At 58.4% G+C, this 56,139-nt stretch carries 55 protein-coding genes, 1 tRNA gene, 1 pseudogene and 1 riboswitch (1 of these 58 only partly in view); of the genes and pseudogenes, 26 read left to right on the top strand and 31 right to left on the bottom strand.

Annotated elements, in window-relative coordinates:
• From ACR0ER_RS15435 to ACR0ER_RS15420, 4 genes are all read right to left on the bottom strand, one after another.
• Positions 1–401: the 5' portion of an inner membrane-spanning protein YciB gene (locus ACR0ER_RS15435; protein WP_480769707.1), read on the bottom strand. The gene continues 205 nt to the left of window position 1, outside the view; the window shows 401 of its 606 coding nt (coding positions 1–401); the start codon lies at positions 399–401; its stop codon lies off the left edge, out of view.
• A gap of 16 nt (positions 402–417) precedes the next feature.
• On the bottom strand, positions 418–1,320 hold the full coding sequence (locus tag ACR0ER_RS15430) for an EamA family transporter (protein WP_480769706.1): 903 nt from the start codon (positions 1,318–1,320) through the stop codon (positions 418–420).
• 90 nt (positions 1,321–1,410) lie between these two features.
• A complete protein-coding gene (gene ftsY / locus ACR0ER_RS15425; protein WP_480769705.1) occupies positions 1,411–2,574 on the bottom strand; it encodes a signal recognition particle-docking protein FtsY in 1,164 nt (387 codons plus the stop codon).
• Between the two features lie 58 nt (positions 2,575–2,632).
• A complete protein-coding gene (locus ACR0ER_RS15420) occupies positions 2,633–3,271 on the bottom strand; it encodes a lysoplasmalogenase family protein (RefSeq protein WP_480769704.1) in 639 nt (212 codons plus the stop codon).
• Positions 3,272–3,398: 127 nt separating this feature from the next.
• Between ACR0ER_RS15420 and ACR0ER_RS15415 the strand changes: the two genes are divergently transcribed.
• Complete coding sequence (locus ACR0ER_RS15415) at positions 3,399–3,794, top strand: hypothetical protein (RefSeq protein WP_480769703.1); 396 nt, start codon at positions 3,399–3,401, stop codon at positions 3,792–3,794.
• A gap of 7 nt (positions 3,795–3,801) precedes the next feature.
• Here the strand turns inward: ACR0ER_RS15415 and xseA are convergent, their stop codons facing one another.
• Positions 3,802–5,295 (bottom strand): exodeoxyribonuclease VII large subunit, encoded by a 1,494-nt coding sequence (gene xseA, locus ACR0ER_RS15410; RefSeq protein ID WP_480769702.1) that lies wholly within the window; start codon positions 5,293–5,295, stop codon positions 3,802–3,804.
• Between the two features lie 75 nt (positions 5,296–5,370).
• Here xseA and purD point away from each other — a divergent pair, with 75 nt between their 5' ends.
• On the top strand, positions 5,371–6,633 hold the full coding sequence (purD, locus tag ACR0ER_RS15405) for a phosphoribosylamine--glycine ligase (RefSeq protein ID WP_480769701.1): 1,263 nt from the start codon (positions 5,371–5,373) through the stop codon (positions 6,631–6,633).
• A 92-nt stretch (positions 6,634–6,725) separates the two neighbouring features.
• On the opposite strand, the gene ACR0ER_RS15400 is transcribed toward purD, so the two are convergent.
• Both ACR0ER_RS15400 and ACR0ER_RS15395 read right to left on the bottom strand, forming a co-directional pair.
• Positions 6,726–7,472 carry an FG-GAP repeat domain-containing protein gene (locus ACR0ER_RS15400; RefSeq protein ID WP_480769700.1) on the bottom strand — a complete coding sequence of 249 codons (747 nt, stop codon included), beginning with the start codon at positions 7,470–7,472 and terminating at the stop codon, positions 6,726–6,728.
• The gene (locus tag ACR0ER_RS15395) at positions 7,472–7,795 is read right to left on the bottom strand and encodes a 2Fe-2S iron-sulfur cluster-binding protein (RefSeq protein ID WP_170324526.1); all 324 of its coding nucleotides are present in this window, start codon (positions 7,793–7,795) and stop codon (positions 7,472–7,474) included. The genes ACR0ER_RS15400 and ACR0ER_RS15395 overlap by 1 nt, the downstream gene beginning before the upstream one ends.
• A 127-nt stretch (positions 7,796–7,922) precedes the next feature.
• On the opposite strand from ACR0ER_RS15395, the gene ACR0ER_RS15390 reads away from it, so the two are divergent.
• From ACR0ER_RS15390 to ACR0ER_RS15380, 3 genes and pseudogenes are all read left to right on the top strand, one after another.
• A complete protein-coding gene (locus ACR0ER_RS15390) occupies positions 7,923–8,294 on the top strand; it encodes an OB-fold nucleic acid binding domain-containing protein (protein WP_480769699.1) in 372 nt (123 codons plus the stop codon).
• 85 nt (positions 8,295–8,379) lie between these two features.
• Positions 8,380–8,553 carry a hypothetical protein gene (locus ACR0ER_RS15385; protein WP_480769698.1) on the top strand — a complete coding sequence of 58 codons (174 nt, stop codon included), beginning with the start codon at positions 8,380–8,382 and terminating at the stop codon, positions 8,551–8,553.
• Positions 8,554–8,754: pseudogene (locus tag ACR0ER_RS15380) on the top strand (transposase); the annotation flags it as partial.
• A 331-nt stretch (positions 8,755–9,085) separates the two neighbouring features.
• Here ACR0ER_RS15380 and ACR0ER_RS15375 read toward each other — a convergent pair.
• From ACR0ER_RS15375 to ACR0ER_RS15345, 7 genes are all read right to left on the bottom strand, one after another.
• On the bottom strand, positions 9,086–9,550 hold the full coding sequence (locus ACR0ER_RS15375; RefSeq protein ID WP_480769697.1) for a phosphate-starvation-inducible PsiE family protein: 465 nt from the start codon (positions 9,548–9,550) through the stop codon (positions 9,086–9,088).
• Between the two features lie 392 nt (positions 9,551–9,942).
• On the bottom strand, positions 9,943–10,158 hold the full coding sequence (locus ACR0ER_RS15370; RefSeq protein ID WP_480769696.1) for an SDR family NAD(P)-dependent oxidoreductase: 216 nt from the start codon (positions 10,156–10,158) through the stop codon (positions 9,943–9,945).
• A gap of 11 nt (positions 10,159–10,169) precedes the next feature.
• Positions 10,170–10,637: a nuclear transport factor 2 family protein gene (locus ACR0ER_RS15365; protein WP_480769695.1), complete on the bottom strand. Its 468-nt coding sequence runs from the start codon at positions 10,635–10,637 to the stop codon at positions 10,170–10,172.
• A 118-nt stretch (positions 10,638–10,755) separates the two neighbouring features.
• The gene (locus ACR0ER_RS15360) at positions 10,756–11,709 is read right to left on the bottom strand and encodes an alpha/beta hydrolase (RefSeq protein WP_480769694.1); all 954 of its coding nucleotides are present in this window, start codon (positions 11,707–11,709) and stop codon (positions 10,756–10,758) included.
• A gap of 113 nt (positions 11,710–11,822) precedes the next feature.
• Entirely contained in the window at positions 11,823–12,710 is an 888-nt protein-coding gene (locus tag ACR0ER_RS15355; protein WP_480769693.1) for an AraC family transcriptional regulator, read from the bottom strand.
• 645 nt (positions 12,711–13,355) lie between these two features.
• On the bottom strand, positions 13,356–14,045 hold the full coding sequence (locus ACR0ER_RS15350; RefSeq protein WP_480769692.1) for a glutathione S-transferase N-terminal domain-containing protein: 690 nt from the start codon (positions 14,043–14,045) through the stop codon (positions 13,356–13,358).
• Between the two features lie 23 nt (positions 14,046–14,068).
• Positions 14,069–15,004, bottom strand: a complete 936-nt coding sequence (locus tag ACR0ER_RS15345) for an alpha/beta fold hydrolase (protein ID WP_480769691.1) — start codon at positions 15,002–15,004, stop codon at positions 14,069–14,071.
• Between the two features lie 132 nt (positions 15,005–15,136).
• Positions 15,137–15,214: riboswitch (SAM riboswitch) on the top strand.
• Positions 15,215–15,279: 65 nt separating this feature from the next.
• Between ACR0ER_RS15345 and metZ the strand changes: the two genes are divergently transcribed.
• From metZ to ACR0ER_RS15320, 5 genes are all read left to right on the top strand, one after another.
• A complete protein-coding gene (metZ, locus tag ACR0ER_RS15340; protein WP_480769690.1) occupies positions 15,280–16,470 on the top strand; it encodes an O-succinylhomoserine sulfhydrylase in 1,191 nt (396 codons plus the stop codon).
• Between the two features lie 170 nt (positions 16,471–16,640).
• Positions 16,641–17,744 (top strand): GTP cyclohydrolase FolE2, encoded by a 1,104-nt coding sequence (gene folE2, locus ACR0ER_RS15335; RefSeq protein ID WP_480769689.1) that lies wholly within the window; start codon positions 16,641–16,643, stop codon positions 17,742–17,744.
• 277 nt (positions 17,745–18,021) lie between these two features.
• Complete coding sequence (locus tag ACR0ER_RS15330; protein ID WP_480769688.1) at positions 18,022–18,849, top strand: hypothetical protein; 828 nt, start codon at positions 18,022–18,024, stop codon at positions 18,847–18,849.
• A 50-nt stretch (positions 18,850–18,899) separates the two neighbouring features.
• Positions 18,900–20,348 carry a TrkH family potassium uptake protein gene (locus ACR0ER_RS15325; RefSeq protein WP_480769687.1) on the top strand — a complete coding sequence of 483 codons (1,449 nt, stop codon included), beginning with the start codon at positions 18,900–18,902 and terminating at the stop codon, positions 20,346–20,348.
• Entirely contained in the window at positions 20,348–21,922 is a 1,575-nt protein-coding gene (locus tag ACR0ER_RS15320; protein ID WP_480769686.1) for a thiamine pyrophosphate-binding protein, read from the top strand. Before ACR0ER_RS15325 ends, ACR0ER_RS15320 begins: the two co-directional genes overlap by 1 nt.
• Before the next feature lie 48 nt (positions 21,923–21,970).
• Here the strand turns inward: ACR0ER_RS15320 and ACR0ER_RS15315 are convergent, their stop codons facing one another.
• A complete protein-coding gene (locus tag ACR0ER_RS15315; RefSeq protein ID WP_480769685.1) occupies positions 21,971–23,710 on the bottom strand; it encodes a serine protease in 1,740 nt (579 codons plus the stop codon).
• Between the two features lie 205 nt (positions 23,711–23,915).
• Here ACR0ER_RS15315 and ACR0ER_RS15310 point away from each other — a divergent pair, with 205 nt between their 5' ends.
• Entirely contained in the window at positions 23,916–24,845 is a 930-nt protein-coding gene (locus tag ACR0ER_RS15310; protein WP_480769684.1) for a glycine--tRNA ligase subunit alpha, read from the top strand.
• Between the two features lie 8 nt (positions 24,846–24,853).
• Here ACR0ER_RS15310 and ACR0ER_RS15305 read toward each other — a convergent pair whose 3' ends face one another.
• Positions 24,854–25,486 carry a MarC family protein gene (locus tag ACR0ER_RS15305; protein WP_480769683.1) on the bottom strand — a complete coding sequence of 211 codons (633 nt, stop codon included), beginning with the start codon at positions 25,484–25,486 and terminating at the stop codon, positions 24,854–24,856.
• A 91-nt stretch (positions 25,487–25,577) separates the two neighbouring features.
• On the opposite strand from ACR0ER_RS15305, the gene ACR0ER_RS15300 reads away from it, so the two are divergent.
• The 8 genes from ACR0ER_RS15300 (at position 25,578) to glmM (ending at position 36,543) form a co-directional block, all read left to right on the top strand.
• Entirely contained in the window at positions 25,578–26,099 is a 522-nt protein-coding gene (locus ACR0ER_RS15300; RefSeq protein ID WP_480769682.1) for a DUF6446 family protein, read from the top strand.
• 7 nt (positions 26,100–26,106) lie between these two features.
• Positions 26,107–27,321 (top strand): sodium/glutamate symporter, encoded by a 1,215-nt coding sequence (gene gltS, locus ACR0ER_RS15295; RefSeq protein ID WP_480769681.1) that lies wholly within the window; start codon positions 26,107–26,109, stop codon positions 27,319–27,321.
• 9 nt (positions 27,322–27,330) lie between these two features.
• On the top strand, positions 27,331–29,535 hold the full coding sequence (glyS, locus tag ACR0ER_RS15290; protein WP_480769680.1) for a glycine--tRNA ligase subunit beta: 2,205 nt from the start codon (positions 27,331–27,333) through the stop codon (positions 29,533–29,535).
• 64 nt (positions 29,536–29,599) lie between these two features.
• Positions 29,600–32,140 carry a putative PEP-binding protein gene (locus ACR0ER_RS15285; RefSeq protein WP_480769679.1) on the top strand — a complete coding sequence of 847 codons (2,541 nt, stop codon included), beginning with the start codon at positions 29,600–29,602 and terminating at the stop codon, positions 32,138–32,140.
• Positions 32,141–32,326: 186 nt separating this feature from the next.
• Positions 32,327–32,968, top strand: coding sequence for a cell wall hydrolase (locus ACR0ER_RS15280; RefSeq protein WP_480769678.1), 642 nt, complete (start codon positions 32,327–32,329; stop codon positions 32,966–32,968).
• A gap of 281 nt (positions 32,969–33,249) precedes the next feature.
• Complete coding sequence (locus tag ACR0ER_RS15275; protein ID WP_480769677.1) at positions 33,250–34,170, top strand: dihydroneopterin aldolase; 921 nt, start codon at positions 33,250–33,252, stop codon at positions 34,168–34,170.
• Entirely contained in the window at positions 34,167–35,165 is a 999-nt protein-coding gene (folP, locus tag ACR0ER_RS15270; RefSeq protein WP_480769676.1) for a dihydropteroate synthase, read from the top strand. The genes ACR0ER_RS15275 and folP overlap by 4 nt, the downstream gene beginning before the upstream one ends.
• 34 nt (positions 35,166–35,199) lie before the next feature.
• On the top strand, positions 35,200–36,543 hold the full coding sequence (gene glmM, locus ACR0ER_RS15265; protein ID WP_480769675.1) for a phosphoglucosamine mutase: 1,344 nt from the start codon (positions 35,200–35,202) through the stop codon (positions 36,541–36,543).
• Here glmM and ACR0ER_RS15260 read toward each other — a convergent pair.
• Both ACR0ER_RS15260 and ilvC read right to left on the bottom strand, forming a co-directional pair.
• The gene (locus tag ACR0ER_RS15260; protein ID WP_480769674.1) at positions 36,540–37,442 is read right to left on the bottom strand and encodes a DMT family transporter; all 903 of its coding nucleotides are present in this window, start codon (positions 37,440–37,442) and stop codon (positions 36,540–36,542) included. The genes glmM and ACR0ER_RS15260 overlap by 4 nt on opposite strands.
• A 77-nt stretch (positions 37,443–37,519) precedes the next feature.
• Entirely contained in the window at positions 37,520–38,542 is a 1,023-nt protein-coding gene (ilvC, locus tag ACR0ER_RS15255; RefSeq protein ID WP_170331022.1) for a ketol-acid reductoisomerase, read from the bottom strand.
• 131 nt (positions 38,543–38,673) lie between these two features.
• On the opposite strand from ilvC, the gene ACR0ER_RS15250 reads away from it, so the two are divergent.
• Together ACR0ER_RS15250 and ACR0ER_RS15245 are read left to right on the top strand one after the other, a co-directional pair.
• A complete protein-coding gene (locus tag ACR0ER_RS15250) occupies positions 38,674–39,129 on the top strand; it encodes an Lrp/AsnC family transcriptional regulator (protein WP_480769673.1) in 456 nt (151 codons plus the stop codon).
• A complete protein-coding gene (locus ACR0ER_RS15245; protein ID WP_480769672.1) occupies positions 39,126–39,584 on the top strand; it encodes an Lrp/AsnC family transcriptional regulator in 459 nt (152 codons plus the stop codon). The genes ACR0ER_RS15250 and ACR0ER_RS15245 overlap by 4 nt, the downstream gene beginning before the upstream one ends.
• A 6-nt stretch (positions 39,585–39,590) precedes the next feature.
• On the opposite strand, the gene ACR0ER_RS15240 is transcribed toward ACR0ER_RS15245, so the two are convergent.
• Positions 39,591–40,292, bottom strand: coding sequence for a GntR family transcriptional regulator (locus tag ACR0ER_RS15240; RefSeq protein WP_480769671.1), 702 nt, complete (start codon positions 40,290–40,292; stop codon positions 39,591–39,593).
• Between the two features lie 233 nt (positions 40,293–40,525).
• On the opposite strand from ACR0ER_RS15240, the gene ACR0ER_RS15235 reads away from it, so the two are divergent.
• Positions 40,526–41,653 (top strand): aminotransferase class V-fold PLP-dependent enzyme, encoded by a 1,128-nt coding sequence (locus tag ACR0ER_RS15235; RefSeq protein ID WP_480769670.1) that lies wholly within the window; start codon positions 40,526–40,528, stop codon positions 41,651–41,653.
• Positions 41,654–41,675: 22 nt separating this feature from the next.
• Here the strand turns inward: ACR0ER_RS15235 and ACR0ER_RS15230 are convergent, their stop codons facing one another.
• The 3 genes from ACR0ER_RS15230 to ACR0ER_RS15220 form a co-directional block, all read right to left on the bottom strand.
• The gene (locus tag ACR0ER_RS15230; protein ID WP_480769669.1) at positions 41,676–42,872 is read right to left on the bottom strand and encodes a UbiH/UbiF family hydroxylase; all 1,197 of its coding nucleotides are present in this window, start codon (positions 42,870–42,872) and stop codon (positions 41,676–41,678) included.
• 76 nt (positions 42,873–42,948) lie between these two features.
• Entirely contained in the window at positions 42,949–43,197 is a 249-nt protein-coding gene (locus ACR0ER_RS15225; RefSeq protein ID WP_170331034.1) for a hypothetical protein, read from the bottom strand.
• A gap of 87 nt (positions 43,198–43,284) precedes the next feature.
• The gene (locus tag ACR0ER_RS15220) at positions 43,285–43,929 is read right to left on the bottom strand and encodes a pyrimidine 5'-nucleotidase (RefSeq protein WP_480769668.1); all 645 of its coding nucleotides are present in this window, start codon (positions 43,927–43,929) and stop codon (positions 43,285–43,287) included.
• 100 nt (positions 43,930–44,029) lie between these two features.
• Between ACR0ER_RS15220 and ACR0ER_RS15215 the strand changes: the two genes are divergently transcribed.
• Positions 44,030–44,677: a GntR family transcriptional regulator gene (locus tag ACR0ER_RS15215; RefSeq protein WP_170331039.1), complete on the top strand. Its 648-nt coding sequence runs from the start codon at positions 44,030–44,032 to the stop codon at positions 44,675–44,677.
• Positions 44,678–44,680: 3 nt separating this feature from the next.
• Here ACR0ER_RS15215 and ACR0ER_RS15210 read toward each other — a convergent pair whose 3' ends face one another.
• The gene (locus ACR0ER_RS15210) at positions 44,681–46,555 is read right to left on the bottom strand and encodes a glycosyltransferase (RefSeq protein ID WP_480769667.1); all 1,875 of its coding nucleotides are present in this window, start codon (positions 46,553–46,555) and stop codon (positions 44,681–44,683) included.
• Between the two features lie 84 nt (positions 46,556–46,639).
• Positions 46,640–47,806 carry a glutamine-hydrolyzing carbamoyl-phosphate synthase small subunit gene (carA, locus tag ACR0ER_RS15205; protein ID WP_480769666.1) on the bottom strand — a complete coding sequence of 389 codons (1,167 nt, stop codon included), beginning with the start codon at positions 47,804–47,806 and terminating at the stop codon, positions 46,640–46,642.
• A 183-nt stretch (positions 47,807–47,989) separates the two neighbouring features.
• Here carA and ACR0ER_RS15200 point away from each other — a divergent pair, with 183 nt between their 5' ends.
• Positions 47,990–48,475: a GatB/YqeY domain-containing protein gene (locus tag ACR0ER_RS15200; RefSeq protein ID WP_480769665.1), complete on the top strand. Its 486-nt coding sequence runs from the start codon at positions 47,990–47,992 to the stop codon at positions 48,473–48,475.
• A 25-nt stretch (positions 48,476–48,500) separates the two neighbouring features.
• Here the strand turns inward: ACR0ER_RS15200 and ACR0ER_RS15195 are convergent, their stop codons facing one another.
• The 4 genes from ACR0ER_RS15195 to ctaD all read right to left on the bottom strand — a co-directional run bounded on the left by ACR0ER_RS15195 (position 48,501) and on the right by ctaD (position 52,584).
• A complete protein-coding gene (locus tag ACR0ER_RS15195) occupies positions 48,501–48,992 on the bottom strand; it encodes a DUF2244 domain-containing protein (RefSeq protein ID WP_480769664.1) in 492 nt (163 codons plus the stop codon).
• Between the two features lie 44 nt (positions 48,993–49,036).
• Positions 49,037–49,636 (bottom strand): DsbA family protein, encoded by a 600-nt coding sequence (locus tag ACR0ER_RS15190; RefSeq protein ID WP_480769663.1) that lies wholly within the window; start codon positions 49,634–49,636, stop codon positions 49,037–49,039.
• Between the two features lie 105 nt (positions 49,637–49,741).
• Complete coding sequence (locus tag ACR0ER_RS15185; RefSeq protein ID WP_480769662.1) at positions 49,742–50,770, bottom strand: bestrophin family protein; 1,029 nt, start codon at positions 50,768–50,770, stop codon at positions 49,742–49,744.
• A 155-nt stretch (positions 50,771–50,925) separates the two neighbouring features.
• A complete protein-coding gene (gene ctaD / locus ACR0ER_RS15180; RefSeq protein ID WP_170331069.1) occupies positions 50,926–52,584 on the bottom strand; it encodes a cytochrome c oxidase subunit I in 1,659 nt (552 codons plus the stop codon).
• A 304-nt stretch (positions 52,585–52,888) separates the two neighbouring features.
• Between ctaD and ACR0ER_RS15175 the strand changes: the two genes are divergently transcribed.
• On the top strand, positions 52,889–53,308 hold the full coding sequence (locus ACR0ER_RS15175; protein ID WP_480769661.1) for an HIT family protein: 420 nt from the start codon (positions 52,889–52,891) through the stop codon (positions 53,306–53,308).
• 575 nt (positions 53,309–53,883) lie between these two features.
• On the opposite strand, the gene lipB is transcribed toward ACR0ER_RS15175, so the two are convergent.
• On the bottom strand, positions 53,884–54,546 hold the full coding sequence (lipB, locus tag ACR0ER_RS15170) for a lipoyl(octanoyl) transferase LipB (RefSeq protein ID WP_480769660.1): 663 nt from the start codon (positions 54,544–54,546) through the stop codon (positions 53,884–53,886).
• A 39-nt stretch (positions 54,547–54,585) separates the two neighbouring features.
• Positions 54,586–55,245, bottom strand: a complete 660-nt coding sequence (locus tag ACR0ER_RS15165) for a DsbA family oxidoreductase (RefSeq protein ID WP_480769659.1) — start codon at positions 55,243–55,245, stop codon at positions 54,586–54,588.
• Between the two features lie 143 nt (positions 55,246–55,388).
• Between ACR0ER_RS15165 and ACR0ER_RS15160 the strand changes: the two genes are divergently transcribed.
• Positions 55,389–55,475 (top strand) — tRNA-Leu (locus ACR0ER_RS15160).
• A gap of 79 nt (positions 55,476–55,554) precedes the next feature.
• On the opposite strand, the gene ACR0ER_RS15155 is transcribed toward ACR0ER_RS15160, so the two are convergent.
• Positions 55,555–55,740, bottom strand: coding sequence for a helix-turn-helix transcriptional regulator (locus ACR0ER_RS15155; RefSeq protein ID WP_480769789.1), 186 nt, complete (start codon positions 55,738–55,740; stop codon positions 55,555–55,557).
• Positions 55,741–56,139: the final 399 nt, after the last annotated feature.

Raw genomic sequence — 56,139 nt, 5'->3', positions numbered from 1 at the left:
CGCATCGGCAGCATCTCGTCCAGAACATAGGCAAGGTAGGACTTGCCCTGCAAAAGGCCGATGCCCAGCATGATCGAAAAGAAGCCGTAAACCAGCGTGGTCTTCATCTTGAAGAACCGCTCGTCATTAAACCAAGCAGTCAGGCCACCAAAGAAAATGACCATGAAGGCAGTGAAAATCTGTATCCGGCTGAGCTTGCCGGTCAGATACCAGAGGACGCCCATTGCGCCCAGCATCAGCGGCACAAAGAGGATGGTGGCGACGATGAAGCCGGAATATTCGATGCCGCCAATCAGAAAGCTGTCGTCACGCAGGCGCAGGTAGATGAAGAAGAAGGCCAGCGGAGGGCCAAGTTCCAGCACCTGTTTCAGAAACGGGTTGATCTCTTTTTTGCCTGTCATAACGATTTCCTGCTGCTTACCCGCCCATTTCAACTATTACGGCGCCGAGTGCAATCAATGCCATCAGCCCGATCCGCCTTGGCCCCACGGTTTCTTTCAGAACGAGCCAGCCGATGAGGGCTGCAAATACGGTGGAGGTTTCCCGAAGGACGGCGGCTTCGCCAACCTTGTCGAGCCTTGTGGCCAGCATGATGGCTCCGAACGACAAGGGGGCGATGATACCGCCTGCCAGCCCGCGTAACATCAGCGGGCCGATGGTCGGTCGGTTGATCATGGCGCGCCAACGGAGGAAGGCGTAGATCGGCATTGCCGCGCCGTCGATCATGAAGAACCAAGCCAGAAAGGTGAACGGGTCGGCTGTGGCGCGGATGCCATAAGCATCGTAGGTGGTGTAAAGCGCCACGAACAGGCCGGTGGCCACTGCGAGAACCAGAGCAATGCCCAGCGTTTCGCGGTTGGTTTCGAGAAAGCGGAGGTTGTAGAGCGCCAGTCCGAAAATGCCGGCCAGCAAGACCGCCACGCCAAACCATTGGGTGCCAGTAAAGGTTTCTCCGAACAGCAGATAGGCACCGATGACGGTGAAAAGCGGGCCGGTGCCTCGGACCACCGGGTAGACGACCGTATAAGAGCCCTTGGTATAAGCCATCGCCTGCAGGGTTTTATAGGCAATGTGGATTACCCATACGGTCGCAAAAATCGGCCACATGTAGGGTTCGGGCCAGGGGACGACGAAAAACGCGAAGGGTGCGGCCAGCAGGCAATAGCTGGCGTCGATGGCGCCGCGCGACATCCACGGATCGTGGCAGCCCTTTTGCAGGGCACCGAAGACTGCGTGCAGGAAGGCGGCCATCAGGGCCAGTCCCAGCGCGAGTTGGTGGCCTGCTTCGGTGCCTTCGAGGGAGATCAGCCAGTCGCTCAAGTGTCAGATCTTTGTTCTGGTTGGAGAGGGTGGGGGGCTGTCTGCCCCCCACACCCCCCGAGGATATTTCTAGCCAGATGAAGGCTCGGATCAGTTTTGGTCCAGACCAGTCAGCGCGGCGGCAAACTCTTCGGGGTCGAAGGGGGCGAGATCGTCGATTTGTTCGCCGACACCGATGGCGTGGATGGGGAGGCCGAACTTGTCTGCCAGCGCCACCAGCACGCCGCCCTTGGCGGTGCCATCGAGTTTGGTCATCACGAGGCCCGAGACATCGGCCAGTTTGCGGAAGGTTTCCACCTGGCTCAACGCGTTCTGACCGGTCGTCGCATCCAGCACCAAAAGAGTGTTGTGCGGAGCCGTTTCGTCCACCTTGCGGATGACGCGGACGATCTTGGCCAGTTCCTCCATCAGGTCGGCGCGGTTTTGCAGGCGGCCAGCGGTGTCGATCATCAGAAGGTCGGCACCGTCCTCTTGCGCCTTGGTCAAGGCATCGAAGGCGAGGCTGGCGGGGTCCGAGCCCTCAGGCGCGGTTAGGACGGGTACACCAGCGCGTTCGCCCCAAACCTGCAGTTGTTCAACTGCGGCGGCGCGGAATGTGTCTCCAGCGGCGATCACGACCTTTTTGCCCGCCGATTTGAACTGGCTAGCCAGCTTGCCGATTGTGGTGGTCTTACCCGAGCCATTCACGCCGACAACCAGCACCACCTGCGGGCGTTTGGGGTAGATGGGCAGGGGTTTGGCGACCGGCTCCATCACGCGGGCGACTTCCTGTGCAAGAAGCTGTTTGATTTCCTGGGTCGAGAGTTTGCGGCCATAGCGCCCCTCAGCCATGTTGGCAGTGACGCGCAGGGCGGTATCGACGCCCATGTCCGAGGCGATCAGCAACTCTTCGAGTTGCTCCAGCATGTCGTCGTCCAAGGTACGGCGTACAGCGGTTTTGGCTTCGCTGCGGCCGAATAGACGACCCAGCACGCCCTTGGAAGGTGCGGTCTCGGGCGGGGGCGGCGCAGGGGTTGGATCAACGGGTGCAGGCTCAGGCACCTCGACCGGCTGCGGTGCAGGCGCGGGTTCCGGTGCCTCAGGGGCTGGCTCGGGAACTTCCGGCACGGGCTCGGGCTGCGGTTCGGGTTCGGGGATGATCGGATCCGGCGCGGTGGTTTCCTCTCCGCCATCCTCAACAATAGCCTCAAGCCCCTGTTCGAGGCGGGACGAGGATTTGAACAACTTGTCCTTGAGCTTTGAGAAAAACGCCATTTTTAGTCTCCGCAGGTGTTCCCCTCACCTAATGCGGATTTGCGGCAGTTGCAAAGGGTCAGAGAAACGCGGCCAGCAAACCGGCCTGCGCCCCCCAATAGAGCGGCCAGATCAGATACGGCGTAATCTTCAGGGCCGGGTGGTCTGCTGGCAGCAGAAACTTCTCGGTCGCCAGTATCAGGTCAGACGCGATGAAGGCGAGGGCAGCGGGCAGCGCCCACCGTAGGGCACCTGTTTCGGGCAGTGAGAGAACGGCTATGCCCATCCCCAGAATGATCGGGATGTAGCCCAAAACCGGGCCCTTGAGGTATCCGGCGCGCGGGGCGAGCAGGGTGGCTGCTACGATCCCAAGGATAATGAGTGACCAGAAATAGCCAGGCCTGTCTAAGATCAACGCCGGATCGCTGGTGGCGTGGGTTAGGAATAAGGCGATATACCCGAGATGCCCGGCAGCAAAGGCTGCGATTCCAGCCATGAACGTGCTGTCCGTTTCACGCGACAACAACGCGTCGCCAAGGGCACACAAGGCCAGAGCAAGAACCAGTAGATGCGGTGCGGCCTGCAATAATGCGATTACGGCCAGCAGAGCGACGGACGCGGTTTTCAGCAGCGACCGCAAGGCGCTGGCAGGGCGTGGCGACAAGGGCAGATAGGCCAGAGCACAGAATCCTGCAAGCCAGAACAAAGCGGTTGTCATGATCGCCTCCCCGTTTTTTAACAACATGTTACGGGTTGTCTCTTCATCTCAACAGGTAACGTTGAGGCAGGCGCGGCAGAGAAAATGGTGATTGGCGCCAAACAATGGCATCTGCCAGAATGTAGTTATGATCAGATGCTTTGCGATTCTTCTTTTGTTACCCGGATTTTCTGCGTCGGCCCAGTCAGCGTTGTCGGGGGCAGACTTCGATGACTACACGCGCGGAAAAACTCTGTTCTATGGGTTTCAGGGTCAGGTTTACGGGGTTGAGCGATACCTGCCCAATCGCCGCGTAATCTGGTCGTTTCTGGATGGCGATTGCAAAGAGGGCGTCTGGTACGAACAGGACGAACAGATCTGTTTTATCTACGAAGACCGTCTGGACCCGCAATGTTGGGTGTTCACTCGCTCAGGGTCTGGCCTGATCGCGCAGTTCGAAGGCGATCCGGAGCAGACAGAACTCTATGAGGCTGATGATATCGACGAAGAGATGATCTGCTATGGGCCTGACGTCGGGGTGTAGGGCGCACTCAGAAGAGTGAGCCCTGATCCGGCGCGTCCTTTTTGGAGGTTTTCTTGGGGGCAGGTCGCGGGCCAGCGGGTTGGTCGGTGGTCAGCACGCCATCAGCGAACTCGATCTGGAGTGAACTGTGTTTTTCAGCCTGCTTTTTCGTCGTTAATACCTGATCATCCGAACGCACCACCGCGTAGCCGCGTTGCAATGTGGCCTTATAGCTGAGCGTTTCGCGCAAGCGGTCCGTGGCAGTCAGTTGCTGCTGCATCCGGTCCAGCCGTGTAGTCTGCGCTGTGTTCATGCGATCAGACAGCCGCTTTAAAGTCTGGCGCTGCACCTCAATCTCGCGCTGAATGGGCCGCAGGGACAGGCGTGAGGACAGGTTGCGCACCGCTTCCTGGCGGCTTGATACGAGGTTGCGCAGGGTTGAAGGGCGCAGATGGGCCGACAGTTTCACTACCTGCAGGTGGCGGTTTTGCACGCCGCGCTCCAGTGCCGGGGTTAGGCGGTCTGCAATCAAATCAAGCCGTTGTCGCGGAGTGTTCAACAAGCTGTCCGGGCGCGGCAAGGCGCGGGACAGGTCGCGCAACCGTTGGGATCGCCTTTGCACCGCATCTGTTGCAGCGCGGGACAGGCGTGCGCCCTGTTCTCCTGTCCAGGCCAGCAACTCCATCCGCACGGGCACGGCCAATTCGGCGGCGGCGGTCGGGGTCGGTGCGCGCTGGTCTGAGACATAATCGATCAGCGTAGTATCCGTCTCGTGCCCCACCGCTGAGATCAGCGGAATGTCCGAGGCTGCAGTCGCACGCGCAACGATCTCTTCATTGAACCCCCAAAGGTCTTCGATCGACCCGCCACCCCGGGCGACGATGATCAGGTCGGGGCGGGGCAGGGCTCCGCCGGGTGTCAGTTGGTTGAACCCGTTGATCGCATTCGCAACCTCGGGGGCGCAGTTTGATCCCTGCACGGCCACCGGCCAGATCAGCACTTTGCGCGGAAAGCGGTCGCGCAGGCGGTGCAGAATATCGCGGATCACCGCGCCCGACGGCGAGGTCACCACGCCGATGATCTGCGGCAGATAGGGCAACGGCTTTTTGCGTTCCGTTGCGAACAGCCCTTCGGCCTCAAGCTGTTTCTTGCGTTTCTCCAGCAAGGCCATCAGCGCGCCTTGCCCGGCAACCGCGACCTCATCGACGTTCAGATTGTATTTCGACTGCGCGCCGAACGCAGTGAGCCGACCGGTGACGACAACCTCAAGCCCTTCTTCCGGCACAACTGACAGGCCCGAGATCTGGCCCTTCCACGTGGTGCAGGCCAGAACGTTCCGGTCGTCCTTGATGTCGTAGTACAGATGCCCCGAGCGCGCCTTGAACACGCGCCCGACCTCTCCGCGCACTCGGATTCGCCCGAAGGTGCCTTCGAGCGTCCGTTTCACCTCGCCCGAGATGTCCGAAACTGTGTATTCAGGGGTATTTTGACCGGGAATGGGGTCGTCTAGCAGGTCGGACATTTCAGCGCCTTGTGTCAAATGCTCGCCCAGCTTAGAACGCCCGCAAGGCGAGGCCAAGCAGATCGGAGAGCAGTCATGAATATCCTCATTCTCGGCAGTGGTGGGCGGGAACACAGCCTGGCCTGGGCAGTGATGCAGAACCCTAAATGTGACCGTCTGATCGTGGCTCCGGGAAACGCCGGGATTGCGCAGATTGCGGAGTGTGCCGCGCTGGATATCGAAAATGGCGGGGCGGTTGTCAGCTTTGCCGAAGCAAATGCGATTGATTTCGTGATTGTCGGCCCTGAGGCTCCTCTGGCCGCAGGTGTGGCTGATCGTCTGCGTGAGGCGGGCGTGCTGGTGTTCGGCCCTTCGGCAGAGGCGGCACAGTTGGAGGCCTCGAAAAGCTTTACCAAAGAGATTTGCGACGCGTCGGGTGCTCCAACAGCGGCATACGCGCGGTTCACCGAAGCAGAGTCGGCGAAAGAATACATCCGCGCTCAGGGCGCGCCGATTGTGGTCAAGGCCGACGGTTTGGCGGCGGGCAAAGGCGTGATCGTGGCGATGGACGAGCAAACCGCGCTGGAGGCCATCGATGACATGTTCGGCGGCGCTTTCGGCGGGGCCGGGGCAGAGGTCGTCATTGAAGAGTTCATGGAAGGCGAAGAGGCGTCGTTGTTTGTATTGTGCGACGGTGAGGACATCCTGTCCGTTGGCACCGCGCAGGATCACAAGCGCGTGGGTGAGGGCGATACCGGCCTGAACACCGGCGGCATGGGCGCCTATTCCCCGGCGCCGGTACTGAGCGCAGAAATCGAAGCGCGCGCGATGGACGAGATCATCAAGCCCACCGTGGCTGAGATGAAGCGACGCGGGATGCCGTTTCAGGGTGTTCTCTATGCCGGTCTGATGATCAAGGACGGCCAGCCGCGTCTGGTGGAATACAACGTGCGCTTTGGTGATCCGGAATGTCAGGTCCTGATGATGCGCCTTGGCGCGCAGGTGATGGACCTGATGCAGGCCGCTGCCGAAGGGCTGCTGGGCGAAGCACAGGTGAACTGGGCCGATGATCACGCCCTGACCGTGGTAATGGCGGCGAACGGGTATCCTGGCGCGTATCAGAAGGGCAGCGTGATCAAAGGGCTGGAGGGTTTGCCTGAGGATAGCGGGAACATGGTGTTTCACGCCGGAACCAAAAACTCGGACGGGCAGGTTGTGGCATCGGGGGGCCGAGTTCTCAATGTCACCGCACGCGGCGAGACGCTGCAGGAGGCGCGGAATCGGGCTTATGCAATGGTGGACGGTATCGATTGGCCGGAGGGATTCTACCGCCGCGATATCGGTTGGCGGGCGCTCTGATCACAAAGGCTCCCGCGCCCTGACGCTGCATCAAAGATGCAACGCCAAAGGCCTTGGGCCAGGCAGTCCGCTGACGCGGGCTGCGGTTGGGTCTAATGTGAGCAGTTCAAAACCTGTTTCATTGCTGCGCGGCTGAACGGGGACAAGTTTCGCGTTTTCCAACCCTTATCGTGGCTGACGCTGACGATCTGTTGCCAGTCGGCGCTGACAACGATCATTTCAGGGCCAGAGCCGCATTCTCTGACCCCGCCGGTGATATAGTCTTCACCGATGCGGTGGTTGGTCAGACCGGGCAAAGAGGCGATCTCGGACAGATTGCCATCTCTAAAGCGCCAGATGCGCAGGGTCTTGGTCAGATGTGGCCGGTCGACATAGGCAATTTCCACATAACCGTCGCCGTCCAGATCAGCAGCGCCAATCGGGGCCAGCCAGCGAAAGCGGGTACCTATATGAGGTGTGGCGGCGATTTTCCTCCCGCCACTGTTATAGACAGCCAGTTGAGCGCCAGCCTGTTTGTGGGATTCGACGACGATGACCTCTTGGGTGCCGTCCAAGTCGATATCTACCAGCCGTGGCGCCAGATCTTCAAACACCCTGTCCGAGGGCAGTCGAATGACGAGCGTGTCGCCTTGGAGTGTCAATTCCAGCGCGCCGTACTCGATGTCATCGCCCAAGACGCCGTGAGCGTAGCGTGTGGTGGGTTCTGTAAAGTGGGCGCTTGTAATTGTTTCGGCTACGGCGGGGGGTATTCCCGCCAACCACAAACTCAACCCCAGCAGTGCGCCGCGGGCCCGATATCGCCACAGGCGGGCGGGCAGGCGCGGCGCTTTGAAGATCATCAGATCTGTTTTTCGGGCATCTGTACGACCAGACCGTCCAGCTCATCCGTGACCTTGATCTGGCAGGTCAGGCGCGAGCGGGCTGGGTCGGGCTCGTAGGCAAAGTCCAGCATGTCCTCTTCCATGTCGTCCTTGGCCGGAACTTTCTCGACCCAGTCGGGGTGGAGGTAAACATGGCAGGTCGAGCATGCACAGGCGCCGCCGCAATCGGCCTCGATGCCGGGGATGTTGTTGTCACGGGCGCCTTCCATGACGGTCAGCCCGTTGGCGACCTCGACTGTATGTTCGGTACCGCTGTGCTCGACATAGGTGATCTTTGCCATTGCGTGCGTCTTCCTTTTTCGATTGTCGAATTCCTCCTTAGTGAAGGCATTTAGGTCTTTCCAGCCTCATTTGCGACTCATCACGCCGCGTCTGGACTTTCCTGCCGTTTGTTCTATTTTTGTTCTCATGCTTGTTGCCTCTGTTCGCCCTGCGGTTTCAAACCGGGACTGGCCACGCCCGCCCGCCTGCTTGCCCTCGAACCAGTTGGACGCCCCGCCCGAGGGCGCACGCATTGCCGTGGCCGGGCTGGTGATCCTGCGGCAGAGGCCGGGGACGGCCAAGGGGGTGATCTTTCTGACGCTTGAGGACGAGACCGGGATCGTGAACGTGGTGGTCTGGCGCAAGATTTACGAACAATTCCGTCGCGCGGTCATCTCTGGTCGGTTGTTGAAGGTGACGGGCCGGATGCAGAGGGCGCATTCGGTGACCCATGTGATCGCGGAAGAGATCGAGGACATCTCGGGGATGCTGGATGTGCTGGTGCGGGGTGAGGGGTAGGTCTGCGTTGTCCGGAGGCCGTGTGGAAACTCCCTGCAATTCATGAAATCTGGTGCTATTTTTGAGGGGATTGCGGAGACATTCGATGGGGCATTTCATCGAAGGATTTGACCGGCACCGTGCGATGCTGCTTCCCGAATGTATTGATGAAGACACTGCCGTCCGAGTGATTGATGAATTTGTCGGTATACTCAGCTTACAGAGCCGCATTTCACAACTGCGCCTGCTGCGATTGACCGCTCCGGGGTTGATGCTTTGAATTAATCTCTATGGCTATCTGAACCAAGTCCAATCATCTCGATATCTGGAACGGGAATGTGGTCGCAATCTTGAGCTCATCTGGCTGATCGGTCGTTCGAAACCTGAATTCAAAACGATTGCTGATTTCGGCAAAGATAACGGCCCTGCGATCCGCGAGGTCTGCCAGCAGTTTGTCGCACTGTGTCGCGATGAAGGCATGGCGATCTCGGAGGCTGAGAAATGGCCGTCGTATCGATCAAATCGGCCCAGACAAGCCAAGATACCACTCAAGATCATCCCCGAGCCGAAACCGGAGACTGCTGCGCTCAAATTGAAACGCTTGCAAACAAACCAGATTTTGCGCCTTTCCACACAGCCTCCGGAACAAGGCGGCCGTTCCTGGTGCTGAGCCCTTGGGCGTCTATTGGCAAAATTCGGTTACTTTGTGGGGCAGCCGGGCGATAAGCAGGATCGCATGCGTTAAACTGTCTGCAGTTTCGGGTTCTGCAAATGGTCTCATCGGAGAAAGGGCGACGAACCAGCGACGCGGTTTACGGTTTTCTTTCTATAAGCCAGTAAGTTACGCCCAAAGCCAGGCCGATGGCTGCGTATCCAAGAAAGTAGTGAGGCTCCAAACTTTTGTCGTCGAGTGTGATGATTTTTCGAGCCACCGCCATCAAGGCTGTCGCGACCACAAGCTTGATGTGAATGACGTCAGCGGTCAAATAAAGAGTTATATTGGTGTATATCTCTATCGCTATTAGAACGACCAAAACGGCACTGAAAACCGTGAGAAGGTCACTGACTTCCAAGATGTATACAGGCGGTTCCAGCAACTTCTGATATGTCGTGAAACCGGCGTCTATAATGGCCAGAAGAATGATGCCCAGCATTAGCACTGACAATGCTCTGACACCGTGGCGGATCATGCGGTTACACCATCGAACGATGGCATCTTCGTGATCGGGGTCTAGTTCTACATGTACCGGGATGGGTTTGTCGTCTTCGCCACTCACTATAATCTCCAATTCCGAACTAGTTCGCCAGCGTGAGACATTTCATCCAGATGCATCGCCCGCTACGGCTTTGACGTAACCCTCTCACAAAATGGATGTAATTTTCTAGACCGATCTGTTGCTCGTTAAAAACGATCTTATAGTCTCGAGGCGGGCCTCGTGTCGCGCTGACTGCAAACGAAAAGAAACCAGCAGGGCACCCGCTTCCATAGACGACACGTTGTCAGCTCAGAGTTGATTCCTTTGAAAAAGTCGTTCGTTTTTGAGTTTGGGTGAGAGCTCTGGCGTTGATTTTAGTAGTTCAGTCCAAATTGGCCTCGCCCTTTATGCCATGGCAGGGATCGACGGCTTGAGCTTTGCGAGTTTCCGGAGGTTTAGGGCGGTACTTGTCGTTACCTAAAAGCGGCTGTAACAGAATTCTGGTCGGATACGTCCAGTTGAAGATCCTCCGTGTCGTATCCGACCTGCTGTACCGTAGCTTGGCCTTTTCCCTGTTCGCGCGAACTTACAATGACCAAAAGCCCGGGATCACCGATCTGCTGACGGGCGATTTCTTTACCGATGCCACGATTAGTACCGGTCGCAAGAGCAAAACGCTTTCCGGTCATTGCAACCCCTTTCACTTTTTCTCTGCAGCGCGTTCACCGGCCTGTGCGAGAAGGGCGCGGTCGCCAGTTTCCCAAAGGGGCGTCATGGTCATCGAGGTGACCTTCCAGTCGGCACCGTCTTTCACCAGGTCATAGCTATAGCGTCCGCCCAGCACCCAGAACTCGTCCTTGATCCGGTGGGTGGCTGTGAAGTCGGCTTCGGCCTTGGCGGCGGTGTTGGCTAGCTCGGTCACCGTGTGGTTGGTCACCATGTGGTGGGTGATCTCGAAACCGGGCAGGAAGGCGGCCCAACTGGCGATCAATTTGTCAGCGGATTGGGTGACGGGATCGCCACCCCACAATCCGGTGTAATCGGTGGTGACCGTGTCGGCAAAGGCTGTACGCACGCGGGTCCAATCGTGACGGTCGGCCCCGGCGGCGATGTCGGTGATTGCCTGGCTGATACCTTGGAAGGTGTCAGCGGGGATCATGTCGGCCATGGTGGCTCCTCCGATCAGAGTTGCGGTAGCTAGAGTTGTGAGAAATGTGCATGTCATTTGGGATCATCCGAAAAGAGGGATGCCGGGCAGAGAGGCCCGGCACTCACCGCGGGTTGAGTCAGCCGTCAAGGCCAATGCGGAAGTGGTCAGCCACTGTGTCAGCAGCGCGGGTCACATCCTCGGGGTTGTCGTAGAAGTCGAACTGGGTCACATCTTCCAGGAACTGTACGGTGGCCTCACCGGCAAAGCCTGCCAGGAAGGTTTTCACACCTTGCGGAATGGCGGCGCTTTCAGAGTGCACGATGGCCAGCGGCTTGTCCAAACGCTGCGGATTGTCGGCGGGGTGGTAGATCAGCCAACCTTCCCAACCTGCATTGTTCCACTTGTCGTCGTATTCCGGGATCGCACCGCGCTCGGGTTCGTAATAGTAGCCACCGATCGGCATCAGAACGCCATCTGCCCCTTCAGGACCAGCAGCGGGAATAATCTCGCCCCCCTTGGCTTCAGCGGCGTGAGAGACTTCGATCAAGCCAGCAACGCCTTCTTCGCCGCCGTAAACGGCCTCGACAATCTCTTTGTTTTGTAGCCACGGTGCCACCAAGCCAAGACGCTGCACCAGCGGATTGCCGGAAACGGCATCCACCATGTAGCCAGCGGAAGCACAGATCCCCAGCCCGTTGATGTGATCTGCATCGACCTCAGGCAGGGTTCCGACAAATTCAAACGCGGCCTTGATATCCGAGGTCTTGGCTTCGGGGCTTTCCACAAAGCGCACATTGTTGGGCAGATCGCCGGATTTTCCCCAGCCGCGGAAGTCAAATGTGAAGGCAGCAAAGCCACGCTCGGCCATTGCGCGAGCATAGTTCGCGGGCATCTGTTCCTGAACCGAGGTCCAGGCACCGGTGACAATCACGGTTGGCAGCGGTGCGTCGCCGCGTTCTTCCGGCAGGTAAAGCGTGCCCGACAACATGGAACCTTCGTTTTTAAACGTCACAGTGCGGGTTTCGACCTGCGCAATGGCGGCGGACGAGGCCAACAGGGCGGCGGCAGTTGTGAGTGCGAGGGTTTTCATCTTCGTATCTCCCTTGGTCAATCAGGTTGGGCTGCGGCCCGATGACCAAAGAGATACGTCTGGATGGACAAGAATAATTGTACCTGACTGCCGGGTTTTTGAAAGATCCTGCTTCAGGCGGATAATGCCGATCGATAAGCGCGCGGGGTCTGCCCTACGACCTGCTTGAAGCTGCGCGTGAAATGGGCCTGATCCGCAAAACCACAGGCCAGGGCGATGTTGCCCAAGGCACACTCAGCGTCCTCCATCATCTTCATTGCCTGCTCGATCCGATAGGCCAAGACATATTGCATGGGGGTCGAGCCCAGCGTTTCCTTGAAGGCGCGGGCAAAATGCGACGGGCTCATTCCCGCCTCGGCGGCAAGCTGATCTACGGTTATGGTCTGATCCAGCCGCTTCTGAACATAAGTTAACACACGCTGGTAATGCCGGGATGTGAAGCGAGAGGAAAGTTCGACATCTTCAGCACGACGTTTTCCGTATTTCTGCAACAGTTTAACTAGGAAAACACGGCTCATGGCCTCGAACATAACCGCCGATGACAGGCCGTCCGTTTCCAGCGCGTCCCGCAGTATGACGCCCGCGGCGCAGAGGTCCGGATCTGAAAACTGGGGCAAATCCTGAAACTGCTGGGTGGCGAGCAGCATACCGAGTTCGGTTTGCGCGAACTGCTTCACCTTGGCAGGGTCCAGAGTTATCACGATCACATCCGATTTCTCATGCCACCGCCAACCAGAACGCGTCCCTGCCGGAGTAACGACGACCTCGTCCTTACAGAAGGTGAAATCCCGCAACACGCCATCCCGCCAGTTCTGAACGCGATGCGCCTTTGACTGAAGGTTCAAAAGGACGTGATGCTCTTCAAACACCTCCTCTGGCATGCGGTTCGGCTCGGCCTGGAAATACCGCACGGACATCAGCCCGGCCGCCGACGGGCGCACCATCGCATCGCTGTTGAGCAGCGGCTCCGAAGGGTAAATGTCAGCGTATCTGAGAGGCAAAACAGAATTCCCGGTTAGAGAGTGATGAATATCGCGTGTATTGTCAGAGTGACAAAGTGGTCCGGTTTCAGCAAGGGACACCCCAGAGCGGCGCTTCTGTCGCACAATCTGTGTCAGCTTTGGTCACGACTTTAATTTTTCATCACTCACGTGGCATCCTCCACTTTGGGCTCGAGGGTGCAATCAACGTGCTGTCGACACTGCATTGGTATTGGTTTTCGCTGTTTGATGATGTTGCCCGATTGCAGGCCTTCAACCGGCCACCTGGTCAATATCGAACGCGCAGACGAGTTCAACAACCTTCTGGCTGCCTTTGCCGGAGAAACATAGCAGTCAATGTTCCCATGGGCTTACGTCTGCAGGTGCCGAAAGATAGCTTTCGCTAAGCCCGTTTCTACCGATCCTTTAGACCGCATCGACAACATAGGATGCATCTCAGCAAAGGAGTTGCCTGCAGATGCACGGAAAGACCGCGTGAGAAAAAGTTCGGAAAGTTCGCGGGCGCACAAAACTCACCCCCGCAAACTCGTTGCGAGTTGGTCGAATGCCCGGTTTTGCCGCTACCACACGGCAGAAATTTTACGCATGCGCAACTTCTAAGGACTATGACGGGGTTGAACACAGAACCGATATTGGATCAATGCCTTATCGCTTAAACAAGACACCCTGCGCCTGCTTGTCCCGATGATCGCCGCGCAGATCGGCGTGTAACGCCCGCCCGGCCTGAATGCCGGGGCGGGCGCTGACCGTTTCCAGCCAGCGAGTAAAATGGGGTTTGTCCTCCAGCACCTGCTGTTGCCCTTCCCACAGGCTGGCCCAGCCCCAGATCGACATGTCGGCGATGGAATAGAAATCGCCCGCGACGTATTCCTTCTCGGCCAGTCGCCGGTCGAGCACGCTGTAAAGACGTCCGACCTCGGTACGATAGCGGTCTTGGGCGTAGGGCAGGTCCTGCGGCGGGTCCAGTTGTGGGGCGTATTTCAGGAAGTGATGTGCCTGACCAGCCATCGGGCCAACGCCGCCCATCTGCCACATCAGCCATTCTTCAACGGCGATCCGATCGCGCTCGGTATTGCCGTAAAACCGCCCGGTCTTGCGGGCCAGATACATCAGGATCGCGCCGCTTTCGAACACCGAGACCGGGGCACCATCCGGGCCGTCGGGATCAACGATGGCGGGCATCCGGTTATTGGGCGAAATCTTCAGAAACTCGGGGTCGAACTGATCACCCTTGCCGATGTTGATCAGGTGGGTGGTGTAGGGAAGCTCCATCTCTTCCAGCGCGATGGATGCCTTCCAGCCGTTCGGCGTGGGCCAGAAATACAGGTCGATCATGATGCCTCCTCAACTTGGAAGGATCATGAGGCTTTCTGTGCAAACGGCAAGAGCGCTTTGGGGCGGGGCAGGGCAAAAAGCCGTGACCAGCGGCGCGAGGACGCCTTGGGGATACCGCTGCGCAGCAGGGGCAGGCTCAACCGGTCCTCGTTGCGCAACAAGGCGTTATAAAGGCGCAGCACACCGGGGCGGGTATAGCTGGACCAGTGGCAAATGCGGCGCTGCGGGGCACCGACCGGGAAAATCACGCGCGACAGGTGGTCCAGCGTATGGGCGCAGTCCAGTTGCAATGTGATCGCGTTTTGAGCGTGCAGGCCGGTGCCAATGCTGCGGTCACCGCGCTGCGGCGGTTGGACCAACCATTCATATAGGAAATCGAACAGATCGTTTTCGCGGCTGGTTACATTAATGAACTCGGCCCTTTGACCAGCGGGTGTGTCCAATGCCTCCAACGTACGGCTTTGATACACGGCCCCGGACATCGAGATGATGCGGTTCAGCGACTCGGGGGCGACATGGTGAAGCGCCTCAAGCGCCAGTTCGGTGCCCATCGAGTGCCCGATAAAATGAATAGGCCTGTTCGGATTCAGGCGGCGTAGCTCGTGGATCAGGTCCGCCAATGCACGTCCGGCCTCGACCGCGCGGCGACGAACGGCCCAAAGCGGCCCTTGTGCATTCCAACCGAACGCGATGCCCAGCCCTTCGTCGCCAAAACCCGACCCGAAGCCCAATTGTTGCGGCCAGCTTGGGCAATGCCAGGGCATTGGCGTGGGATGCAGTGACAGAATGTGCCGGTGGGGACAGGCTTTGGCATCATCGGGGCGATATTTGTACCCGTGGGTCATGATGATGACCGGCCCCTGCGTGTCGCGCGTTTGCCGCAAGGTGCCATGCGGAGATCGCGTGCTGCGATGCAGGGCGAACGTGTCGCCGATGGCATTGATCCTGATTACTGGCATTGTTCTGCCCCATACAAGATGTTGTGGTGCCCATGTGACACAACGCTATGACGCTTTGGTGAATGGACGGTTACAGAACCGTGACGATGCCGTTGCAAGGGTTGACGCCTCCGCAACTGGGGCGTAATGGCAACAACATTACGTGGCGATTTGTTACCGGATTGCGGGCCACGCTAAACAACACCGCTAAAAGGTCAGGATGAAAGGCCCCTTTCGCTTGACCGCGTCTGGGGTTTTTTTGATGCCCTTGCCTGACAAGGGTCGAGAGGATTGACATGAGCGAGAGCTGGAACAAACGCACCCAAGCCGTCCATGGCGGCATTCGTCGCAGCCAATATAACGAGGTGTCCGAAGCGATCTTTCTGACACAGGGCTTCGTCTATGAAAACGCCGAGCAGGCCGAGGCACGGTTTATCGAGACCGGCCCGGATGAGTTCATCTATGCCCGCTACGGCAACCCGACTGTGTCGATGTTCGAACAGCGTATCGCCGCGCTGGAAGGGGGCGAAGATGCCTTCGCCGCGGCATCAGGCATGGCGGCGGTCAACGGTGCGCTGACCTCGATCCTGAAGGCAGGCGATCATGTCGTGTCCGCCAAGGCCCTGTTCGGGTCGTGTCTGTATATTCTGGAAAACATCCTGACCCGCTATGGGGTTGAGGTCACCTTTGTCGACGGCACCGATCTGGATGCGTGGAAAGCGGCGATCCGGCCAGACACCAAGGCGGTGTTCTTTGAATCGATGTCGAACCCGACGCTTGAGGTGATCGACATAGAGGCGGTCGCCGAACTGGCGCACTCAGTTGGTGCATTGGTGGTCGTGGACAACGTGTTTTCCACGCCTGTCTTCTCGCGCGCTATTGAGCAAGGCGCCGATGTAGTCGTCTATTCCGCGACCAAACATATCGACGGGCAGGGGCGCGCACTTGGTGGCGTGGTCATCGGCACCAAAGAGTACATCCGCGGCACGCTTGAACCCTACATGAAACATACGGGCGGAGCACTCAGCCCGTTTAATGCATGGATCATGCTTAAGGGTCTGGAAACGATGGCTCTGCGGGTCAATGCGCAGGCCGAGACGGCGCAGACCGTGGCCGAGGCGCTGGAAGGTCACGCCGCGCTGGAGCGGACGCTATATCCGGGACTGAAAACCCACGCTCAGAATGCGCTGGTTCAGACACAGCTACGTGGCAAGGGCGGTACGGTTCTGTCGCTGGACATCAAAGGCGGCAAGGACGCGGCGTTTGCGTTCCTGAATGCGCTGACAATACCGGTGATCTCGAACAATCTGGGCGACGCCAAATCGATAGCGACGCACCCGGCCACGACGACGCATCAGCGGCTGAGTGATGAGCAGAAGGATGAGTTGGGCATCACGCCGGGTCTGATCCGCCTGTCCATCGGTCTTGAGGATGCAGGTGACCTGCTTGCCGATATCAGTCGCGCATTGGACGTTTCTCAACAATAACGGCGTCCAATTGCCTGCTACAGCCGTTTCGAACTTGACGATGAGGGGCACAAATCATGTGTCCCTCACGTAAATTCGATCCGGGCTGTGTTTCGGCGCGTATACAGTTACACTGGAAAACGCGCCGAAGCTGTATATAGTCCGGCGACCAACCCGAGGAGCCCCTATCGATGAACGTGCACCCCCGCAGCATTGATGACGCACCTGACCATGATGAGGCCGCCGCCGCGCTGAAAACGCTGCGCAAATGGGCCGAAACCGTTACTGAGGCCGAGATCAGCCAACTTGATCCCGCCATCGCACGTCTTGTGCCGGGGTTGGTTCCGACGAATTACCCGACGTTGTCTCGTGAGTATCCAGACGGGTTCAAAGTCGATGCTGCATATCGCGCGACCTTGCCGGATCTACAGAACGGCCCGTCCAGCCTGATCCGTGGAGCAAAACAGCAGATTCAGCATGTCGGTATCTCGAATTTCCGCCTGCCGATCCGGTTTCACCGCAAGGAAGGTGACGACCTGACGTTGGAGACATCCGTTACCGGGACGGTCAGCCTTGAGGCTGAAAAGAAGGGCATCAACATGTCCCGGATCATGCGCTCGTTCTACAAACATGCCGAGCGCACGTTCAGCTTTGAGGTCATGGAAGCCGCGCTGAATGACTATTTGACCGATTTGGACAGCTTTGATGCGCGTATCCAGATGCGGTTTTCCTATCCGGTTCGTGTGAAAAGCCTGCGTTCTGGTCTGGAGGGTTACCAGTATTACGACATCGCGCTGGAACTGGTCGAACAGAATGGCGTGCGTCAGAAGATCATGCATCTGGACTATGTCTATTCGTCGACCTGCCCATGCTCGCTGGAGCTGAGCGAACATGCACGGTCCACGCGCGGGCAGTTGGCGACGCCGCATTCGCAACGCTCCGTCGCGCGCATTTCGGTTGTTGTCGATTGCGAGGCCGATTGCCTGTGGTTCGAAGATTTGATCGCGCTCTGCCGCCGCGCCGTGCCGACGGAAACGCAGGTAATGGTCAAGCGCGAGGACGAGCAAGCTTTTGCGGAGTTGAACGCAGCCAACCCGATCTTTGTCGAGGACGCTGCTCGCCTGTTCTGTGCTGAACTGCTTGCCGATCATCACATTGGTGATTTTCGAGTGATCGCCAGCCATCAGGAAAGCCTGCACAGCCATGATGCGGTGTCTGTTCTGACCGAAGGCCCGACCTTCGTTTCAGCCAGTCTGGACCCGCGTTTGTTCTCGACTCTTTTTCACATCGGGTGACTGAGAAGCGGCGTTCGAAGTCTCGAAAATTGGACGAAATGGCGAACTTTCGCCGCAACGCAGCAAAAAATGCTGCGGCAGCACGTTCTTTGACGTAAAGTAACGGTGATTGCAGCCGTGGCAGGCGCGTGTTTAAGCCGCCTTGCCGCACTGAGAGGAAGCCGAGACGTGAGACGCCCCGGGACTTCAGACCTTAGCAGTCCGCCCGAGTCATCAGGGCGGAGCAGGGTGCTTCTTCCCTTTGAAGGTTGCATCGCTTTCACAGGAGAAACGACTAATGAACCCGATTACCCAGCCGCTTGAGTTTCAGGCAGCGGCTATTCGCATGGCCGGCTATGCGGTTAGCAACCAACTGAAGATTATGCAAATTCTGGCAAGCTCGGCCATGGAGTTGCCGTTTGCCCCTATGCATGCGCTGCATGCGTCATCTGCGGTACCTGCGCTGGTTACACCGAAGCCGGAGTTCAAGTCCAACACGCCAGATACTAAGCCCGTCGCTAAACCCAAATCTGCGGCGACACCGAAGGCTAAGCCGGTCGCGCGTGCGAAAGCGGCGGCAACGCCGAAGGCCGAATCGCCCAAACCGATTGTGGCTAAAACAACGGTCACTCCGGCCAAGAAAGCGACCACTCCGGCGGCATCCAAGCCCGTCAATGCAGAAAAATCGCAAGAATCGAAGCCTGCAGAGATTGTCGCGCCTAAGCCGGCAACCCGCGCTCGTCGTGCGGCGACACCAAAGACCGCAGCCGCCACGCCCGCGCCGAAGACGCAAGCGCCCAAGCCAGCGGTGGCAAAACCGGCAGCGACCACGGCTCCGGCAAAAGCCGCATCGCGCAAATCCGCTGCGCCTAAATCTGCGGCCAAACCCGCAGCTGCAAAGAACCCAGCGAAACCTGCGGCGACCAAAACGGCCGCCAAACCAGCGCCCAAGGTGCAGGCTGCAAAAACAGCAGCTCCTAAGGCTGAGGTCGCCAAACCCGCTGCGCCCGCGTCTAAGCCTGCAGCCCCCAAGGCCGAGGCCAAGCCTGCGGCACCGCAACGCCGGACTCGCACGCCTTCGAAGCCGCCCGCGATGCCCACACCCGTCATCAAAACGGACGAGTAAACGGGACATCCGCTTGACACCGTCGTGCAGGCGCGCCAACGCTGCGCCTCATGACGGACATGCGCCCGGTTGGATATGTGATTGGCCTGTTGGTCGCCATTCTTGGGGCGACCATGATGCTGCCCATGCTTGCGGATCTCATAGAAGGTCGGGGCGAGTGGCACGTGTTTCTGGAAAGCGGCGTAATCACCATGCTGACGGGCGTTGTCCTGTCCATCAGTTGCTCAAACGGGGTGGGCGAAGGTCTGACGATCCGTCAGACCTTTTTGCTGACCACTGGCGTCTGGGTGGCGTTGCCCCTTTTTGGCGCTATCCCGTTCTTGTTTGGTGCGACCGAGCTGCGCTTTGTCGACGCGTATTTCGAGGCGATGTCGGGCCTGACCACCACCGGCTCAACCGTTATATCTGGTCTTGATACGCTGCCGCAGGGGTTGCTGTTGTGGCGGGGCGTGCTGCAATGGCTGGGCGGGATTGGCATTATCGTTGTAGCGATGGTGTTCCTACCCGAACTTCGGGTCGGTGGGATGCAGATCTTCCGCTCGGAAGGGTTTGAAACCATGGGGAAAATCCTGCCGCGGGCGCAAGAGATCGCGGGCCAGATTTCCCTGATCTACGTCTTTCTGACCTTTGTCTGCGCACTGGTTTACGCCGGTCTTGGGATGAGCTTTTTCGACGCCATCGTGCACGCGATGACAACCATAGCGACGGGTGGTTTTGCGAACTACGATTCGTCTTTTGCAGTGTTTACAGGACCAACCGAATACGCGGCAGCGGTGTTCATGATCCTCGCGGCCCTGCCGTTCGTACGCTACGTTCAGTTCGCCAATGGTAATACGAGCTCCCTTTGGCAAGACAGTCAGATCAAGACCTTTCTGGCGACGATCCTGGTACTAGTTCTGGTCATGGCGGTATTCCTGATCTCGGTCTTTCCGCATCATTGGGAGCAGGCGTTCCGAGAGTCGCTGTTCAACATCACCTCGATCATTTCCGGCACCGGCTATGCCAGCGTCAACTATATGACCTGGGGAAGTTTTCCGGTCATGCTGTTCTTCCTGATTGGCCTGATCGGAGGGTGCGCGGGCTCGACTGCCTGTTCCATCAAGATCTTCCGTTATCAGCTGTTGTTTGCCTCGATCAAAACCCAGATCAGTCGCATCCGGTCGCCGCATGGCGTGTTTAAACCACGCTATGACGGGCGCACGATTGGGCAAGACGTTCTGACATCGGTGATGAGCTTTTTCATGTTCTTCGTGCTGTCGATGGGGGTACTGGCCTGGGCGCTGGCGCTGACGGGGCTGGACTTCATCACGTCCGTCTCGGGCGCGGCGACGGCGCTGGCCAATGTGGGGCCGGGGCTGGGGGATCAGATAGGTCCTGCGGGCAACTTTGCCGGGCTGAGCGATACGGCCAAGTGGTTGCTGTCCATCGGTATGCTGGTCGGGCGGCTGGAACTGTTGGCCGTCTACGCGCTGTTTACTGTCCAATTCTGGAGAAGTTGATGAAAAGACCTCTGGGTGCCCAGATTTCGCACATGTTGAAAGACCGGGGCGTTGACGTGATTTTCGGCATTCCCGGCGTTCACAATCAGGAAATGTATCGGGGCATCGAAGAGGCGGGCATCACACATGTGCTGGCCCGTCACGAACAAGGGGCCGGGTTCATGGCCGACGGCTATGCTCGTGCGACCGGCAAGCCGGGAGTGGCTTACGTGATCACCGGGCCGGGGCTGTGTAACACCATGACCCCGATGGGGCAGGCCTACACGGATTCTGTGCCGATGCTTGTGATGTCGTCCTGTTTGGACGAGACCGACGCGATGCAAGGTCAGTTGCACCAGATGAAAGACCAACGCGGTGCTGCTGAAACCGTGACGGACTGGTCTTACCAGGCCAACACCGCACAGGCGGCCTATGGGCTGGTCGAACGTGCCTTTGAAGAATTCGAGCTCTCGCGTCCGCGCCCCAAGCACATTCAGGTGCCGATTTCGCGCCTTGAGGCCGAGGCAGACCCGGCACCGTTTCCCAATCAGCCCGGTTTGCGGTCCAAAGTGGTGCCGCCTGATCTGGCGCCGCTCATGTCTTTGCTGAATATCTCGAACAGGCCGCTGTTCATTCTGGGTGGCGGGGCGCGGTCCAATCTGTGGCGGCAAATCTTGACGCAGTTGGGGGCCGCGTGTTTCACCACCTATGCCGGTCGCGGAATGGCGGGGCTTGGCTATGCGTTGGATTACGGCGCCACGCTGCCACGCCCGGGCAGTGCTGACGTGATAGGCTCTGCCGATCTTGTGGTCGCTGTGGGGGCAGAACTGGGTGAGGTTGACCTCTGGCGCGACACGCTGGGGCATTCCTCTCATTTGGTGCGGGTCGACCTGGATCCGCAGGTTCTGTCCGACCGTCACCGCGCGGGGATCAAATTGCAGGTTGATGGTGAGAGCTTTGCCCATGCTCTATGGGCTTCAATTGACTCTGTGAAAACGGCGACCGGCTGGAGCGTGGAAGAGGTCGCCGAGGCCCGTAAACGCTGGCGCGCCGAATCCGATGCCGAACGTCCCGGGATCGTGCCGGTGCTGGATGCCCTGCGCGCGGCCATGCCAGCGGACACGATGATCTATTCAGACATGACCCAGTTCGCCTATGTCGCCAAAGAGGTCTGGGACATGGCTTATCCGTATCACTGGCACCACCCGACAGGGTTCGGCACGCTGGGCTATGCGCTGCCAGCCGGGATAGGGGGCGCGGTCGCGCGCCGGGGTAAACCCACTGCTGTGATCGCAGGGGACTATGGGTTTCAATACACGATGATGGAGCTTGGCGCGGCGGTTGAGCTGGGTCTGTCTCTGCCGATCATCCTGTGGGACAACGGTAAGCTGAAAGAGATCGAAGACAGCATGGTCCGTGGCCAGATCGCCCCCAACGCCGTTGTGGCCCACAATCCCGATTTCTGCAAACTGGCCGAAGCCTTCGGGGCCTTGTCTGCCGCCCCGGGTAATCTGGAAGAGATGCAGGCGGCCGTGGAAGCCGCGTTTCATGCCCCGGTTCCAACGCTGATCCGGATAACGCCGGACATCATCTAGCAAGAAAAAACGCCCGAAGGGGCGGCGTCTTTCGTTTTTCAGGTCAGCTTAGTCCCAGCAATGCACCAGAACGGTCATTCCGTTGGCCCGTCGGCTCAACTCATTGGGTGAGATTTCCGCAGTGGACTGGCTGGGCTGACCGGACACACCAGCCTTTTCCAGAGCTTCATTCAAGCGGTCCGTCGATGCTGCCAGACTGACCGAAGCGGGTAGGGTACGCCCTTCGGTCGGGGTGGGCAGCAGCATACCGACAACCTGTCCTTTGTCGTCGAAAACCGGTCCGCCGGCATCTCCGGGCAGCGCCACCAATGCCAGGCGTTTCACACCGTCTTCACCGTTAAGACCGCGCACATCACTAATCTGGCCATATGTCAAAGTCGGGGCGCCCAATGCACCTTCATACGAGAACCCTGAAACTGCGACCTCAGATTGAATACGTGGTTTGTCAGTGCTGAACTCGGCAATGTTGATCGGTGCGAGGTTGCGGCTGGGGCGAAGTACCGACACACCAAGATCGGAATCTACCAGGGCAACCTGGACCTCTTGATCGTCGTTTAGCGTGATCCGGGTGCAGCTGTCCGTGGCCTCAGATACGGTCAGAACCGTGCCGTTTGCATCGGTGAAGAACCCGGAGCGAGAAAGGCGAGGTTTGCGCACCTGCAGGCCCGAGACCAGATCGATCTGCTGATCGGCATCCGCGCCCGCACCGGCGTCCAGTACGGCGTCGTTGGTGGAGAAGCTGGCCTTGATCGCGGCCAGAACCCGCGCGCGACGGGCCTCGTCACCTTCGGGCCAGACCAGCGTAAAGCCCTTGATCTGGTCGTCTTTCAGCGCCGCTTCGGTGTAGGACACGATCCCGTTGCCGCGACCCTCCAGCGTGAAACGATCGCCGCGCAGTTGGCGCGGACCGTCCAGAGGCACAATCTCCAGCGATTGCATCACTTCATACAGCGCGCGCAGCGTGGCCTTGTTGCCTTGTTGGCTGATCAGCAACGCCTTGGCGTTCAGGTCACCTGCGCCATTGAAATGCGCAAAGGGGGCCTCATAACGGTCAAAGGCGATGACGCCCAACGGCAGGTCCAGATCGATGCCAGCCTGCGTGTCTGAATGGCGCTTCATGCCAACACTGATCAACGGCGCGTTATAGTCATCCATCAATGCCGAACGCTGGGCCGTGGTCAGGACACCAGTGGGTTCATAGCCGTTAAACCGCTGCCAGTCGCCCATCGATCGCCGGGTACCTGCACCAAAGGCGCCATCAATGGTCGAATTGTAAAACCCTGCTGCCTGCAGGGCGGTTTGCAGATTCTTGCGCTCTTGCGCCGTCAGCAGACGTTCCGATTGCAGAGCCTGCGACCGCGTTTCGTCCGAAGGCTGCGGGGTCAGCCCGGCGGTAGATTGGTCAGGTTGCGGTGTGGGTTCAACGGGCGGGTTCACCGCGCCCGGTTCCACTGAGCTTGATCCAACGGGCCAGAACTGCTGACCCAGAGAGTTTGAGAACGCAATATAGCTGTCCGACGGGATCTGGCCCTCGGCCCGGTAAACGCGCAGAACCTGTTCGGCGTCGCTGCGTAAGTATGGCCCAATAACAATGGCATACCAGCCAGAGTTCAGGCGGAATCCATTCACGTCGGGCAATGCATTCGCATAGGCCTGCGCCCGCTCTTGCGCTTGGCGCAGCGTTGGGCGGGCTTCGACCTGAACCCAGACGCCTGCCTCCTGCTGTGCATAGACGGCGCGTGTGCCGAAGAGAAATAGAAACAAAATTGCAGTAATTACTCGTGTCATAGTCTGCCCGTATCCGCAGTGTTTTGGCTTTTCCGCAGATTACGCGATTTGAGGCGCGGAAAGCCATGCCCGCAGTACGGGGAATTTCCAGTGTGGCGGTGCAGTGACAGCCGGTACTCATTGGCCCGTTGACGCCCCTTGGCCCCTTGCATAGGAAGGACAAAACCGACCGGAACCGGGCGCGGATGTGCCCAAAGGGAATGTCATGACCGAACCGTCCAGCGCACCACGTTCTTTTCAGGAAATTATCCTGCGTCTCCAGACCTATTGGGCCTCGAAGGGATGCGCCGTTCTGCAGCCTTACGACATGGAGGTTGGGGCAGGGACGTTCCACCCAGCGACCACTTTGCGCGCTTTGGGGGCCAAGGCATGGGCTGCGGCCTATGTTCAACCGTCGCGTCGCCCGACCGATGGGCGGTATGGCGAGAACCCGAACCGGTTGCAGCATTACTATCAATATCAGGTGCTGATCAAACCCAGCCCGCCGGACCTGCAGGACCTGTATCTGGGTAGCCTTGAGGCGATCGGCATCGACATGAACTTGCACGATATCCGGTTTGTCGAGGATGACTGGGAAAGCCCGACGCTGGGTGCCTGGGGGCTGGGTTGGGAAGTCTGGTGTGATGGTATGGAAGTCAGCCAGTTCACCTATTTCCAACAGGTTGGCGGCCATGATTGCGCGCCGGTTTCGGGTGAGTTGACTTATGGTCTGGAACGGCTGGCGATGTATGTGCTTGGCATCGACCACGTGATGGACATGCCGTTCAACGACCCGCAATCGCCTGGCCCGCTGAGCTATGGCGACATCTTTAAGCAGACCGAAGAGGAATACGCCCGCTGGAACTTTGACGTGGCCAACACCGAAGTTCTGCTGCGCCATTTCGAAGAGGCCGAGACCGAATGCGCCGCCATTTTAGCGCAGGAACATGACGACCCCAAAACCGGCAAGCGCATCGTCATGGCGCATCCCGCTTATGACCAGTGCATCAAGGCCAGCCACGTGTTCAACCTGTTGGATGCGCGTGGTGTGATCTCGGTGACCGAACGTCAGGCCTATATTGGCCGGGTTCGGGCGCTGGCCAAACAATGCGCGGATGCGTTCCTGCTGACCGAGGCTGCCGGGTTCGAGGCCTGATGGGGCGCTCAGGCCAATCCGGGCAACAACACTTTCAGGCCATCAGCGATCATGCTGATGGCGATGGCCGACAGGATCATGCCCATGAAGCGGCTCATGATCACGCGTGCGTTGGACGACAATCGCTTGGCCAAAGCAGATGCGTTCCAGAAAGTAATGAACAGCAGAAACAGAACGGCCAGGAAAACGCTTGCATAAATAATGGCGTCCATGGGCTTGGAAATATGGTGCGCATACAGAATCAGTGTTGTGATCGTGCCGGGGCCGACCAGAATGGGGAAGGCCAGCGGGTAGAAGGCAACCGTGGCGGGTTCGGGGTAGTCCTGTTTTTCCCCCTCGGTTCCGTGATGCGTCGTGCTTTCTTTACCGCTCAGCATGTTCAGGCCGATCATCAGAACGACAAGGCCGCCTGCAACGCGCAGATCGTCCACGCTGATCCCGAACAGGCCCAGCGTCTGGTTGCCGATGGCCGCGAACGCCGCACCAAGGATCAGGCAATAGGTCGCCGTTTTCGCCGCGACCTTGCGCTGGTCGGCGGGTGTCAGGCCATCGGTGACGCTCAGGAAAACGGGCAGGTTGGTGATCGGGTTCATGATCGCAAACAGTGCGCCGAAGAACCCAACGGCAAGGGTCATGTCCATTCCAATAACCTCATTCCGGCCCGTATCGGTATGGAAACTGGCCTATTTTCAATAAAGTTGAAAGAGGCCGCGTGATCAGGATGTTCAAAAGATGACCGGAAAACTGCTTGCAATCATCCTTGTCCTAGCTGCGGCCGTGGCCGGTGTCGGCATGTATTACTTGCAGGTCTATGGGTTCTATTACGATGTTGAACGTCAGCCGGGTCAGGATGTGTCCTTGGTGGTCGAAGGGGCAGAGGACCCGCGGCCAATCCCGTACTCGGCGTTTCAGGCGATTGATGCCGATAGCTCACCGATCCGGTACCGGGCGTGTTTTGAAACCGACCTGACAGCCGAGGATCTGGCGGCGTTCCGACGGGTAGAAAACCCCGAGCCGCTGACCGCGCCGGGATGGTTTGACTGCTATGATGCTGTCGCAATTGCCGAAGCGTTGAAATCCGGGCAGGCACAGGCGTTCTTGGGGACCAAGAATATCCACTATGGCGTCGACCGCATTGTCGCGGTTACCAGTGACGGCAAGGGCTATGTCTGGCACGCGCTGAACAATTGCGGTGAAAAGGCCTATGACGGAACGGTTGTGGGCGAGGAATGCCCGCCCCGGCCCGAAAACTGAGGGCGACATGACCGACGCAGCGATCCATATTCCCAATTTTCTGACCGCTACACTTGGAATTGCGGTCTACCTGATTGGGGCCGAGATCAACGCCCGCGTCGCGCTGCTTCGTCAATTCAATATCCCCGAGCCAGTTACCGGCGGGTTACTGGCCTCTCTCGTTGTGCTGTTTCTGTATCTCGTGGTCGGGATTGAGCTGACCTTCGATCTCGCCTCTCGGGATTTCCTGCTGATTGTGTTTTTTGCCGGGATCGGTTTGAACGCGCGGCTGGCAGATTTGATTTCCGGAGGCAAGCCTCTGCTATTGCTTCTCATTTTGACGTTGGTGACAATTGTTGCCCAGAATGTCGTTGGTGCTGCCGGTGCGGTTGCCTTTGGCTTTCCGGCACAGGCGGGAGTTCTTTTTGGGTCGGCTTCTCTGATCGGAGGGCATGGCACCGCTATCGCTTGGGCCCCCGAGGTTGGCGCGGTCACTGGATTGGACGGTGCGACAGAACTCGGCGTGGCTGTGGCGACGCTCGGCCTCGTGCTTGCGGCATTGGTTGGCGGACCAATTGCCCGATTGCTGATCGAAGGAAAAAACCTGACCCCGGATCGTCCTGATGAAGAGCACACGGTCGGACTGCCGGACGATGCGACTGAGGCTGAGGCCAAAATCGATCATCTCACCATCATGCGCGTCCTGCTGCATCTGAATTTGGCCATCATCTTCGGTTACGTCTTACATCAGGCAATCGCAGCCGCCGGATTGATGTTGCCGGTATTCGTGCCCTGCCTGATCATGGGGATTATTATCGCCAACTTACGTGCGGTTCTGGCACCCAAGGCGCCACCAGTTTCGCGAACGCCCTCACTGGCGCTGATCTCGGAATTCTCGCTGGGTGCCTTTCTGGCCATGTCGCTGATGAGCCTGCAACTCTGGACCATTGCCGAATTGGGACTGGCCATCGGCGTCATCATGGCTGCGCAGACCCTGTTTGCCGTGGCGTTCGTGATTTGGGTGCTGTTCCCGGTGATGGGCGGCAACTACCGTGCGGCCGTTCTGTCTGCCGGGTTTGGCGGCTTTGCTTTGGGTGCGACGCCGACCGCTATCGCCAATATGACCGCAGTTACCAAGCGATATGGCCCGTCGCCTATTGCCTTTATCGTGCTGCCCCTTGTATCCGCCTTCTTTGTGGATATCGCCAATGCCATCGTCATTCAGACGATCGTAAATTTCTAAGGACCGAAAATGCCCGACCTGCTGATCGAACTGTTTTCCGAGGAGATCCCCGCCCGTATGCAGACCCGCGCGGGCGAGGACCTGAAAAAGCGGATCACCGATGGTTTGGTCGAGGCTGGCTTGACCTATGCCGGGGCTGCCGCCCTGACCACGCCGCGCCGCCTGACGCTGGCGATCGAAGGCCTGCTGGCAGAAAGCCCGACGATCCGCGAGGAACGCAAAGGGCCGAAAGTTGGCGCACCGGACAAGGCCATCGAAGGATTTCTGCGCGGCGCGGGCCTGACCCGCGATCAATTGGAAGAACGCGACACGCCTAAAGGCGCGGTCTACTTTGCCACCATCGAGAAAGCTGGCCGTCCGGCTGCTGAAATCGTTGCCGAGGTGCTTGAGGCCACTATCCGCAACTTCCCATGGCCAAAGTCGATGCGTTGGGGCAGTGGTCCTCTGCGCTGGGTGCGTCCGTTGCATTCGATCCTGTGCATCCTGACCGACGAGGCCGGTGCGCAGGTCGTGCCGCTTGATGTCGATGGCATCACATCCGGTGACACCACCGCAGGTCACCGCTTCATGGCTCCGAACCGGTTCTCGGTTACGTCGTTCGACGACTACGCGGCCAAGCTGAAGCGCGCCTTTGTGGTGCTGAACCCAGCCGACCGGGCCGAGCATATCTGGAACGACGCCCAGAACATGGCCTTTGCCGCGGGTCTGGAAGTAGTCGAGGACAAGGGCCTGCTGGCTGAGGTTGCCGGACTGGTCGAATGGCCGGTGGTGCTGATGGGGCAGATCGACGACGAATTCCTGGACCTGCCGCCCGAGGTGTTGCAGACCTCGATGAAAGAACACCAGAAGTTTTTCTCGGTCCGCAATTCCAAGACCGGCCGGATTGAACGTTTCATCACCGTCGCCAACCGCGAAACCGCCGACAATGGCGCGACCATTCTGGCGGGCAACCAAAAGGTACTGTCGGCGCGTTTGGCCGATGCGAAGTTTTTCTGGGAGAACGACCTGCGTGTGGTCAAGAAACATGGGTTCGAGCCGTGGGTTGACCGCCTGAACAATGTAACCTTCCACGCCAAGCTGGGCTCGCAAGGCGAGCGGGTTATTCGCATTGGGCATCTTGCAGGTGAACTGGCCGCCGCGACAGGGGCCGACAAAACACTGGCCACTTTGGCGGGGCAGGGATGCAAGGCCGATTTATGTTCGGAAATGGTCTATGAATTCCCCGAACTGCAGGGCCTGATGGGCCGCTACTACGCCGCTGCGGCTGAACTGCCCGAAGAGATCGGTCAGGCCTGTGAGGAGCATTACTCTCCGCTCGGCCCCTCAGACGATGTACCGACCGCGCCGGTTTCCGTGGCCGTTGCGCTGGCAGATAAGCTGGACACGCTGACCGGGTTCTGGGCGATTGATGAGAAACCGACTGGTTCCAAAGACCCGTTTGCCCTGCGTCGCGCGGCGTTGGGGGTTATTCGGTTGATTTTGGATAGTAGTGTTCGACTAAGACTCCATGACTTTCTAACTAGCCATTTTGCGCAAATAAATGAAGCTATCGCTGCTGTGGTTCAAAAGAGCCAAGATCAAGCTGTCGATGAATTTAGAGAAAAGACCGGTGGCGGTGCTATGCTAGTTGGCCCGGTTTCTGGTATCGGCTACGAAATCGTAGATGGCAGAAAGGTCGATACAAGGTCTGTTGACCTCCTCTCGTTCTTCCACGACCGCCTCAAGGTCTTCCTCCGCGACGAGGGCATCCGCCACGACATCATCGACGCCTGTATCGCGATGGAGGGCAATGACGACCTCAACCTGCTGGTCAAACGCGCCCGGGCTCTGAATGCGGTGATCGCGACCGAGGATGGTGAAAATCTCGTGCAGGGGTTCAAGCGCGCCAACAATATCCTGACGCAGGCCGAGGAGAAGGACGGCGTCGAATACTCCTACGGTGCGGATGTGAAGTTCGCCGAGACCGACAGTGAAAAGGCGCTGTTTGCCGCTCTGGACGGGGCGCAGGGAGAGATCAACACGGCCCTGAAATCCGAGGATTTCCCGTCGGCCATGTCAGCCATGGCTGCCCTGCGTGGTCCGGTAGATGCGTTTTTCGAGGATGTTCAGGTCAATACAGACAACGATATCCTGCGCCGCAACCGCCTTAACCTGCTGAGCCAGATTCGTCAGGTTTGCTCCAGCGTGGCGGATCTCAGCAAGATCGAAGGCTAAGCCAGAACGCCCTTGCGCCATTGGTGCAGGGGCTTATGCTGCGTGCAAATCAAAAGGTGCCGCAGTGCAGAATAATCCACATACCACTCTGATCACGTCCGAAGCGCCCGTCACCGCCAACACCCATGGCGGGCGGGCGAAATGCCTGCAACGCCTGGTCCGTCTGGACCTGCCGGTGCCGCGAACGGTCGCGCTTTCCTTCGATGCGGTTCATCGGATTGCAGAAGGCCATGTGCCCGATCTCGTGGCCATCCTCGAACAGTTCGATCAGACCGCGCTACTGTGTGTGCGACCCAGCTCTGAAGACCCGGATTGGGGCGGTCCGGGTGCGATCCTTAACATTGGTATGAATGATGGGCGGTATTTGGACCTGTCAGGATCGATGGGTGACGAGGCTGCCGCCGCACTGTATCTGCGCTTTGTCCAGAGTTTTGCCATCCACGTGGCCCGTCTGGACGCGGATGTGTTCGACGATATCGACGCGGATGGCAGCGAAGGGCTGCGCATGTCCTTGCGGGCCTATGAGGACGAGACCGACGAAGCCTTCCCGCAGGACCGGGGAGAACAGCTAATCGCCGTGCTGCGATCAATGGCGCGGGCGTGGGATGGAACCTCGGCCCGGTTGCTACGTCAGGCCAAGGGCGCGCCTGCGAATGCGGGGCTCGGGCTTGTCATTCAAGAGATGATCCCCGGTGTTGGGCAGGGCGAATGCGGATCGGGCGTGCTGCAATTGATCGACTCGACCACCGGATTGCCGCAGATCACCGGCCGGTACCTGAGCCAGAGTCAGGGGCGCGATGCGCTGGGTGAAGGTGTGGCGGCGCTCTATCTGGAAAAGGACCCGCGCGGGAAGTCGCTGGAAGAAGTCGCGCCCGAGGCCTTTGCCAACCTCAAGTCCCATGCTGCGCTGATGCGCACTAAACTGCGCGAGGAAATGCAGGTCGAGTTCGTGATCGAAAACGGCCACGTTCACATTCTGGACGGCGTGCGGGTGCAGCGCAGTGCGCGCGCTGCGTTGCGGATTGCGGTCCGGCTGGCCGAAGATGGAATCATTCCGCCGCAAGAGGCGGTGATGCGGGTCGATCCCCATTCGTTGAACGAGATGCTGCACCGGCAGGTTCACCCCGAAGCCCGAAGGGACGTTCTGACCACCGGTATCGCCGCCAGCCCGGGTGCTGCGACAGGTAAAATCGTGTTCACCTCAGCCGAAGCGCAGGCCAGCGCCGCACGGGGTGAGCCCTGTATTCTGGTGCGCCGCGAAACCTCGCCCGAAGACGTGCGGGGGATGCACGCGGCCGTTGCGGTGCTGACAGAAAAAGGTGGCATGACCAGCCACGCCGCAGTTATTGGCCGCGGGTTGGGTCTGCCCTGTATCGTTGGCGCGTCCGAAATGCGGTTTCAAACCAAAAAGAAGATGCTGACGGCACCGGATGGGCGGGTGCTCAAAACCGGTGATACACTAACGATCGACGGGACTTCGGGGCAAGTGCTGGCGGGGCAACCAGTTATGCTTGAGGCCGCGCTGGATGACTGTTTTCAGACGCTGATGGGATGGGCCGATGACGAACGTGACATCGCCATCCGAGCGAATGCCGATACGCCCGCTGACGCCCAGACGGCGCGGAATTTTATGGCGCAGGGGATCGGCCTCTGCCGGACCGAACATATGTTCTTTGACCCCGGCCGCCTGATTGTGATGCGCGAGATGATCTTTGCCCAAACCTCTTCGGGTCGTGCGGCGGTTCTGGAACGTCTGCTACCGATGCAGCGCGAGGATTTCGTGCAGTTGTTCCGGATCATGGAGGGACAACCCGTCTGCATCCGTCTGTTCGATCCACCGTTGCATGAATTTCTGCCGACCACACGTAGCGGACAACGCGAACTGGCCGAAGCGCTGGATTTGCCGGTTTCTGACGTCGAACGGCGCGTCGCGGCGATGACTGAATACAACCCAATGCTGGGTCTGCGCGGGGTTCGATTGGGTGTAACCGTGCCTGAAATCTACGACATGCAGGCTCGTGCTATCTTTGAGGCAACTCTTGAGGCCAGCAAGGACGGTGCCCCTGTGGTGCCCGAGGTGATGATCCCGCTGGTTTCTGCCAAGCGTGAGGTGGAGCTGGTCAAATCCCGCATCGACTCAGTTGCTGCCTCGGTCGCCAGCGAACGCGGGGAAGAGTTCGAATACCGCTTGGGTGTTATGGTCGAAACCCCTCGTGCCTGTCTGCGGGCGGATGAGATCGCGCCGCAAACGTCGTTCCTGAGTTTCGGTACCAACGACTTGACCCAGATGACCTATGGCCTGTCGCGTGACGATGCGGGCCGGTTCATGTCAGCTTATGTGCGTCAGGGCGTGTTCGTCGAAGACCCGTTCCATGTTCTGGATCCCGATGGAGTAGGGGAATTGTTGAAGCTGGGGGCTGAGCGCGGGCGTCAGGCCCAACCGGATGTTACCCTGTCCGTGTGCGGCGAACACGGGGGAAACCCCGAATCAATCGCTATTTGCCGCGATCTGGGGTTTGACTACGTGTCTTGCTCTCCGTTTCGGGTCCCGGTTGCTCGGCTGGCTTCCGCTCAACTGGCGATTTCGTCCAGACTTGGGGGTTGACAGGGGCCTTTTGCCCTAGGATTAGTGGTTTTTGAGCAACCTTGTGCCGGAATTGATTTTCCTCACGGGCGATTTTCCACTTGCATTTTTGTTGGAACTAGACGTCTTCGCCGGACTGCGCTAAATGCCTCGTCGCGCCCGCCGGGGGAGGGTACGGCGCGATTTGTGCCTGTGCGAGGTTATCTGATGCTACGATACATACTGGCTGCTGCCACATTGGCGGCAACCGTGCTGCCGAGTGTGTCTTTCGCTGAAAAGGAAGCCACCGATACTACGAAACGCGAACTTGTTACACGGAGCGAACTGCCCGGACAGAATTTTCGCGACTATCTGAATCTGTTCAAGCCACGCAAAAAGCTTGAGCCAGTTGAAATTTCGTATTCGAAGAACTGGCTGGATCAACAGCCCACAGCTTCCGGAGACGAACACTTCAAATGTTTGGCCGAAGCGCTGTACTTTGAGGCGCGCGGTGAAAGCGTTCGGGGACAGTTCGCTGTGGCCGAAGTCATTCTGAACCGCGTCAAAAGCAGCCGTTTTCCAAATTCACTGTGCGGAGTAATCAAGCAAGGAACTGGCAAGAAGTATCAATGCCAATTCACCTATACCTGCGATGGCCACAAAGAAGTAATCCGCGAAAAAAAGGCCTATGAGCGGGTGTCCAAGGTTGCGCGTGCCGCGATTGATGGTGTCGCCAAGGAACTGACCGAAGGGGCCACCCATTACCATACGACGGCGGTACGCCCGTCGTGGTCGCGCGTTTACAAGGAAACGGCGCGAATTGGTGTACATATCTTCTACAGGCACAATTACCGAACCGCGAGCAACTAAATCGCACACCCGCGCTGTTAGATTGGCAGCGCGGGGTGCTAAAATTTGGCCAATTGCGGACGTTCAGGTCATTCCTGCAACGATTTGCAGTTCTCCATAAATCGACCGACAGGTTTGGCTGGTGTCAAATGTCGGGGCATAGTGCACCGCAGGCAGTTCTTTGGGCTCGCGCTATACAACGCCGCATTCGATGTCTGGAATGGCGTTTGAGGCGGTGTTATACGCCCGCTCATCCTATAGTTTTGGCTGATCAACCCACCAAGCCCGAAAAGGTCTGTCGTATGAGCTCTGAAATCCGTCTTGCCTTTGCGCACCCGTCCGAGCGGTCCGAAGCGACTGCAACGCGCGGTCCGCTGGATCGCATCTCATTGCGCGACCATATCGTTGAGGTCGAGATCGGCGCTTTTCAGGCCGAACGAGGAACCACTCAGCGCATCTGCTTTAACATCGTGGTCGAAGTGCGCCCGTTGACCGACCCGATCGATGATGACGTGGATCGTATTCTGTCCTACGACCGCGTAACCGAAGCGATTGCTCATGAATTGGCGGCAGAGCGGCTGAACCTGCTTGAGACACTCGCGGATCGGGTCGCAGAACGCATCTTGCTTGAGCCGCAGGCCGTAAGAGCTTTTGTACGCATTGAAAAACTGGACCGTGGCCCCGGTGCTTTGGGTGTCGAGATTGTGCGCGGTAAGGACAACGTCCATCACGATGTGGTCGAGGAAGATCGCCCTCATCCGCGGTTGGTATTCCTGTCGAATGAAGCCATTGCGTCGTCCAATCTGACCGGGTGGATCGACCAGTTGGAAAACCGCCAGCGTCCTCTGATCCTGTGCGTGGGCGCTGCTGATATGACGGTGCCTCAGACCGGTCACGTGATGACGCAGCGCCGGATTGATTTACTGGCGATTGAGCAGAACGCTTGGGTTCTGGCCGCGCGGGACCATCGCTGTGTGGTGGTATCGACACGGACCGAATTGGACTGGGCGATGAAGAATGGCCAGATCTGCGTCTGGGCACCATCCAAAGTCGTACTGGATGCAGTTGATGGTCCCTCGGCTGCGCCATCGGACGCCGTCGCCTTGGCCGCGTGGTTCGCGGCTACCTTTGAGGCCAGCGAAATGATGGTGATCGGCGGTGCCTTACCAACTGCGCCGAAGACGCCTCTGCGCGCCATTCCTGTGGATCAGGCGCAACTGTGACCGAGTACTTCCGACCGCTTGTGCAGCATGGATCGGCCCGCCCGGACGGGGCAGCACCTCTTGCCGGTCAGACTTTGTGGTTCACACATGCCGAACGGCTGTCGCGAACAGAAGCCCCGAAGGTTGTTGCGGCGCAGGACGTTCCGGGCGATGTGCTTGCCCGCCTGACGGGGCCGCGGGCCGAAATCTCCGGACTGGCGATGGACCAACCCCAGATCATGGGTATCCTGAACGCGACACCGGACAGCTTTTCCGATGGCGGCGTGCACAACTCGGTCGAGGCGGCAGCTGCTGCGGCAGCACAGATGGTGGCGCATGGGGCCAGCATTCTGGATATCGGTGGCGAGTCGACACGTCCGGGGGCCTCTTACGTGCCGGAAGACGAAGAAATCGCACGAACCCGACCTGTTATCGAGGCCATCCGTTCCAACACACAGGCTCTGATCTCCATCGACACCCGCAAGGCCAGCGTTGCGCGGGCGGCGTGGGATGCGGGGGCGGGGCTGATCAACGACGTCTCAGGCTTTACCTTTGACCCGAAGCTTGCTCCGTTTTGCACCGAGGTCGATGCCCCGGTCTGCGTGATGCACATGCAGGGCGATCCGGCCACGATGCAGGACGATCCGCAATACGACGACGTGCTGCTGGATGTATTCGATTTCCTTCAGGGGATCGTGGCGCAGTTGGTGCAACTGGGCCTGAACCGCGACCGGATCGTGATTGACCCGGGCATCGGGTTTGGCAAGACGCAGGATCATAATCTGACCCTTTTGCAAAATCTCAGCCTGTTCCATGGAATCGGTTGTCCGATTCTGCTGGGTGTGTCGCGCAAAGGGCTCATCGGGCAGATCGGACAGGAACCGCGCAAAGACGCGCGTGCGCCGGGATCAATAGCCGTTGCTTTGGCAGGATTGTCTCAGGGCGTGCAAGTCCTGCGGGTTCATGACGTGCCTGAGACCGCTCAGGCCTTGCGTCTGTGGGCTTCCGTCCGGTAATCCGGTCGCAGGCAAGAAATTACGGAGTGACACGATGCGCAAGCTGTTCGGAACCGACGGGGTGCGGGGCACCGCCAATACCCATCCGATAACGGCCGAGATGGCCCTGCGCATCGGCGCTGCCGTCGGACGTTATTTCCGCCGCAATCAATCCGGCGCGCACCGGGTGGTGATCGGCAAGGACACGCGCCTGTCCGGGTATATGCTGGAGAACGCGCTGACGGCGGGTCTGACCTCGACCGGGATGAATGTGCTGTTGCTGGGCCCGGTGCCAACGCCTGCTGTTGGGCTGATGACCCGGTCCATGCGTGCGGACCTGGGTGTGATGATTTCTGCCAGTCACAATCCGGCGGATGACAACGGCATCAAGTTCTTCGGCCCCGACGGGTACAAGTTGTCCGATCAGGCAGAACTGGAAATCGAACGTCTGATTGAAGAGGGGGTCAAACCCGCGCAGGCTCAAAACATCGGCCGCGCGCGCCGGGTGGATGATGCGCGGTTCCGCTATGGCGAGCGGGTGAAGTCTTCGTTGTCCCGCGACCTGCGTCTGGACGGTCTGAAAGTGGTGGTCGATTGCGCCAACGGCGCCGCACACCGCACCGCGCCCGAGGTTCTTTGGGAATTGGGCGCCGATGTCATTCCGGTCGGGATCGCGCCGAACGGTAAGAATATTAACCTTAATTGCGGTTCAACCAAACCTCAGCTGGCGGCTGAGACGGTGGTGGCGCATGGCGCGGATGTTGGTATTTGCCTCGACGGCGACGCTGACAGGGTCGTGATGGTCGATGAACACGGGCAGGTGGCTGACGGGGATCAGCTTATGGCGCTGCTGGCGACAAGCTGGGCCAAGGCCGATCGCCTGGAAGGTGGTGCTCTGGTTGCGACGGTCATGTCCAACCTCGGGCTGGAACGGCACCTTGCCACGCAAGGGTTGCGGCTGGAGCGGACGGCTGTTGGCGACCGCTACGTTGTTGAACGGATGCGCGAAGGCGGATTCAATCTGGGCGGAGAACAGTCTGGCCATATCGTCATGAGCGACTATGCCACCACAGGCGACGGCCTGATGGCGGGTCTGCATTTCCTGTCTGAGATGGTGCTTTCGGGCCGCAAAGCCTCCGAGTTGTCAGTGCAGTTCGAAACCGTGCCGCAACTGCTGAAGAACGTGAGGTATCAAGACGGGCAGGCCCCGCTGGAGAATAGCACCGTTAAAGCCGCAATCGCCGACGCCGAGGCGCGCCTGAACGGGCAAGGGCGTTTGCTGATCCGCAAATCGGGCACCGAGCCTCTGATCCGCGTGATGGCGGAATGCGAGGATGACGCTCTGCTGACGCAAGTTGTCGATGGTATCGTGGCCGAGGTCGAGGCGGTTGCAGGTTAACGCCCCAGCAGCATCTTTCGAAGACTGAACCACTGGCTGATCGCCAGCCCGGTCAGGATCATGGTCAGCGCGATGTAGAACCGCAGCGGCAGCGCCTCGAACAGAATCCAGGCGCCGAAGATCATCGACCAGATCGGCACCTGATAGTTGACCAGCGTCAGGAAGACAGACCCGGCGCTGCGAATGATCGAAACACGCAGCAAAGTGGCAAAGGCGGTGGGCAATAGGCCCAGTGCGATGATCGCTAGGCCGGGGCGTGTGCCCTCCCAGCGGGGCAGGCCTTCGGTCACCAGCATGATCGGCAACAAAAGCGCCGCGCCGACGACCAGAGACAACGCGGCCAAAGCTACAGGGTCAACCGGCGGACAGCGTCGGGTAAAGATTGAAGCGCAGGAATAGCACACGGCAGCCCCGATACAGGCCAGTTGCGCCAAAGGTTCCGCCCCCTGTCCAATTTGCGCCAGCCCCGGGCCGATCAGCACCAATGCACCGCAAAACCCCAGCGAGACCCCAAGAAATCTGCGCAGGTTCAGCGGCTCATCGGAAAAGAAATGCGCCAGTGGAAGCACCATCAGCGGAATGGCCGCCATCGACAGGCCTGCAAAGGCTGAGGGCACGTATTGTTGCCCCCAACTCAGCAACATGAAGGGCAGCGCCGTGGACAACAGGCCAATGATGGCGATGTAGCCCCACAGCTTCAGGTCGCCTGACGGCAGCTTGCGCCCGGTCAGTGCCATCATCCCCAGTAAGGTCAGCGCACCCAAGGTGGTGCGCGCGGTGGCGACGGTGACCGGCCCGTACCCCTCAAGCGCCATGGCAACCACCATGAACGTCCCGCCCCAGATGAGGCCCAGAGCAATAACGCCGCTCCAATCGCGGGAAGTGGGTTGTTCAACCATGTTGCGCCTTGGTTTCAGGGGCTGTTGAGACAAAAAGGGCGGCCGATTGGCCGCCCCTTCGTAAAGAACTTTCAGGTTTAGTTCTTTTCCTTGTCGACCATTTTACCTGCCGAGATCCAAGGCATCATGGCGCGCAGTTTCGCACCGGTTTCCTCGATCATGTGCTCGTCATTGGCGCGGCGCGACGCTTTGATGGTCGGCTGACCAACAGCGTTTTCCAGCATGAAGTCGCGAACGAATTTACCCTGTTGGATGTCGTTCAGAACCTCTTTCATACGCGCTTTGGTCTCGTCGTATTTCAGGATACGCGGGCCGGTGACGTACTGACCGTACTCGGCGGTGTTCGAGATCGAGTAGTCCATGTTCGCGATGCCGCCTTCGTAGATCAGGTCAACGATCAGCTTCACTTCGTGCAAGCACTCGAAATAGGCCATTTCCGGCGCGTAACCAGCCTCGACCAGAGTTTCAAAGCCGCAGCGGATCAGTTCGACCAGACCACCGCACAGAACGGCCTGTTCACCGAACAGGTCGGTTTCGCACTCTTCGCGGAAGTTGGTTTCGATGATGCCCGAACGACCGCCACCGATGGCCGAGCAGTAGGACAGGCCGATTTCTAGCGCTTTACCGGTTGCGTCGTTGTGGACGGCGACCAGGCAGGGCACGCCGCCGCCTTTGACGTATTCGCCACGCACGGTGTGGCCGGGGCCTTTGGGGGCCATCATGATGACGTCGACGCCTTCCTTCGGCTCGATCAGTCCGAAGTGAACGTTCAGGCCGTGGGCGAAGGCGATGGCCGAGCCGGGCTTGATGTTGTCATGCACGTATTTCTTGTAGGTTTCTGCCTGCAGTTCGTCGGGCATGGTGAACATGATGACGTCGCACCAGGCTGCTGCTTCTGCGATACCCATGACCTGCAGACCTTCGGCTTCGGCTTTCTTGGCCGATGCGGAACCTTCGCGCAGAGCGACGACAAGGTTCTTGGCGCCCGAGTCGCGCAGGTTCAGCGCGTGGGCGTGACCTTGCGAGCCATAGCCCAGGATGGCCACTTTTTTGTCTTTGATCAGGTTGATGTCGCAATCGCGATCGTAATAGACGCGCATGATTCCGGTCCTTTCTGTTACGGTTGCTGCGCTTTTAGTTCGGTCTGGTGTGGTTGGCGAGCGTTGAAGCATTGAGTATTTATCAAAAAGATGAAAAGTTATTCGCGTTAACCTAAAAAGGCGTGGAATTCATGCTTGATGACATGGACCGGCGCGTTTTGCGTCATCTGCAGGCCGAGCCGACCCTTTCGATGGCGGAACTGGCCGAGCGATGTGGGATCAGCCAGGGCGTGTGCTGGCGCCGGGTTGAGAAGATGCAGGCCTCGGGTGTCATTCAGGGGCAGGAGGCTGTGATTGACTGGACCGCGCTTGGATATGCTGTCGAGGTTTCGCTGCGCGTGACGTTGGACAAGACCCAGCCCCGCGCCTTTGATGAATTCACTGTCGCTGCACGTGAAGTGTCCGAAGTGATCGAGATCCAAACCTTTCTGGGGCGGGTGGATGTACGTCTTTCGGTCCTTGCACGCGACATGACTCATTATCAGCAAATCTACCGCGACCGTATCCTGACCCTGCCACATATCGCCGATATCGAGGCGCTGATGCATATCGCGCGGGTAAAGCGCAACGAGGTCTTGCCGGTATGATCGAGCTTGATGACACCGACCGCCAAATTCTGCGCGCGCTGGTGCAGGACGCAACGCAAAGTGCCGGTGCCCTGGGGCGGAAACTTGGATTGTCCCAGCCTGCGACCTGGCGGCGTATCAGGCGGCTTGAAACAGCAGGAGTCATCAGGGGCCGCCGCCTGCGTCTAAATGCCGAATCTTTGGGGTTCGGCGTGACGGTCTTTCTGGGCGTCAAACTGGCACGTAAAGGTCAGGTCAGTCTGGAAGATTTCGAACGCGCGGTCAGCGCGATTCCCGAAGTTCAGACGGTCGAACACGTACTTGGCCTGTACGACTACCGCCTGCGCGTGGTGGCGCGCGATCTGTCCGATTTTGAACGGGTTCTGCGGCGGCGGATCATGACTTTACCCGGCGCAGGCGACGTCGAAGCCAATGTTTTGCTGAGCGAAGAGCGGTTGCCCGGTCCGATCGGCTAGCCGGGATCAGTATTTGGTGCGAATACAATACCCGGGATGGTGGGTCATCCGCGCGAAGGTCATCGGCACACCATTTCTCCAGGTTGTTCGCTCAAGTTGGATCATCGAGGTCCCGGCTGTTGTTCCCATGAACTCCGCAAGGCGTCCGTCGGCAGAAATGGCACAAAAGGCAACTTCGGCTTCTGTAAAGGGCGCGATGTTAAGCAGCCATTCATGCGGGCCCTGTGCATTGAGGTCGGCTTGTTCCACTTCGGGCACAGTGTCGATGTTGATCCAGCGCTCTTCCATCTGAAAGGGGCGGTTGTCGGCGTAATGCATGCAGATCACATGCAGCACACGCGCATCCGGTGAAACGCTAAGCTGTGATGCCAGCCAACCGGGGCTGGGCACGACGTTCCGTTCCACCAGAGAATAGCGGTAAGTCGAATTCTGATTCTCTACGGCTTGACGCGCCAGTGAAAATTCGAGTTTCGCGTGTTTTCTGGGTTCCTTTTTGACCCGCGTGCCGCTCTTGCGCTTGCGTTCAACAAATCCTTGTTCAGCCAGTTCGCGTAGTGCGCGGTTCACGGTTGCGCGTGCGCAATTGAATTCTTCCGCAAGTTGCGTTTCCGTCGGCAGTAAAGATCCTTGTGGCCAAATTCGGTTCTCAATACGACGTTTAACTTCGTCCCGTACGACCTGAAAACTAATCCGCTTTTGAGCAGTCACGTGAAGTAAAGCCTTTCTTCTACAAAGTGTATGTATCTGTTCAGAAACACCTCTGGGTGTAAAGGGGCGATGGTACTACTTAGCGTCACTTAGGTGGCCAATTAGTGCAATTTTGGGTCTGGTTTTCACGGGGAAATAAAGTTCCGTTGCGTCAATTGTCGGCGCAAGATAACTGCGTTACCAATCTCGGCATTAATTTCAGCTTGCCCGAGTACTGTTTGAAAGGACAAATCATGCCGGCGCTTTTGGATAGCATTGACCCCAACGGGCTTGAGGAATTCTCGGTCGTTTTCACGGATCGTTCCTTGAACCATATGTCGGTTCGGTTTCAGACCGTTATGCGCGATATCTCGACGATGTTGCGGGATGTTTACAACGCGGATGGCGTTGCGGTGATTCCGGGTGGCGGGACCTACGCAATGGAGGCTGTGGCCCGCCAATTCGCGGGTAATGCCAATGTGTTGGTTGTGCGCAATGGGTGGTTTTCCTACCGCTGGAGTCAGATCATCGAATCCGCAACGCTGTCGGCTTCTGCCACAGTGTTGAAGGCACGGCAGACCGGGAACTCCAGCCCGTCCCCGTTTGCGCCGGCGCCGATCGAAGAAGTGGTATCAACAATCCGAGAGCAACGTCCGGATGTGGTGTTTGCGCCGCATGTGGAAACCGCTGCGGGCCTGATTCTGCCGGACGACTATGTGACGGCTATGGCCGAGGCGGCGCATGAGGTTGGTGCGCTGATGGTGCTGGATTGCATTGCATCGGGTTGCGCCTGGGTCGACATGAAGGCAACGGGTGTGGACGTATTGATCTCAGCCCCGCAGAAAGGGTGGAGCGCGTCGCCCTGCGCAGGGCTGGTCATGTTGTCCGAACGGGCCGAGGCGCGTTTGGAGGAGACCACATCCGACAGTTTCGCGGTCGATCTGAAGAAATGGCGTCAGATCATGCAGGCCTATGAGAATGGCGGGCATGCCTATCACGCCACCATGCCGACCGATGCGCTGCAGGCCTTTCGGGATACGATGGTTGAGACCCGTGAGTATGGCTTTGAAAAGCTGCGTGACGCGCAATGGGCTTTGGGCAATGGTGTGCGAGCGATGCTGAAGGACAAGGGCATCGTATCCGTGGCTGCCGATGGCTTCGGCGCGCCGGGAGTTGTGGTCAGCTATACTTCGGACCCTGAAATCCAGAACGGCAAGAAATTTGCCGCGCTGGGGATGCAGATCGCCGCTGGTGTACCTCTGCAATGTGATGAGCCCGAAGGTTTCAGCACCTTCCGTCTTGGCCTGTTCGGGCTGGACAAGTTGTATGACGTTGACGCCACAATCGCGCGCCTCAAACGCGTGCTGGATCAGGTCCTGTGATCTTCTGAGTGATCTGGGGGCCTCAGCGAACGCCGAGGCCCATCTGCATCAGTGTTTTACGTACGGGCGGCAGGGAATAGAGCGCGTTCAGCCCCATCGCCCGCGCATCGCGCAAAGGCCGTGTCTCGATCATTGAGGCGCGGTTCAGCAGGTCGATACCTTTAACCCGCATCTCAATCTCGGTGTGGCGGGCCTTGTGGTAGGCGTCCAGCATCTGCGCATCGCCTAAACCGTCGGGGCGGGCTTGGGCCAGATCCAGCAGGCTGCGCAGGTCACCCAGTGACATGTTCAACCCTTGGGCGCCGATGGGCGGGACCACATGGGCGGCCTCGGCCATCAGGGCGATTCGCTCACCCGACAGCCGTTCTGCCGACTGGCTAATAATCGGCCAGATGGTCCGGCGTGAGGCCAGTTTCAACGGACCGAACAATCCGCAGGACCGTTCGGTCATCAGAGCCTCAAACGCCTCGGGTTCAGTTTTCAGCAGTTCAACAGCACGCGGTCCACGTTCCATCCAGACAATCGCCGAGGAGGGCTGACCTTGCCAGTCGGGCAGGGGGACCAGTGTGAAAGGCCCTCCCGAGCGGTGAATCTCGGTCGAGACGTTGTCGTGTGGAATCGGATGGGTCACAGCAAAGGCCAGCGCCTTTTGACCATAACGCGTGGTGCGTACGTTAATCCCCGCGGCTTCGCGCATCGGTGAATTGCGCCCATCTGCGGCAACCACAAGCTTGCAGCGGATACGGCTGTCGTCGCTCAGGCCCACGCGGGCCTCGGCGGTTCGTGTGAACAGGCTGACAGTGCCGGTACCGGGGCGGAAATCGACATTGGGCAATTCGGCCAGACGGGCCACCATCTCGCGGCGCAACAGCCAGTTGGGAAGGTTCCAGCCAAAAGGCTGCTCCGAGATATCGGCAGCGTTGAAATCGCGAACCACGCGGGGTTCGGGCACGTCGCCGCCCGCGTCGACAATGCGCATGATCTGCAGGGGGGCGGCGTATTCATCCAGCCGTTTCCACAGCCCGCATTGCTCCAAAAGCCCATGCGCCGGTTGCAGAAACGCCGTGGTCCGCAGGTCGGACCCGTCCACGTCACGCTCGGTGATGGGTGGAGTGGGGTCGACGCATACAACGTCGAACCCGGCAGTTCCAAAAGCCGCCGCAGCGGTCAGTCCGGCGATCCCTCCGCCGGATATCAGAATGTCACAGCTGTCTTTCATGGCCTTGGTCTCCGAGTCTTGGGCAGAAACTAGTTCGGTTCCAAGCCGGGTGCCAAGTGACATCCTGTCCCGTTTCTTAGCCGCGCGAAATCAGGATGAGGAGGATGAACATCATCGGCACCATCATGACAGCCGGGATATAAAGCCCTGGCAGGCCAAACAGCAGGGCCGAGCATCCCCACATGCTAACGATCGCGGCGGCCGTGTAGTACCAGTCCTCAGCCTCACCGTTAGCGGCGTCCTTTGCCAGCCAGCCAAAAACGGGGATTGCAAACAACAAGCGCTGCCAAATGGGCAGGCGCCGAGGCATCTCGATCGCGCTCATGGGATTCTCCATTTCTGTTCGTCGCTGAGGCGCATATAGGGGCGATGCTGCACCTGCAAAATGTGCAGATCGTCGCAGTGTGACAGCCTATCGCAGACGCGCCAGAAACGCGGTTAGATCGTCGGTATGATGGTGGATATGGTTGGCCTCGTGCGGCTCGGGCGCGACGTGAACCGTGCGCATTCCCATCGCGTGCGGGGCGGCCAGATTGCGCGGATCATCCTCGAACATCGCGGCCTTGGAAGTGTCGATTCCATCCTGTGCGAAGATTGCCTCGAACGCGGCTTTTTCGGGCTTTGGTTTGTAGCCCGCGTGCTCGACTCCATAGATCGCATCGAACAAGCCACCGAGCCCTCGCGCATCCAGAACACGTTCAGCATAAGGAGCACTGCCGTTGGTATAGACGATACGACGCCCGGGCAGGGATCGGATGTGATCGGCCAGTTCTGCGTCGGGGTCCATGTGGCTCATATCCACTTGATGAACCGCGTGCAGATAAGGATCGGGGTCCAGATCATGCTCGGCCATTAGCCCGGCCAGCGTGGTGCCGTATTGCCGCCAGTAATGCGAGCGCAGCCGATCCGCCTCGGCTCGGTCCACGCCGATGGCCTGCACCACATAATCCGTCATCAGCACCTCGATCTGATCGAACAGGCGCATGTGCGGCGGATAGAGTGTATTGTCCAGATCGAACACCCATTGGGTGACGTGGGAAAAGGCAGGTTTGACCATGAGTTTGGTTTAGGGCGCGGGGCATTGGTTTTCAATGCTGCTCTTGATCCTGAGGGCAAGTGACGGATAGACATGTTCGAACGAGGAGACATACCACCCAATGCCCCAATCCAGACAGCCGTCCAAAGATGCCTACAGCCTGATACTCGAAGCGATTGACGTGGGCGTTTACAAGCCCGGCGACCGTCTGGTCGAAAGCGAGTTGGCCGAACGGTTCGGGGTTTCCCGCACGCCGATCCGCGAGGCTCTGCAGCGGTTGGAAACGCAATCTTTGCTGGAACGCGATGGGCGGTCGCTGATTGTGGCGTCTCTGGACCACAACCAGATGGCCGAGCTCTATGTAGTTCGGCGAGAGTTGGAAGGGCTGGCCGCAAAGTTGGCCGCCAAACACGCCACCGAAGAAGAGATCAAGGTGTTGCAGGATATGGTCGTTGCCGATGACGCGCTGGTAGATGATCCGGCTGCCTTGTCGCGGGCAAACCGGCGGTTTCACGAGCAAATCCATCTGGCCTCGCACAACCGCTATTTGGTGCAGCAACTGGACCTTGTACATCGCACCATGGCGCTGATGGCCACGACGTCTCTGGCGGCACATGGTCGTGGCGAGATCGCGCAGAGCGAACACAAGGGGATCGTCGACGCAATCGCCGCCCGTGACGAAGAGGCGGCCGGACGCGCCCTCAAGGATCACATCTCGGTCGCCTTCATGACGCGTCTGAAACAGGATGCTGTACGGCGCGAAAACTGATTTTCAGTGCGGCAGGGTCTCTTCGCTGGCCTGACCGTGTTGCGTTTTGTCCCAGAAGAACGGGTCGAGCACCAGTTCCCAAAGGGCTTTGTATGCGGCCAAAACGCCCAACGGGAAATATAGCGGCATTGTCGGGACCCAAGGTAACAGGAACCGCCTTTCGCGTGCAGACACCGCTATTGCGCCGACCAGTGCATTGACGGCTTCTGCAAAGAGAAACAGGCTGAATAGGGCGGTCAAACCTGCTTTGGAGAGGAGCGGATCAAACGGGCCGGGCAGGCCGAAGGATATCAGCCAAAACAGCCACAGCACCGGGGCCAGCAGGAATTGACCAACGGTTCCAAGAAAGAACGCCTGTACGCCCAAAAACCGCAGTAGGCCCAGATCGCTCAGCAATTGTTTGGGTGAGCGCATGTGAACAAGGTAGGTGACCATGAACCCCTTGAGCCAGCGAGAGCGTTGCCTCACCCAGGGCCAGGCACGAAAGTTCGCCTCTTCATAAGTGGTGGTGTTCACCATCTCAGTGCGATAGCCCGCCCTGCTTAGACGTACGCCCAGATCGGCATCTTCGGTGACGTTATGGGCATCCCACCCACCGAGTTCCAGCAGCTTGTCGCGCCGGAAAAAGAAGGTGGTCCCACCCAGCGGCACAACGAGCCCAAGTTTGGAAATGCCCTGCAGGACAACCCGGAACCAACTGTTGTACTCGATAGTAAAGCAACGTGAACGCCAGTTGGTTCGGGGGTTGTAATAGTCCAGAACACCCTGCAGGCAGACCACCTTCTCATCAGCTTGGGCAAAGTGCCGGACAACCCGCTCGATCTGGTCCGGTTGCGGCGCGTCTTCTGCATCCCAGACGCCCAAAATGTCGCCCCGGCAGAAATCCAGCGCATAGTTCATTGCACGGGGTTTGGTTGTTAAACCTCTCAGGGCGGGCACCTGAACGGTTCTGATCCAACTCGGCAGGTCGACTTGGGCCAGAGTGGACCGTGTCACCTCGTCGGACTCTTCCAAAACCAGTATCACATCAAGCAGGGCTTTGGGGTAGGTCAGCCGCCGCAAGCGCAAGATCAGGGCGTCTGCTATTTCCCTTTCTTTGAAAAGCGGTACCATGATGGACACGCAAGGCAATATTGGCGGAGCGCATTCAGCCACAGCCTTGGGCGTGCGGTATTGTAGGTGCCAGATGTAGCTCAGCAGACCAGACAGACGTAGGGTTAGAAACAGGATCAGGGTGACTACGGCAGCCATCACAATAACGGCAAGACCGACCAGAGGAAGGGTCGAAGAAAGCGCTAATACAACCCCGAGTGCGGTTGCGTATGCGGCGCGGGAAAGCGGGGTCCAGGATCGGCAGCTATGGTCTAAAGGCACGCGGGCTTCGGCCGCTTCGGCCAGAGGGGTTGAGAACACGTCCGCGATTGCCCCGTCGATCTGTTCTGCGGCTGCAAGTACAGGAATGACCGTGTGGCCGACATCTTCCAGATCGTCGCGCACGCCCGGGAAAAGATCGGGTCGCGCCGTTGCCACCAGCAGGATCGGCCCCATGCGACGCCAGGGAATGACATTACGGGCCAACCAGAAGTCAGCGGGTTTGATCTGACACAATTCCTGAGAAGGCGGCGAGTTGTCCAGATCGGCAATCTGCAAGCCGGATTGATGGGACAGCGCTTCCAGCACGTCCTGACGTGTGACCAGGCCCTCGGCTACAAGTATTTCCCCAAGCGGAGCTTGCTGCCAGGATTGCAGTAACAGTGCTTCGTCCAGCTGTGCCTTGGTGATCAGGCCACGATCGACAAGGCACGCCCCCAAAGGTTTTCGCTCCTGCGCAGGTATCGGCGCGGCGTGCGCGAAATGCTGCAGGTTCAATTCGACCATAAAGAAACAACCCTGACGCGGTTAGCAGGCGTCAGGGTTGCTCAATATTGGTTAACAGCGGGTTAACCCTGTTCCATTGGTTGTTTAGGCCGTGGCTTTCTTGTTTGCCATCGCATCTGCAAAACGCTCGAACAGGTAGAAACTATCTTGCGGGCCGGGCGACGCTTCGGGGTGATACTGGACAGAATAGACCGGACGGTCTGTCATACGAATGCCGCAGTTCGATCCGTCAAACAGGGAACGATGGGTTTCCATTACGCCCTCGGGCAGGGACTGCGCGTCTACCGCAAAGCCATGGTTCATCGAAGTGATCTCGACCTTGCCGGTGTCCAGATCCTTGACCGGGTGGTTCGCACCGTGGTGGCCGTGGTTCATCTTGACGGTCTGACCGCCCAAGGCCAGCGCCAGCATCTGGTGTCCCAGGCAAATGCCAAAGACCGGTAGGTTGGTGGTGTCCAGAACCTCTTTGATCATCGGAACGGCGTATTCACCGGTGGCCGCCGGATCGCCGGGGCCGTTGGACAGGAAGACACCATCGGGATTGTGCGCCAGCACTTCCGCGGCGGTCGCGGTGGCGGGCAGAACGGTTACGTCACAGCCAGCCGAGGCGAGGCAGCGCAGAATGTTGCGCTTGGCACCGAAATCCACGGCAACCACCTTGTGTGCGGGGGCTTCCTGACGGGGATAGCCGTCGGGCCAGGCCCACCGCATCTCATCCCAGCGATAACTTTGGGCGCAGGTGACCTCTTTGGCCAGATCCATGCCTTCCAGCCCTGCAAAACCGCGCGCAGCAGCGACCAGAGCTTCAATGTCGAAATTGCCATCGGGATCATGGGCCAGCGCCACGTGCGGTGCGCCTTGCTGACGGATGGCGCGAGTCAGGCGGCGGGTGTCGACGCCGCCGATGGCGATACGTCCACGACGAGCGAGCCAGGTTTTCAGTTCTTCGGCCGAGCGCCAGTTCGAAGGCTCGGTCGGGTCCCATTTGACAACCATACCGGCGGCAACCGGATCACCGGTTTCGTCATCTTCGGGGTTCACACCGACATTGCCGATATGGGGAAAGGTGAAGGTCACGATCTGCCCTGCATAAGAAGGATCGGTCATGATCTCCTGATAGCCGGTCATGGCGGTGTTAAAGCACAGCTCGGCCACGGTCTGACCGGTGGCACCGAAGCCCATCCCGTAGAACAGTGTACCGTCGGCCAATGCCAGACATGCGGTGGGCTTGGACGGGGCGTTCTGGGCCATCGGGCGACTCTCCTGCTGGGTAAATCGGCGCATAACTAAGGGGGTTGTGGCGCTGGGTCAAGTCTGTTCAAATTTTGCGCTATTGAGGAAAATCAATAGGTTAGCAATATTCACTTCCGGTTGTGTCGCGCTTTTTGTTTCGATATGGTCGGGGTTCCTTTTCCGTGGGGATGGACAGATCATATGGATATGCGATCACGAGTGAACTCCGCTCTGAAGCAAGCAATGAAAGACAAAGATGCCGAACGTCTGTCGACGCTTCGGTTGATTAACGCTGCGATCAAAGACCGCGATATCGCTTCGCGGGCCTCTGACAACGAAGAGGCCAAGGGCTGCGGCGACGCTGAGGTACTTGAAATCCTTGGAAAAATGACCAAGCAGCGCAAGGAAAGCGCTCGCGCCTATGAAGAGGGCGGAAGACTGGACCTGGCCGAACGGGAACTGCGCGAGGTCGAGGTTATCGAAGAGTTCCTGCCCAAGCAATTGGACGAGGATGAGGTGTCCAAAGCTATCCAGACGGCAATCACCGCGACAGGGGCAGGATCGATCCGCGACATGGGCAAGGTGATGGGCGAACTCAAAACCCGCTATACCGGCCAGATGGATTTCGGAAAGGTCGGCCCGATGGTCAAGGATCATCTATGCGCCGCGTCCAACGGCGGCTGCTGACAGTACTCAAATTCTGAAAGTAAGCTCACTGCGCGACTGGTTCGCGCAGTTTTTGCATCAGGTCGCCGTAAAGCGCGATGCGCTCTTCTTCGGACAGGAATGCACCAATCTCCACCTCGCGTCCGTCGCCAACCAAAGTGACATAGTGCGGTACAGGCCCGTCTTTTTCATGCATCGCTGGACGTGCCCAATAGCGATTGCAGGACCATTCCTGCTGTTCTCTGCCCGGCGTATGATGGACCAGTCGAGCCTGTGTTCCACTGAGTGTCAGAACTTCGAACACACTGCGCGCGCGATAGTTGGTCTGAATGGCCAGCCACAAGCCCAGAACGGTAATCAGAAGAAAGGGCAGCAGCCCCCACAGGATGACCGACCCCAGCACAGCCATCAGTGGAATCAGTCCAAATAAGAACACCGACAGGATCACAATCATCGCCCCACGCCGCGGCAGCGAGTTATGCGGCCAAAGGCGCAGTTCCTGTTCGGTTTCAGAGGTCTGATTCCATCGATAGGGCATGGCTGAAAGCTAGCGCAATGATGTGGCGTGTCGAAGGCAAAAGATCAGGTTACGTGGCCAACTCGGGCCCAGGATAGCGCGTCGTCCAATCGGTCATCCCCCCAAAACACTTCGCCGCGAACAACAAGGCTCGGGGCCCCGAATACCCCAAGTTTTGTCGCGATCTCTGTTTCGGCCTCAAGCGCGGCTACCGTGTCGGGGCTGCGGGCGCGGGCCAAAACCAGTCGTGGGTCTTGCTGGCACCTGTGCAAAGCTTCAGAGATGGCGGTTTCGCTACCAGCTTCGATGCTTTCTTCGAACCAGATACGATACAATACCTGAGTGAAGTTCTTTCCCCAGCCATCGCCCATGCCCAGAAGGGCGACCTGATTGGCCAGCGGCAGGTCTGAGATCGGGTAGGGCGCGGGCAACTGAGCATGAATATGGTACTTTGCGGCTCGGCGTTCGATATCCCGCCACATATACGCGGACTTCACCGGCTTGCCAGCAAACGGAATGTTCTGCTGTTCCTGCATCACGTTGCGCACGTTGAAGGGCCGCCACGTCACCGAGGTGTCATGTTCCATGCACCAATCATCCAGACGCATGATTGTCAGAAAACTGTAGGTGCTGCCAATGGAATACCAAAAATCAATATCAGGCATGTAATCACTCCGATCTCAGAGTTTCTGCCTGTATCATATACTAAAACAGTCAGTTTTTCGATATTTGCCTTTAAACCTTCATCGACCCGAATGTTGGGGTTCGGTTCACAACAGTGCTTTTTCGACCGGTTGAACGGGTCGAGGTGCTTGACCGAAACCTGTCATCTGGCGGATATCGATCTCGATTGTCCGGCACATCGCCGAGATCGGAACGTCGGTAACGTCCCCTTCAAATGGGTCTTCCATCGATGCGCTGACACGTTCTGTTACAAAGAAGATCCAGCAGACCAGAGCGCCGACCGGAGCAAAGGTCAGCCAGTCGGTCAGCACTGTTTTCATCAACGCTGCGTCAGTCCCCGCCATGATTGAGCGTTCATCATTGAATGCCAGAGGCAACATGAAGATGAAGATCCAGCTGAACAGCCGACCAACCTCAGCGACCTGCCGAGGGAAAGGGGTATTCTTGATCCGTTCGCACTGGCCTTGTGCCGCCGTAAGCCGTGCCACCCGATCCATCAAGGCCACATGCCAGAACGAGTCGATTTGTCCCTTTTGAGCAATGTCCGAAAGCCTGCGGGCTTGTAGGTTTAGAAGGCACGCGGCGCGATTGGTCTTGCCCACCATGTGGGGCAAATCCGATTCCAATTGGTGGTTCTGCCAGCTTTCGGGCAACTGATGCTGATCTGTCCCTTTGGAGATGCTCTTGTGCCCGAACAACCAAGGCATACGTTTGCGACCTGTCGAGGAGGGTTGGCGCAATTGATAGGCGAGCATGTTCAGCCACGCGATGTGCCGTTCAATCAACTCCCTGCGTAGATCATCGTCAATCCGAGAGCCATTGGGCTGGACCAGAGTGCTGACAGTGTTGGCCCAGTCCCGGCTTGTATTGGCAATGTTCCCCCAGACCCTGCGGGCTTCGGTCCAACGTCCATAGGTCGAAGTATTCTTGAACCCCAGAAAGAAAGCCACAGCTAGACCCAGCATCGCGACTGGTGGGCTGGGGTTTGATATTAAGTCTATTGGCGTGAGTTCATCCACCACCTGAACCAAAAAAATCCAAGCCAGAACCAGGCAGATAAAACCTACCGATCCCTTGAGCAGTTTTCGAACCGAAATGCCGTCGTGAAGTAACATGGGCTGTGAATTTCCGCCGGGACCTGATGGATTTCAATTCCTTAATACTATTCGCACCCCGTCGTTTGTGTCCATGTTACCGGTGGCTAAGGCGATTTGACCAAGAAAAAGCCCCGCGCAAGGCGGGGCTATGGTCGTTCTTTGAATGGGTGGGATCAGTGCGCGTGGCCTTTGTCCCAGTCCTCCTGCTTTGGCAGCTGCTCGAACGTATGCTCGGGAGGCGGCGAGGGCAGGGTCCATTCCAGCGTGTCCGCGTATTCGTTCCACGGGTTCGGACGCGTCTCTTTCGCGCCACGCAGCAGGGCGTAGATCACGATGCCGAAGAACAGCAGGAACGAGGCGAATGAGATGAACGCACCAATCGACGACACGAAGTTCCACTGAGCGAACGCTTCGGGGTAGTCGATATAGCGGCGCGGCATGCCCTGACGGCCCAGGAAGTGCTGTGGGAAGAAGGTCAGGTTGGCGCCGATGAAGAACAGCCAGAAATGAACCTTGCCCCAGAATTCCGAGTACTGACGACCGGTCATCTTCGAGAAGTAGAAGTACACACCCGCGAAAATGGCAAAGACAGCACCCAGCGACATCACATAGTGGAAGTGCGCAACCACGTAGTAAGTGTCGTGATAGGCGCGATCGATACCAGCCTGCGACAGGACCACACCGGTCACACCACCAACGGTGAACAGGAACAGGAAGCCGAAGGCGAACAGCATCGGTGTTTTGAACTCGATGGAGCCACCCCACATGGTCGCAATCCACGAGAAGACCTTAACACCCGTCGGAACCGCGATGACCATCGTGGCCAGCATGAAGTAGGCCTGCTGACGCAGCGACATACCAACGGTGTACATGTGGTGCGCCCACACGACAAAGCCCAGAACACCAATCGCGATGATCGCCCAGACCATCGGCAGGTAACCGAAGATCGGCTTGCGCGCAAAGGTCGCGATGACGTGGCTGATGATGCCAAATCCGGGCAGGATCACGATGTACACTTCCGGGTGGCCGAAGAACCACAGGATGTGCTGATACAGGATCGGGTCACCGCCACCGGCCGGATCAAAGAAAGTGAAGCCAAAGTTGCGGTCCATCAGCAGCATGGTGATCGCGCCTGCCAGAACCGGCAGCGACAGCAGAATCAGCCACGAAGTAACGAAGATCGACCAGCTGAACAGCGGCACCTTGAACAGGGTCATACCCGGGGCACGCATGTTCAGGAAGGTGGTGATCATGTTGATCGCGCCGAGGATCGAGGAGGCGCCCGATACGTGTACGGCGAAAATCGCAAGGTCCATGGACATGCCGCCCTCGGTCGTGGACAGCGGCGGGTAGAGAACCCAGCCTACGCCCGAACCCAGCTGGTCGTTACCACCGGGGCTGAGCAGCGAAGCCACGCCCAGCGAGGTACCGGCGACATACAGCCAGAAGGACAGGTTGTTCATCCGCGGGAACGCCATATCCGGCGCACCGATCTGCAACGGCATGAAATAGTTGCCAAATCCGCCAAACAGGGCAGGGATGACAACGAAGAACATCATCAGAACACCGTGATAGGTGATCATCACGTTCCAAAGATGACCGTTGGGGGTACATGGGTCGGCCATGAAGCCTTCCAGGCACATGTACTGAACACCGGGGTGCATCAGCTCGAGCCGCATGTAAACGGTCATCATAACCGAGATCAAACCGGCCAGAGCCGAAACGATCAGGTAGAGAATCCCGATGTCCTTGTGGTTGGTCGACATGAACCAGCGCTGGAAAAAGCTGCGCTCGTCTTCATGGCCATGACCATGAATGGCTGCGTCTGCCATTATAGGTGCCTCCTGTTGCAACTGACCGCGCAGCCAGACCTCTCCGGCGCGCGGTATTATTGCTGGTTTTAGTTTGCGAAAGAGGCGCCTTCAATGGCCGAGTTTGATCTGGATCAAGATTAATTGTCGCGGGTCGGAGGAAAACCCGCGAAATCCTGGCCATGAATACGGCTTATCTGGCGATTGCCTCTGTTATTTCAAGGGGCCGCAAACGATCATTCGTACAGCGCGGCAGAGTTCCGCCTTGACCCCTGGGTATGTGCGCCGCAGAACTACTCTCAATACCCGAAATCGGAGACTTGATATGGCCGCTTACGATCCCGACAACATCTTCGCCAAGATCCTGCGCGGAGAGATCCCCTCGACACGCGTGTACGAGGATGACGATACGCTGGCTTTCATGGATATCATGCCGCGGTCAGACGGGCATCTGTTGGTGATCCCCAAAACGCCCTGCCGAAACCTGCTGGACGCATCACCCGAGCAGCTGGCCGCCGTAACCTCAATCACGCAGAAACTGGCAAATGCGGTGGTTAAAGCCTTTGACGCCGATGGTGTCACCGTCCAGCAATTCAACGAGGCCGCAGGCGGGCAGGAGGTCTTCCACCTGCATTTCCACGTCTTGCCACGTCACGAGGGTGTTTCGCTGCGTGCTCCGGGGCAGATGGGGGATTTCGACCTGATCGCGCAGCACGCGGAAAAGATCAAAGCGGCTCTGGCCTGATCATTCCTTGCTATCATGTGGCTCCAAGCGTGTGCTGTTGTCGCCGAATGCGCAGCGCATGGTTCAAACATGGTCTTCGCCACAGTATCAGCCTGCGGTGTTTCGAGCCTGCTATAGGGACGCATCTTGGGATAGCGGCCCAGCTTTGGACGGATGCGGGAACCATGTGGTCGGCTATGAAAGAAGCGCTGAAATCCAGGGTTGGGATTGATCACATGGCACCGTAGCTGGAACGCGCCGATCGAACCAGCACGGGGCTATCGATTAAGTCCTGAGGATTGCGGAAGGGCTTGAACGGAATTGCCGTTCCGATTTGGGGTCGGAACGGCAGACTCGTAACCAAACACTTGACCGAATACCCGGTCTACCCAGGATCACCGGTTTAACACACCACTCACTCTAGAACGGTACATACAGAATACCCCCTAACGCGCGCTGTGTATTCCTCTGAGTGGGCTTTCCGTCCAATTATCCCGAATTTTACAGGAGAAATGGTGGATTGCGTTCAATTTCGGAAACAAAGGAAATTGTGGAAGGGTATTGTTGTCCTCGTCGTAGAGAGGCCACGATTCGAATCAGGGGCTGGTGCCGACTAACTGGAAGCAGTCCGAGAACGTGTTCTGCAGGGCCACATCAACGTCGTCCATCGTCACCGGAAGGCCCAGATCGACCAGTGACGTGACCCCGTGTTCGGTGATACCGCAGGGGACGATGCCCGAAAAATGCTCGAGATCCGGTTCGACATTAATGGAAATGCCGTGAAAGCTGACCCATTTGCGCAAGCGCAGGCCAATTGCGGCGATCTTGTCTTCGGCTGGCTGGCCCGCAGCTGTTAATGGCTTGTCGTCCCGGCGCACCCAGACGCCGACGCGACCGTCGCGGATTTCACCGTGCACGTTGAATTCTGACAGCGCAGCGATAACCCAGTTCTCCAGCTTTTTGACAAAGCCGCGCACATCTTTTCCACGCTTGTTCAAATCCAGCATGACATACGCCACGCGCTGACCGGGGCCGTGATAGGTGTACTCCCCACCGCGTTTCGCCTCATAAACCGGGAACCGATCTGGGTCGGTCAGGTCTTCGATCCGGGCTGAGGTTCCTGCCGTATACAGCGGCGGATGTTCCAGCAACCATACACATTCATCCGCCTCGCCTGCGGCGATTGCAGCCACCCGCGCCTCCATAAAGGCGACGGCTTCGGTATAGTCGGTGAGCCCGTCGGTGATCTTCCATTCCATGGCGGTTCCATATCGCGCAGGTGCGGTAAGGGAAAGGGGTCAGGCGGCCTCGGCCAAGCAGCGTTGCAGAATCTGGGCATAGGTGTCGGTACCCTGCGCCCCGGTCACCAGGTATTTGCCGCCAAACACCATCGATGGAACGCCCGAGATACCCCGGCTGGTCCAGAACTCCTGCTTTTGGCGCACAGCGGCGACGTGAGCGCCGGATTCGAGTGCCGATCGCGCGGCGTCAGCGTCCAGCCCGGCCAACGTAACCGCATCAAGCAGGACATCAATTTGCGAGACGTCCTTCTGGTCGGTGAAATACGCCTGAAACAACGCCAGCTTCAGCGGATGCTGACGGCCCTGAGTTTCAGCCCAGTCCAGCAATTGGTGCGCGGTAAAGGTGTTCACCATTCTGCTGTCATCGTTGAAGTTGAACGCAAACCCCAGTTCTGCGCCCAACTGGGTCAGCCGATCCCGGGCCTGCTGGCTTTGTTCGGCGGTCGTTCCGTACTTCTCCATGATATGCTCGCGCAGGTTCTGACCTGCGGGCGGCATGGTTGGGTTCAACTCGAACGGATGCCACCTGAGATGCGCCAGCACGTTTTCCTGCTTCAGGGCCAGATCAAGCTGCCGAAATCCAACAATGCACCAGGGGCAGACGACGTCCGAAACAATGTCGATCTGAACGACAGGGCGGGGATCGGAGGTGGTCATGTTCAGACTCCTGACGGTGTGATGGAAGATCCTGTGGAGCTATAGATATGGGCGTGTATAGGGAATTCAAACCGGTGTGTTTTTTGCCTCTTCACATCCCGGTCATCAGCGTCTATACGCCCCTCTACCAAGTCACTGGCAGTGCGGTCGTGGCGGAATTGGTAGACGCGCAGCGTTGAGGTCGCTGTGGGGTAACTCCCGTGGAAGTTCGAGTCTTCTCGACCGCACCAAAATCAACCCCTAAGTGTTAGAAAATAATATATTTTTGCTTGGCTGCTTTATTCAGTCCCACAATTGGCCCCACATCCGTTAAGTCGCGCTTTCGGGCCTTTCGATCCAAGATTTGATTTCAGATACTTTGACTACAGATCTACTACCTACTTTGTAGATTCTAATGTCTCCGTTTTTGCTCGCCCTATAAAGTGTGTCTTTCGATACACCGAACCACTTAGGCGCCTCGATCAACGGTACGTAAAGCGGAGCGAATTCAGGCATCGCCTGGGCGGCCTCGCGAATGTATGTGATATCGATCTCATCGACACCACGAGCTATTTCGAATTTGCCTTGATAAGTCATGTTGAACTGCCTCAGTGGTTTGTTTTTTGTGTTCGCTGTGGGACTTCATTGCTGTTTGCGAACCTTGAGGCGGTAGTATCACGAAAATTCTATTCGTCCAGACAAAGCAAAAATATGTCGCTAGGTGCCCCACGATTATCAAAGAGTGAATTGATAGCAATATGTTAGTTCGCAAACCTGATCTTTTTTAAAGCGGCCCTTAGAGCCATTCGGTTGCGATAGTTGTATGTCTAGCCCCCTTGTTCTGGGCCATCTCGGACTAGAGTTTCGGGGACTGGTGGGCGCATGTTGAGGGCCTGATGCGGTCGGGTGTGGTTG

This window comes from Ruegeria sp. CH8 (assembly GCF_056536985.1).
Note: the sequence above shows the minus strand (reverse complement) of the source record. Positions and strands in the feature narration are given on the sequence as shown.

Coding starts and splice junctions, on each gene's coding strand:
- ACR0ER_RS15200 (WP_480769665.1), top strand. CDS start 47,990: ATGGATATGCGATCACGAGTGAACTCCGCTCTGAAGCAAGCAATGAAA.
- ACR0ER_RS15280 (WP_480769678.1), top strand. CDS start 32,327: ATGCTACGATACATACTGGCTGCTGCCACATTGGCGGCAACCGTGCTG.
- ACR0ER_RS15250 (WP_480769673.1), top strand. CDS start 38,674: ATGCTTGATGACATGGACCGGCGCGTTTTGCGTCATCTGCAGGCCGAG.
- ACR0ER_RS15365 (WP_480769695.1), bottom strand. CDS start 10,637: ATGGCCGACATGATCCCCGCTGACACCTTCCAAGGTATCAGCCAGGCA.
- ACR0ER_RS15225 (WP_170331034.1), bottom strand. CDS start 43,197: ATGAGCGCGATCGAGATGCCTCGGCGCCTGCCCATTTGGCAGCGCTTG.
- ACR0ER_RS15390 (WP_480769699.1), top strand. CDS start 7,923: ATGCTTGTTGCCTCTGTTCGCCCTGCGGTTTCAAACCGGGACTGGCCA.
- metZ (WP_480769690.1), top strand. CDS start 15,280: ATGAGCGAGAGCTGGAACAAACGCACCCAAGCCGTCCATGGCGGCATT.
- ACR0ER_RS15260 (WP_480769674.1), bottom strand. CDS start 37,442: ATGGTTGAACAACCCACTTCCCGCGATTGGAGCGGCGTTATTGCTCTG.
- lipB (WP_480769660.1), bottom strand. CDS start 54,546: ATGGAATGGAAGATCACCGACGGGCTCACCGACTATACCGAAGCCGTC.
- ftsY (WP_480769705.1), bottom strand. CDS start 2,574: ATGGCGTTTTTCTCAAAGCTCAAGGACAAGTTGTTCAAATCCTCGTCC.
- ACR0ER_RS15235 (WP_480769670.1), top strand. CDS start 40,526: ATGCCGGCGCTTTTGGATAGCATTGACCCCAACGGGCTTGAGGAATTC.
- ACR0ER_RS15155 (WP_480769789.1), bottom strand. CDS start 55,740: ATGCCTGAATTCGCTCCGCTTTACGTACCGTTGATCGAGGCGCCTAAG.
- ACR0ER_RS15395 (WP_170324526.1), bottom strand. CDS start 7,795: ATGGCAAAGATCACCTATGTCGAGCACAGCGGTACCGAACATACAGTC.
- folE2 (WP_480769689.1), top strand. CDS start 16,641: ATGAACGTGCACCCCCGCAGCATTGATGACGCACCTGACCATGATGAG.
- ctaD (WP_170331069.1), bottom strand. CDS start 52,584: ATGGCAGACGCAGCCATTCATGGTCATGGCCATGAAGACGAGCGCAGC.
- carA (WP_480769666.1), bottom strand. CDS start 47,806: ATGGCCCAGAACGCCCCGTCCAAGCCCACCGCATGTCTGGCATTGGCC.
- ACR0ER_RS15330 (WP_480769688.1), top strand. CDS start 18,022: ATGAACCCGATTACCCAGCCGCTTGAGTTTCAGGCAGCGGCTATTCGC.
- ACR0ER_RS15415 (WP_480769703.1), top strand. CDS start 3,399: ATGATCAGATGCTTTGCGATTCTTCTTTTGTTACCCGGATTTTCTGCG.
- ACR0ER_RS15360 (WP_480769694.1), bottom strand. CDS start 11,709: ATGAAAACCCTCGCACTCACAACTGCCGCCGCCCTGTTGGCCTCGTCC.
- gltS (WP_480769681.1), top strand. CDS start 26,107: ATGACCGACGCAGCGATCCATATTCCCAATTTTCTGACCGCTACACTT.
- ACR0ER_RS15370 (WP_480769696.1), bottom strand. CDS start 10,158: ATGACCGGAAAGCGTTTTGCTCTTGCGACCGGTACTAATCGTGGCATC.
- ACR0ER_RS15350 (WP_480769692.1), bottom strand. CDS start 14,045: ATGATCGACCTGTATTTCTGGCCCACGCCGAACGGCTGGAAGGCATCC.
- ACR0ER_RS15175 (WP_480769661.1), top strand. CDS start 52,889: ATGGCCGCTTACGATCCCGACAACATCTTCGCCAAGATCCTGCGCGGA.
- ACR0ER_RS15310 (WP_480769684.1), top strand. CDS start 23,916: ATGACCGAACCGTCCAGCGCACCACGTTCTTTTCAGGAAATTATCCTG.
- ACR0ER_RS15300 (WP_480769682.1), top strand. CDS start 25,578: ATGACCGGAAAACTGCTTGCAATCATCCTTGTCCTAGCTGCGGCCGTG.
- glmM (WP_480769675.1), top strand. CDS start 35,200: ATGCGCAAGCTGTTCGGAACCGACGGGGTGCGGGGCACCGCCAATACC.
- ACR0ER_RS15400 (WP_480769700.1), bottom strand. CDS start 7,472: ATGATCTTCAAAGCGCCGCGCCTGCCCGCCCGCCTGTGGCGATATCGG.
- ACR0ER_RS15245 (WP_480769672.1), top strand. CDS start 39,126: ATGATCGAGCTTGATGACACCGACCGCCAAATTCTGCGCGCGCTGGTG.
- ACR0ER_RS15325 (WP_480769687.1), top strand. CDS start 18,900: ATGACGGACATGCGCCCGGTTGGATATGTGATTGGCCTGTTGGTCGCC.
- ilvC (WP_170331022.1), bottom strand. CDS start 38,542: ATGCGCGTCTATTACGATCGCGATTGCGACATCAACCTGATCAAAGAC.
- ACR0ER_RS15320 (WP_480769686.1), top strand. CDS start 20,348: ATGAAAAGACCTCTGGGTGCCCAGATTTCGCACATGTTGAAAGACCGG.
- ACR0ER_RS15420 (WP_480769704.1), bottom strand. CDS start 3,271: ATGACAACCGCTTTGTTCTGGCTTGCAGGATTCTGTGCTCTGGCCTAT.
- ACR0ER_RS15275 (WP_480769677.1), top strand. CDS start 33,250: ATGAGCTCTGAAATCCGTCTTGCCTTTGCGCACCCGTCCGAGCGGTCC.
- ACR0ER_RS15185 (WP_480769662.1), bottom strand. CDS start 50,770: ATGTTACTTCACGACGGCATTTCGGTTCGAAAACTGCTCAAGGGATCG.
- ACR0ER_RS15220 (WP_480769668.1), bottom strand. CDS start 43,929: ATGGTCAAACCTGCCTTTTCCCACGTCACCCAATGGGTGTTCGATCTG.
- ACR0ER_RS15215 (WP_170331039.1), top strand. CDS start 44,030: ATGCCCCAATCCAGACAGCCGTCCAAAGATGCCTACAGCCTGATACTC.
- ACR0ER_RS15305 (WP_480769683.1), bottom strand. CDS start 25,486: ATGGACATGACCCTTGCCGTTGGGTTCTTCGGCGCACTGTTTGCGATC.
- ACR0ER_RS15315 (WP_480769685.1), bottom strand. CDS start 23,710: ATGACACGAGTAATTACTGCAATTTTGTTTCTATTTCTCTTCGGCACA.
- ACR0ER_RS15195 (WP_480769664.1), bottom strand. CDS start 48,992: ATGCCCTATCGATGGAATCAGACCTCTGAAACCGAACAGGAACTGCGC.
- ACR0ER_RS15210 (WP_480769667.1), bottom strand. CDS start 46,555: ATGGTCGAATTGAACCTGCAGCATTTCGCGCACGCCGCGCCGATACCT.
- glyS (WP_480769680.1), top strand. CDS start 27,331: ATGCCCGACCTGCTGATCGAACTGTTTTCCGAGGAGATCCCCGCCCGT.
- purD (WP_480769701.1), top strand. CDS start 5,371: ATGAATATCCTCATTCTCGGCAGTGGTGGGCGGGAACACAGCCTGGCC.
- ACR0ER_RS15165 (WP_480769659.1), bottom strand. CDS start 55,245: ATGACCACCTCCGATCCCCGCCCTGTCGTTCAGATCGACATTGTTTCG.
- ACR0ER_RS15190 (WP_480769663.1), bottom strand. CDS start 49,636: ATGCCTGATATTGATTTTTGGTATTCCATTGGCAGCACCTACAGTTTT.
- xseA (WP_480769702.1), bottom strand. CDS start 5,295: ATGTCCGACCTGCTAGACGACCCCATTCCCGGTCAAAATACCCCTGAA.
- ACR0ER_RS15345 (WP_480769691.1), bottom strand. CDS start 15,004: ATGCCAGTAATCAGGATCAATGCCATCGGCGACACGTTCGCCCTGCAT.
- ACR0ER_RS15230 (WP_480769669.1), bottom strand. CDS start 42,872: ATGAAAGACAGCTGTGACATTCTGATATCCGGCGGAGGGATCGCCGGA.
- ACR0ER_RS15385 (WP_480769698.1), top strand. CDS start 8,380: ATGGGGCATTTCATCGAAGGATTTGACCGGCACCGTGCGATGCTGCTT.